Origin of the sequence: Verrucomicrobium spinosum DSM 4136 = JCM 18804 (assembly GCF_000172155.1) — a bacterium.
GTDB lineage: Bacteria > Verrucomicrobiota > Verrucomicrobiia > Verrucomicrobiales > Verrucomicrobiaceae > Verrucomicrobium > Verrucomicrobium spinosum.
On the sequence record NZ_ABIZ01000001.1, the window covers coordinates 6,623,368 to 6,681,038 of the forward strand.

Below are 57,671 nucleotides of genomic sequence, written 5' to 3' on the forward strand. Positions count from 1 at the left end.
GATCGGATAGACAGGCCTGGCCGGCAGTCCGGCAGTGTCCCGCTCGGTATAGACCGGGGCGTTCAGATCAGTGAACAAGGCCGGACGCGCATGCCAGTCCCCAGGCAGCTCCTTGCTAGGGTCCATCTCCGGCGAGATCCCGTTGCCGCCTGCCACGACCTCCATGGAGGCCGCACTGTAGAGCTTGAAAGCACGGTCCAGACGCGAGCGCTGGGTGCCCGCGTCAAGGTCCTGGCCAAAGCGGCGGATCATCCCTGGTTGTGAAGTCCAGGTGTACTGGGTGCCGTTATTCTCAGTACCCTTGCGCACCTGGGCGATGACCATGTTCAACGGCATCTGAGCCAGCAGCCGGGTCTCCTCCCCCTTTGCGTAGGCCCCACCAGCCCGCGTCTCTGTGCTCACCATCATCAGAAAGCCCGTCACCAGCAACACCAGCAAGGCTACCACGCTCAAAACCAGCACCAGCGCGATGCCGCGAGAGTTCCGTCTCCCCCGCCGCACCAAAATATTCATCGTCAAATGCGCCCCACTTTGAGATGGCAGGGCATTAACAGCAAAGACGCCCACCCGGGTGGCTGCCCCTTCGGGATTGGGTTGTTGCTCCATGCGCTTCGTCTTCATAGCTTCCTATGAGTGCTAAGATTTTGCCTCAGGTCCCGCACCTGTTGCGCCCTGCCCCCTTGACTCCTTGTCCCCACATTGAGCAAAACGTCTCTCCTGACCCAGTGCCAGGAATCGCACGCATTTCAGGGACATTCTTCACCTTGAAGGGTGGCACCAAGCCTGGCTGTATGCCTTATCCGTACCAAATGGCATAAGTCTTGATTCGCAATTCACGCAATGAAGTTCCTACAACGCGCAGAAGATTCGGCACATGTCGCAGGCACCCGACCGCGCGCGACAATGGCTCCCCTCCCCCGCGGTCGGACCCTCAAGCACAAGCCCGTGATTTTCATGGCGCTGAGCTTCTACGACGCCTCACTCCACGATGGCATTGCTCAGTGGGTTAGAGAAAATGACTGGGAACTGGATGTTTCAAACTTTCCGGTGCTGATGCGTCCTCCCACGGTGAAGTGCGATGGCATTTTGACCACCATTACCCGCCCCGAAACGCTGGAGTGGTTGAAGCCCTACGATTGTCCGATGGTACGAATGCTGATCGCCCCCACCCCAGAACTGGAGGAGGCGTCCGGACATATTCCCCTGGTCTCAGCCGACTACGAAAGCGCTGGTCGGCTGGGCGCGAAACATCTCCTGACACTGGGGCAGCCGCACTTTGCCTTCTATCAACGGGGGGTGGGTCCGGACGTGCTGGCCATTCGCGATGGTTTTGTCGAGACCCTGAAGGCGGCTGGCAAGCAGGTGACGGTGCTCAATTTCATGGGAGATCATCCCAATCTGGATCCCTTTACCCGCGTCCCCAGGGCGGATCGCAGAGAGTGGCTGGCCCGTCGCATTCGCGCCTTGCCCAAGCCCCTGGCCATCATGGCTGAGGACGATCGCTTTGCCATTGAGGTCATGCATGCCGTCCGCGCCATGGGGCTGCGCATCCCCACGGATGTGGCCATCCTGGGCTGTGATGACAACCGGCTGGCTCTGAGTGTGTCGCCGGTCTCCATGTCCTCGGTGGACACGAACCTCCGCGGGGTGGGCTACGCGGCAGCCAGCATCCTGGCCGGTCTGATCCAGGGCAAGGAGAAACCCTCCCGCCCCATTCGCATCCCCAGCCGACGGGTGCTGGCGCGGGAGTCCACCGCCACCTACGCGGGCTCCCACCAGGGAGTGAGCGAAGCCTTGCGTTTTGTCAGGCAACATTTCCGCGAACCCCTGCAGGCCTCCCGGGTGGCCAAGCACGCCCGCATGTCCCTGAGAGGCCTTCAGAGCGCCCTGCGCCAGGAGGCCCAGCTCACCCTCAATGACGAAATCGCCCGGCTGCGGGTCACGGCGGCGAGCGAGATGCTGGAAGAAACCGACCTCAAGCTCGACTCCATCGCGGCCGATGTGGGCCTGCGGGATGCCAAGAATCTCTGTCGCGTTTTCCGCCAGCGCTACGGCATGACGCCCCAGCAGTGGCGTGCGCGCAAACAGGACGAGCCCTGACGCTCCCCTCAAGCTGACTCACGTACTCTCGTGAGTCGAAGGAGACGCCGTGCCTCCGTATAGTCGGACATGCACTGCACCCGCTGGCGTTTTCTCCTGAGCACCGCCCTCCTCGTCTTGGTGGGCAACACCGCTGCGACAGCACTGTTTGCGGAAGCTCCTGTAGATTTTGCCACGCAAATCCAGCCCTTGCTCCAACAGCACTGCCTGGACTGCCATGGCCCGGAAAAACAGCGCGGAGGTCTGCGCCTGGACGGTCGGGACAAGGCCCTCCGGGGCGGGGACGAGCACGGTGCCGCCATCTTGCCAGGCAATGGCCAGGAAAGCCCCCTCTACCACCTGGCCAGTGGCAAGGATCCCGATCTGAAAATGCCTCCCAAAGGGCCTGCCCTGAGTGCGACCGAGTTGGCCTTGTTAAAGAGCTGGATTGATGCCGGTGCCCTGTGGCCTGCCGATGACAAGACGCCCGCTGACCCTGCGAAGACTCACTGGGCCTACCAGCCCCTTCCTCCTTCGGCAGCACCCTCGCCGAAGCAAGAATCGCCCACCATCCTCGATCAGTTCATCGCCACCCAGTTGGAGCAACATCAACTCCGACGCGCTCCTGAGGCAGACCGCCGCACGCTGATTCGAAGGCTGAGCTTCGATCTGGTGGGTCTGCCCCCCTCCCCGGAGGAGGTCGCCCAGTTTGTGGCCGATCCCGATCCTCTCGCCTACGACCGGCTGGTGGAGCGACTCCTCGCCTCCCCACGTTATGGAGAACGCTGGGCGCGCCACTGGCTGGACGTTGTGCGTTTTGCGGAAAGTGACGGATTCGAAAAGAATACTCCCCGCCCGGAAGCCTGGCCCTACCGGGACTACGTGATCAGGGCGTTCAACGCAGACCGACCCTACAACCAGTTCATCCGCGAGCAATTGGCGGGAGACGTGCTGGGCGCGGATGAGGCTACAGGATTTATTGTCGGAGGTCCCACGGACACCGTGCGCAGCCCGGATCCGGTGCTCACCGCGCAACAGCGGGCAGATGATCTCAATGACATGGTGGCCACGACCGGCAGCACCTTCCTGGGGCTCACCATCGGCTGTGCCCGGTGCCACAGCCATAAGTTCGATCCCGTCACCCACTCGGACTACCATGCCATGGCTGCGATGTTCGCGGGCGTGCGGCACGGCACGCGACCGGTAGCAGGGCCCGACCACGAAATGCGGCTGGCACGCGCGGCCAAGATTCGTGAGGAACTCGCCCCTGTTGTTTCCCAGCTCAACCACTTTGAACCCGTAGCCTTTGCCGGGCGCACGGTGGTGATCCCCCCGGACGACGCGACACGGGTGGTGAAGCTGAAGCCTTCCAATGCGCAACGCACCAAGTACGAGGCAGGACCTGGACGCGGAGAAAACGCCTATCCCGGGGACAACCAGAACCCACCCACACTGGCAGACGGCTATTGGGTCTGGCTGGGGGACAACGCGGCGGGCAAGGTGCTGGCGTGGCAGCCCCAGGTGCAGGGTCGATTTCGCATCTGGGTCTCCTGGGGGTCCGGCTATCGCAGCCATGACGAAGACGCGCGCTACCTTCTCGACCATGATGGCAGGCTGGACACGACGCACGATCAGAAGGAAATCGCCAGGGCTGACCACCGCAAATTTGCCGACGGCACCGGCACCATGCCCAACCGCAAGCTCTGGAGCGGGTTCAAGGACATTGGCGTCCACGACCTGGAGACCGCTTCCAAACTGGTCCTGAGCGTCGGCGGTGATTCAGGCTATCCCACGATGGACATGCTGGTGCTGCAGGAGGAGCCCTCGCCACAGGACCGGCCTGCCTTGAGGTTGCCCGTGAGCCGGAGGGCAAATGTGGAACGCTTTTCCGCGATCGAGGCCGGCTTCGTCCGATTCACGGTCGAGGAAACCACCCAACTGCAACCCTGCCTTGACGAGCTGGAAGTCTTCAGCGCCGGACCAGATTCCCGCAATGTGGCCCTGGCCTCTGCAGGAGCCACGGCCACCTCCTCCAGCACCCTTCCCGGCTATGCCATCCATCAGCTCAAACACGTGAACGATGGCCTGTACGGGAATGATCACAGCTGGATCTCCAATGAAAACGGCCGGGGCTGGGTGCAGCTGAAACTGGCGAAGCCCACCCGTATCGACCGGGTGGTGTGGAGCCGGGACCGCGAGAACGTCCCCCGCTACAATGACCGGCTGCCCACGAAGTACCGGGTGGAGGTCTCTCTGGACGGCACCGCCTGGACCCGTGTGGCCGGACACGAAGACCGCCTGCCGCAGACTTTAAAGCTGACGGCCGGCACCCTCGCCACCAGCACCGGACTCCCTGTGGCGGAAGCGGCCAGATTTCAGAAGCTTCAGGCTCAAAGGAAACAACTGGAGAAAGCCATCACCGAGGCAGAGACCGCTCCCGTGGTGTACGCCGGGATCTTCGGCAAACCGGGTGAAACCCGTCGCTTCCAGCGTGGCGACGTCACACAACCCCGTGAAGAAGTCGCGCCAGGCGTGGTCACCGCCCTTCACCCCATTGCCCCCCTGCCCATGGACGCCCCCGATCCTCAGCGTCGCCTCGCATTGGCAGACTGGATTGTGGATCGGCAGAACCCCCTCACCGCCCGCGTGATGGCCAACCGGATCTGGCACTACCACTTCGGCACCGGCCTGGTGGACACTCCCAGTGACTTCGGCGTCAATGGGAGCCGGCCCACCCATCCTGAGCTCCTGGACTGGCTGGCGCGGGAGTTTGTAAACAATGGCTGGAGTATAAAGCACCTCCACCGGATCATTGTGCTCAGCCAGACTTACCGGCAGAGTTCATCCCCACCAGACATGGCAGCGGGCATGGCACGCGATGCTCAAACCCGGCTGCTCTGGAGATTCCCACCCCGCCGGCTTGAGGCGGAAGTCTTGCGGGACACCATCCTCTCTGCCAGCAACAAGCTGAGCCTGCGCATGGGCGGGCCTGGTTTCGACCTCTTTGAGCCCAACACCAACTACGTGAAGGTGTACAACTCCAAATCAGAGTTCGGCCCCGACGACTTCCGCCGCATGATCTACCAGCACAAGCCCCGCGTGCAGTTGGACAATGTCTTCGGCGCCTTTGACTGCCCGGACGCAGGGCAGATCGCCCCCCGGCGCAATGTCTCCACCACGCCGCTTCAGGCCCTGAGCCTGCTCAACAGCACCTTCGCGCTGGAACAGGCGGGCTTCTTTGCCGCACGTGTGGTCTCGGATGCAGGAAACAATCCTTCCGCACAGGTGGACCGCGCTTTTCAAGTCGCCTTCAACCGGGGGCCTTCTGTCGAAGAAGCCGCCGCAGCCACGGAGCTGGTGAGTCAACACGGCCTTCCCTCTCTCTGCCGCGCACTCATCAACTCGAATGAGTTCATCCAAATCTTTTGATCCGGCCATGCACGCCACCACGCCATCTTCAAGCCACCTTCTCAACCGTCGTTCGTTCCTGGGCACCACGCTGCACGGACTGGGAGGCATGGCCCTGGCCCACCTCCTTGCCCGGGACGGCCTTCTGGGCGCACCTTCGCCAGTGCGCCCGTTGATTGATCCCTCGAACCCATACGCCGCAAGACAACCGCACTTTGAGCCACGGGCCAAACGCTGCCTGGTCATTTTCGTGTCTGGCGCGCTCAGCCATGTCGATACGTTCGACTACAAGCCAGAGCTGGTGAAGCGGCACGATACGCCCATGCCAGCCAGCGAGAAGCTCATCACCTTCCAAGGGGAGAATGGAAACCTGATCAAGCCTCTCTGGGACTTCAAGCCGCGCGGCAAGAGCGGCAAGATGATGAGCGATCTGCTGCCCAACATCGCCGAACATGCGGATGATCTGTGCTTCATCCACTCCATGACGGGCAAGAGCAACACCCATGGTCCGGCGGAGAACCAGATGAGCACCGGTTTCACGCTGGATGGTTTCCCCGGCATGGGCTCTTGGGCCACCTATGCTCTGGGATCGGAGAATCAGGATCTGCCAGCCTTCGTGGCCATTCCCGACCCAAGAGGAGTTCCCCAGATCGGCCCCCGTCACTGGGCGTCCGGCTTCCTGCCTGCCGCCTTTCAAGGGACCTCCTTTAACGCAGACCGTCCCATTCCCCATCTGGCCCGCCCCGCCAGCATCAGTCAGGGAGCCGAGACTTCCACGCGAGATTTCCTAAACCTCATCAACCAGCGTCATCTCGCCCAGCATGCCGGTGACTCGGAGCTGTCGGCGCGCATCGCCAGCTATGAACTCGCGGCCCGCATGCAGATCGCTGCATCTGAAGTGAGCGACTTCTCCAGTGAATCAGCCGCCACCCGCAAACTCTACGGCATGGACGACCCCAACACCTCGAAGGCCGGCTTTGCCAAAAACTGCGTGCTGGCCCGGCGTCTTCTGGAGCGCGGCGTGCGGTTTGTACAGTTGTTCAACGGCAGCTACGCCATGGGAGAAGGCGTGGGCAACTGGGACGGCCACAAAGCCATTGCCACCCAGTACCCAGCTCACGCCAACATTCTCGACCAGCCCTGTGCGGCCCTGCTCAAGGACCTCAAGGCCCGCGGACTGATGGACGACACCCTGGTCGCATTCGTCACTGAATTTGGCCGCATGCCCACGTTTCAGAAGAACGCCAACGGTCGTGACCACAATCCCAAGGGCTTCACCGTGTGGCTTACCGGGGCGGGCGTGAAGAAAGCGCACAGCCATGGGGCCACAGACGACTTTGGCCACCAGGCCGTTCAAGATGTCACCACCATCTATGATCTCCATGCCACCATGCTGCACATCCTGGGGCTGGATCACGAACGGCTCAGTTTCTATCACAACGGGATCGAACGCCGCCTGACCGACGTGCATGGACACGTCATCAAGCCTGTGCTCGCCTAGCGGAGCGGCAAGACCAAGATATCCCACTGGGTCCGTCCTGCGGTAATCGGCCGCACGCTGCTCAGTCTGCAGCCCGGGCTGAGTGCTGTGGATCGCGTCCCGCCTTAGACTCGTGCACGAGTTCACCATAGAAGCCACAACAGGCAAGCAGGGCAATGGGAACAGGAGCATCCGCAAATGCCCCCCTTGACCGAGAGAGTAAATTCTTTGCAACTCCTTGGAGTGGAAAAGTGTTTGCTCAGCCATGAGGTCGATTCTCACCGCCATACTGCTCGCCACCCTCTCGTCAACGTCCTTCCTGTCGGCCGCTTGGCAGTGGCAGGACGCCATCGTCCCCGATGTCGGATTTAATCTCGATCAGGCCCAGGTGGTGAGGGTCACCACCCTGGCGGATGACGGGCCAGGGAGCCTCCGTGAAGCCCTGCGGGCCAAGGGCCCCAGGATCATCGTGTTCGACGTGGCAGGGGTGATCGAACTGGATCAGAAATCGCTCAAGCTGGAGGAATCCCAAGTCGTGATCGCCGGCCAAACCGCACCGAGCCCGGGCATCACCATCATCAAAGGCGGACTGAACATCGAGGCCAGCCAGGTGCTGGTGCAGCACCTTCGCATTCGCCCTGGAGATGCTGGCATGGCTCGCAAAAGCGGGTGGGAGCCGGACGGCATTACCACGTATGGCAATGTCGCCCGGGTCTGGATCGATCACTGCTCAGCCACTTGGGGGCTGGATGAGCAAATCTCCGCCTCCTCATCCGCTCCCCTGGAGGAAGGCCAGGGACATCAGATCGTCATCCGCAACTGCATCATTGCCGAAGGGCTCGACAATTCCTCGCATAGCAAGGGCCCACACTCCAAGGGCACCCTCGTGATGGATGGGACCAAGGAAGTGGCGCTGGTGGGAAACCTCTATGCCAGCAATGTGGAGCGCAATCCCGTCTTCAAACTCAACACTTCCGGCGTGGTGGTGAACAACGTCATCGCCAATCCCGGACAGCGGGCCATTCACACCTCCGTGCCTGATGAAACAACCGGAGACCTCCCTAAAGCGAAGATCTCCGTGGTGGGAAACGTCGTGCTGCACGGGGACCGCAGCAAACCCACCTCTGCCATCTTCGAGGGCACTGCTGAGGGTTATTTCAAAGACAATGAAGGCTGGTTCTGGGATGGGAAACCCCTGCCCCTCCTGCGCAAGCCCTTCGACACTCTTCCAGAGCCTCCTGTCTGGCCCCAGGGGCTGCAGGCTCAAAGCCCCGCCTCCACCCTCTGGCACGTCACCCGCTTCGCCGGAGCCCGCCCTGCGGAGAGGGATGCCATTGACCAGCGCATCATCCGGGAAAGCCTGACCGGCGCCGGCCACATCATCGACAGTCAGGAGCAGGTCGGTGGCTATCCCCGCATCACCCCCGTGGCCAAAGCCATGGAGGTGCCGGCCACAGGACGCCGGGAGTGGCTGGAGAAGCTGGCCCGCGAACTGGAGCTGGCACCGCCACCTCCAGAAACGAAGTGAAAACTTCAAGATCAAAACATCAAATTCCAAAATCCAAACTTCAAGCTCCGGAACGGGAGCGCAGCCACAGATTCAGATTGAAGTTTGAAGTTTGAAGTTTGTTTTTTTGAAGTTTCCCTCCGTCCCCCGCGTTACACCACGCATGTCCGTCCGCCATCTCTCCCGATCCGCTTTTTGCGCCCTGGCCGCCCTTGCGCTTACCTCCCTTGCCTCTGGAGCCGAGCCGGCTGCGACACCCGCCAAAAAACGCGTCCTGCTGCTGGGTGACTCCATCTCCATTGGCTACACACCTTTTGTTCAGGAACTGCTGGCGGACAAAGCCGTGGTGCTGCGCCCCATGAAAAACGGCAAGGCTGAAAACTGCAGCAGCACCGCGGCGGGAGTGCAGCACATTGACCGCTGGCTTCAGATCGACGGCGGCAAATGGGATGTGATCCACTTCAACTGGGGGCTGCACGACCTCAAGCATATGCTGCGCGATGATCCCACCAAAACGTCCGACCAGGCCACTGACCCGCCCCTGGCCACGGTGGAGGTTTACGAAAAACAACTCCGCGAGATCGTGGGCAAACTCCAGGCCACCGGCGCGAAGCTCATCTTCGCCACCACCACCTACGTGCCCGAGGGTCCTCACAAGGTGTACCGGAGCAATGAAGACGTGGAGCGCTACAATGCCGCCGCCCTCAAGATCATGAAGGAGAAAAACATCGCCGTGGACGACCTCTATACGGCCACCAAAGAAAACTACAAAACCTGGCAGCTGCCCGTGAACGTGCACTTCAAGCCTGAAGGATCAAAGGCGCTCGCTGAGCTGGTGGTAAAGGCGGTGGAGAAATGAAAGTAAAGTTAGGAGTTAGATGTTAGACGTTATGGGTTGGATCAAGACTCTCATAACCCTTAAGACCACTCAGGAAACGGGCTTGAGGCTTCATGAAACAGGGCGAGCAACAGACCCTTTCAGGATGTCTCATCCACCGCCCCCTGTAAAGACCGTTCGATCGCCCGGCCATGCCCCGTGGCCTCCTTCAGCAGGATCTTCAAGGCGGCATCCGCTTGGGTGCGTCCAGCAAATCACGAAAAGCAAAAACCTCGCCAGGGGTGATGCCGGCGATTCCCATCGTTGTGCTGGAGAAGGTGGGTGTGCTCTTCAGCACCTCAAACGCTACCCGCGCCCTGGCACCCAGCGGGGGAGGATTCCGCCCCGGGAAGACTCGCCACCGAGGCAAACAGGGCCAAAATTCCCGACCTGAGCCACCGTCACGCAAACAGGGTTTCGAAGTGCCATTTCATAAAATCGGGGAGGTTTTTTCGGGCAGGACGTTCGAGACGGCACGTTCTTGAACATTTCCCCCGGCTTAAGAATTCTTCACCCTCCGATAACAATGGCGTTGCAGCGACGTTCCCATGCATTCCTCACCAGGATTTTGTCATCCATCATGAAACGAACGCTCCTCCTCCTTTGTGCGTCGCTCGCCGTCTCCACGGCAGGCTTCGCAGAACTCAAGCTGCCTGCCATCATTGGCAGCAACATGGTGCTTCAGCAGAAGCAATCTGACCCCATCTGGGGCTGGGACACACCGGGCACGAAGGTGACCGTGACCTTTGCCGGACAAACCAAGACCGCAGAGGCGGACAAGGACGGCAAGTGGCTCGTGAAGCTGGACCCCATGCCTGCGAATGCCACGCCACAGTCGATGACGATCAAGGGCTCCTCTGAAAAGGCTCTGAACAACATCCTCATCGGTGAAGTCTGGGTGTGCTCCGGCCAGTCCAACATGGGCTTCACCGTCGGAGGCTCCTGGGATGCGGACCTTGAGACTGCCACGGCCAAGTTCCCCAACATCCGCCTGATCTCCGTTCCTCAAGTCGGCACTCAGGAGATTCAGAAGGACTTCAACGGCCAGTGGGAACCCTGCTCGCCAACCAATGTGGGAGCCTTCACCGCCGTCGGCTTCTTCTTCGGCCGCACCCTCCATCAGATGCTGGACGTGCCCATCGGCCTCATCGACAACGCCTGGGGCGGCTCCGCTGCCGAGGCTTGGGTTCGCCGTGATGTCCTGGAAGGCGACATGCGCTTTGCGAGCTTGATGGAACGGTGGAAGCAGACCGAGGCCACCTATGACTTCGAGAAGGTCAAAGCTGACTTCGCCGCCGCGAAGGCCGCTTGGCCCGCCAAGGTGGAAGAAGCCAAGAAAGCCGGCAAACCCCTGCCGCCCGAACCCCGGGCTCCGCAGAATCAGCTCGCTGGCCAGCATCGCCCCGGCAACCTCTACGCTGGCGTGCTTGCTCCCACCATTGGCTACGGCATCAAAGGTGCCATCTGGTATCAGGGCGAAAGCAACGCCAGTCGCGCCTTTGAGTATCGCGATCTCTTCCCGCTCATGATTGAGCATTGGCGCAAAGAATGGAAGCAGGGCGACTTCCCCTTCTACTGGGTCCAACTCGCTGACTTCAAAGCGGAGCAACCCAACCCGGGCGACAGCGACTGGGCGGAACTTCGTGAAGCACAGACCCTCTCCCAAAAGCTGCCCAACACCGGGCAGGCCGTCATCACCGATCTCGGTGAGGCCAACGACATCCACCCGAAGAACAAGCGCGACGTGGCTGACCGCCTTGTCCGCCTGGCCCTCGCCAAGGACTACGGCGTCAAGATCCCCTACCGCAGCCCCGAGTTCATCAGCGCTGAGTTCAAGGAAAACAAAGCCATTGTCACCCTCAACTGCTACGGCAGCAGCCTGCGCACCGTGGACGTCAATGAGGTCAAGGGGTTCGCAGTCTGCGGCGAAGACAAGAAGTGGGCCTGGGCCCAGGGCAAGATCGTGGGCAAGGACAAGGTCGAAGTCTGGAGCGATCAGGTGGCCAAGCCCGTCGCCGTGCGCTTCGCCTGGTCGGACAATCCGATCTTCAACCTCTACAGTGTGGAAGGCCTGCCCGTCACGCCGTTCCGCTCCGACGACTTTGACATGATCACCAAGCCCAAGCCGCCTGTCGCAGCTCCGGCCAAACCCGCCGTAGAAGTGCGCAAGGCCGAGGTCACGACTCCTGCCGCCGCACCCGACAAGGACGGCTTCATCAGCCTGTTTGATGGCAAGACGCTCAAGGGCTGGCACGTGAGCGCCAAGTCCGGCCACAGCCGCACTTCCAAGAACGTGTCCGGCGGCAAGTGGGAAGTGGTGGACGGTGCCATCACCGGCAGCCAGGATGTCCCCGGCAACGGCGGTCTCATCCTGACCGACGAGAAGTACAGCCAGTTCGAGGTCATTCTGGAAATGAAGAACGACTTCGGTCCAGACAGCGGCCTCTTCCTGCGCAGCACGGAAGACGGCAAGTGCTACCAGGGTCTCATCGACTTCCACACCGGCGGCAGCCTCATGGGCATCTATGGCGAGGGCCTGGGCGGCAAGCCCCACGTGCGATTCTTCACCTTCGGCAAGACGGAGAGCGACATCGAACTCAATCCTGATCGCACGCCCCAGCCCGTGGCCATGACACCTGAGCAGTGGAAGACCTTCTGGAAGGCGGGCCAGTGGAACGAGTTCAAGATGCGCATCACCGGCGGTGACAAGCCCACCATCACCACCTGGATCAACGGCATGAAGATCATGGAGTGGACCGAGACCGAAGCCCGCCTGCCCGTGGCCGGCAACATCGGCCTCCAGGTGCACGGCGGCGGCGACTTCACGAAGCAGTTCGTGCGCTACCGCAACATCCGCGTGAAGCCGATCAAGTAAGAGATACACGATCCATCCCGACTCCCGGTGGAGGCCAAGAGCCTTCCCGGGAGTTTTTTTGTGTCATCAACCGAAGCAAAATGCAGGTTTAACCACAGAGACACAGAGAACACAGAGACTGATTTTTCAGACAGAATTAACGGAATTAACGGAATTGGGTTTTGAGCTTGAATCTTGATCTTTCCTTGAAGTTTGGTTTCTGACTTTTGAAGTTTTGTATTCCTCTGTGGTTAAACCTGCATACCCCTAAACTTTTGGCTCGAAACACTTGCTTCATTTGCCCGGATTTGCGTTGATCTCCGCATGTCCAATGACGCTCCCGAATCCATGCCTCACGGTCTCCGAAGTGAACTGTGGTTGAACAATCCGTCCAACCCTGGCATGACGGCGCTGTATGTGGAGCGGCTCGTGAACTACGGCCTGACGCGGAAAGAGCTCCAGAGCGGCCGCCCCATCATCGGCATCAGCCAGTCGGGCAGTGACATCTCCCCCTGCAACCGGGTGCACCTGGAGACCGTGGAGCGGGTGAAGGCCGGGGTGCGAGATTCCGGCGGGGTGCCCTTTGTCTTCCCCGTGCATCCCATCCAGGAGACCGTGCGTCGTCCCACCGCAGCCTTGGATCGCAACCTGGCCTACTTGGGCATGGTGGAAGTCATCCACGGCTATCCGTTCGATGGCGTGGTCTTCACCACCGGATGCGACAAGACCACGCCTGCTGCATTGATGGCCGCGGCGACAGTCGATCTCCCCAGCATCATGCTGAACTCTGGCCCGATGCTGGATGGTCACTACAAGGGCAGGCTGGCAGGCAGCGGCACCATTGTGTGGGAATCCCGCCAGCTCTATGCCGCAGGCAAGATCGACTACGAGGAGTTCATGGAGCGTTCTTGCGCCTCCGTGCCGAGCCTGGGTCACTGCAACACCATGGGCACCGCCCTTTCCATGAACAGCCTCGCCGAAGCGCTCGGCATGACGCTGCCGGGCAGCGCCGCCATCCCAGCCCCGTACCGCGAACGCGGACAGATGGCCTATGAGACAGGCCTCCGCATCGTGAACATGGTGCGTGAAGACCTGAAACCCTCTAAGGTCATGACCCGGCAGGCGTTCGAGAACGCCATCGTGGTCAACTCCGCCATCGGCGGCTCCACCAACTGCCCGCCCCACATCATCGCCATCGCCCGCCACATGGGGGTGGAACTCAATATTCAAGACTGGCAGACGCATGGCTATGATGTGCCGCTGCTGGTGAACCTCATGCCGGCAGGGAGCTATCTGGGCGAGGCCTTTCACCGCGCTGGCGGCGTGCCCGCGGTGATCGGAGAACTCCTGCGTGCGGGACGCATCCACGGTGAATCCCTGACGGTCAACGGCCGCACCATGCAGGACAACACCGCGGGAGTTCATGCATCGAACCAGGATGTCATCCATACCTACGAGGCCCCGCTCCGTCCCAATGCCGGATTCCTCGTGCTCACCGGCAACCTTTTTGACAGCGCGATCATCAAGACCAGTGTCATTGGCACCGGTTTCCGCGAACGTTATCTCTCGAACCCCGACAGCCCCAACCGCTTCGAAGGGCGGGCCGTCGTGTTCGAAGGCACGGAGGACTACCACGAGCGGATCAACGATCCCGCCCTGGAGCTCGATGAAAACAGCTTCCTGGTCATCCGCGGCAGCGGCAGCATCGGCTACCCGGGGGCACCGGAGGTGGTGAACATGACCCCTCCTGACTATTTGGTGCGTCGCGGGGTCACTGAGTTGCCCTGCATTGGTGACGGTCGGCAGAGCGGCACCAGCGCCAGCCCCAGCATCCTCAATGCCTCTCCCGAGTCAGCCGTGGGCGGCGGTCTCGCCCTCCTCCAGACGGGTGACAGGATCGTCATTGACCTCAATCAGTGCCGTTGCGACGTGCTGCTCTCAGACGAAGAACTGGAAAGCAGACGCGCAGCCTGGAAGCCACCCGTGCTGGAAAACCAGACACCCTGGCAGGAAATCCACCGCCGCTGCGCCGGCCAGCTCAGCACGGGGATGTGCCTGGACTTCGCCACCTGCTACCGCAATGTAGGAGCCGCCGTGCCACGCGACAATCATTAAGAAGTGCGTTGAATTGATGGAGGTGACCTGTCACAAAATGCACAGTATTGGCCCTCGCTCGCGGGAGCCACTGTGGGAAAATGGCACCTCCCTATGAATCAATACGACCTCCACGGCCAGACAGCCATCGTCACGGGCGGTGCCCGAGGCATCGGTTTTGCCATTGCCAAACGGCTCCTGAAAAGCGGTGCCAATGTCTGTCTATGGGACCTGGACCCCGCTGCTCTGGAGAGCGCAAAGGAGACTTTGAACCAACCAGATAAAGTTCACTCCACCGCGGTGAATGTGGCCTCTGAAACCTCCGTCGCTGCTGCCACCCAGGACACGTTGCAACGTTTCGGCACCATCTCCATCCTCGTCAACAACGCTGGCATCGCGGGCACGAACGCTCGCATGTGGGAGATGGATCCCGCCGACTGGCGGCGGGTGGTGGACATCGATCTCACTGGAGTTTTCCTGTGCTGCCGGGCCGTGGTGCCCCAGCTCCTTGCCAACGGCTATGGCCGGATCGTGAACATCGCCTCCGTGGCCGGCAAGGAGGGCAATCCCAATGCATCGCACTACAGCGCCGCCAAGGCGGGAGTCATCGCCCTGACCAAATCCCTGGGCAAAGAACTCGCCACGGAAAACATCTGCGTGAACTGCATCACCCCGGCAGTCATTGAGACGGACATCCTCAAGCAACTCACGCCTCAGCATGTGGACTACATGCGATCCAAGATTCCCATGAACCGCTTCGGAAAGGTGGAAGAGGCCGCCGCCATGGCCACTTGGTTGTGCTCCTCCGACTGCTCTTTCAGCACCGCGGCGACATTCGACCTCACGGGCGGCCGCGCCACCTATTAGGGCGTGTCCAAGTTTGAGCCCCCGCGTCCGTGGAAACTTGGTCACTTCGGGGAGAAGCCGGAGCTTGCAGACGCTTCAGTTAGTGCCTCCTCACGTGGACAACTACAGAGGCACTGGACAGTTGGCGATCAAACACCAGTGGGTTGGAGCAAATGCGTGAGCCGTCGAAGTGTGTGCGGGCACAGCAGCTGTTTGACGATCCCTTCTGCCGTGCGACAAGCATTACCGATTGCAGTTGGCGACGTGAGGAGAACAGACCAACTGACGCGCATTTGGGGTGGCCACCAAGGAACCAACTACTGCTCAGTTCGCAGCCGATCCCCGAAGGGGATTTCTAGCACAGCCCAGCGGTTGGACGAGCCTTAAGCGAGTCAACCCTGGGTGCCTCCGCGGAGGATGATCAGGTGGGAAGGCCGACAGCATCCCCTTCCTCCTCATCGCCATCAACACCTCCATGTCAGTCTCGCCGGTTCCTTGGCAGGCACTAACTTCTGCGTATGCCATGTCTATCCCGCGGGAAACGTTCGCATACCCAAAGGGTGCTCGGCCGCGGAGCTCGCAGGTAAAACACACCCCCGCACTCTCCCCCTACACCAGCAGCTCGGTCATCACATGCCCATGCACATCTGTCAGGCGGAAGTCCCGGCCTGCATGACGGAAGGTCAGACGTTCATGATCCATGCCGAGCTGGTGCAAGATGGTAGCATGCAGGTCATGCACCTCCACCGGCTTCTCGATTGGATACTTGCCGATGTCATCCGTAGCCCCGTGCACATGACCCGGCTTGAATCCGCCACCTGCCACCCAGACGCTGAAGCAGTCCCGGTGGTGCCCACGTCCGTTGGTCCCCTCGCGGCCTGGGGTGCGCCCAAACTCCGTGGCCCAGAGCACGATGGTGTCTTCCAGCATGCCCCGCTGCTTGAGATCGGTGATGAGCGCCGCCGTGGGTTGATCCACATTGGAGGCCAGCTCCGCATGGTCCTTCATCTCCCCGTGTGAATCCCAGTTCGGGCGGGAGCCGGTGTCAATGAGTTCAATGAAACGCACACCGCGCTCCGCCAGCCGGCGGGCCACCAGACATTGCCAGGCGAAATCCGCCCCTGGCCCCTTCACGTTGCGATCCAGGCCATACAGTGTCCGGATGTGCGCCGGCTCCTTGCTCAGGTCAAAGGCTTCCGGGGCCGCCTGCTGCATCTGAAACGCCGTCTCGAAAGACTTGATGCGCGCCGCCAGCGCGGTGTCATGCGCGCGGGTGGCGAAGTGCCGCTGGTTCAACCGGTCGGCCAGGCCCAGCTCCAAGTTCTGCAGGTCACGCCCCGATTCCGGTGAGCGCAGATTGGCGATGGGGTTGTTTCCAGGAATCACCCGGGTGCCCTGATGGCATGCGGGAAGAAAGTCACTGCCATAGACCTGCGTGCCTCCGTACGGCAGTTGCGGAGCGATGACGATGTAGCTGGGCAGGTTCTGGTTGAAGGTGCCCAGTCCATAGCTCACCCACGAGCCCATGCTGGGCCGGGCAAAGGTGGGCGACCCGGTGTGCATTCCCAACGTGGCCTCTGAGTGGTCAAAGTGGGAGGCCTTCATGGTCCGGATCAAACAGATCTCGTCCATCACATTGCGCACGTGCGGGAAGATGTCGCTTACCTCGGTGCCGCACTGCTGGTTGCGCCCCGAGCCGAAGATGTTGCCCATCAGATTGTCCGGCCCTGTACCGTCTCGTCCCTTTTTGATCGTTTTGGGGTCAAACGTATCAATGTGCGACACCCCCCCGGTGGCATAAATAAAGATGACGCGCTTGGCACGAGCGGAGGTATGGGAGCGATGAGCCGCCAGCGGATCCTGGCTGTCGTCAGCACCCAGCAGTTCAGACAACATGCCCGGCCCGAGCAGGGAACTGCAAAAAAGGGAGCGCAGAAAGGCGCGACGGGGTTGCTGGAAGGAGTTCATGGTCACCACCGGGGGGCTGTCAGTCGAGGTACAGGAATTCATTGAGCCGGAACAGGCTGCGAAGGAGGCTGGACCAGGCCATTGTTTCGGCCTGTTCACTGTCTCCCAGAGTCTGGCGGACCGATGCCAGATGCTCCCGAAGCATCTGGGTTTCGGCCTCGTCGGGTTCGCGGGCAAACAAGCTGGTGTAAAGCTGATGCAGACGGACCTCTTCCGACCCACCCTCCTCTTTCAGCAGGGCTTTGGCCAGCCGGTCAGCCTGCTCGTGAACAAACTTGTCATTCACAAAGAAGAGTGCCTGCAATGCTGTCACCGAGCTGTCGCGGGTGCTGGTGCAGACGTTCGGGTCGGCTCCGTCAAAGGTCTGCAGGTACGGCTTCGCAGTGAGCCGCCTGGTCATCTGGTACACGCTCCGTTTGCTGCTGGGGTAATCACTCTTGAACGGATGGTGCTGCGTGTAGTCCCACCTGGCTGTTGGCGGCATCGCGTAGGGTTGCGTCTGGGGGGCAAGGTCCAGACCACCACTGACAAACAAAAGCGTATCACGGAGCGATTCCGCATCCAGACGCTGCCGCCCGAACTTCCAGTACATGCGGTTGCCGGGATCACTGGCCACATTGTCCTCCGTGTCCTGGCTGGAGAGCTGGTACGCGCGCGAGGTCATGATGAGGCGGTGCAGTTGTTTCATGGACCACCCGCTGCGCATGAACTCCGCCGCCAGCCAGTCCAGCAACTCGCGATGGGTGGGGGCCTCCCCGCGCAGGCCAAAGTCACTGGTGCTGGGGACCAGCCCGGTGCCAAAATGCCGCTGCCAGATGCGATTCACGATGACCCGTGCCGTCAGCGGGTTCTGCTCATCTGCCACCCACTGGGCGAGTTGCAACCGTCCACTGCCCGCCTGCGTCTCCACCGGCAGGGCCGCGCCGCCCAGCACCTCCAGGAACTTCCTGGGCACTTCTGCGCCCAGACGGTCCGGCTCTCCTTTGATCTGGATCCGGGCGTTCTGGGGTTCCCCTTCCTGCACCGCATATGCGGCAGGCAGCACCGGAAGTTGTTTCAAATAATCCGCGAGAGCCTCCCCGGCCTTTCGCGCCTGGAACAGCAGCCCGTCCAGCTCCTCCTTCTTCCGTCGTTGTTCCTCCACAGTCCGGTCTTTTTCCAGGGCGGCATTCTCGATCTTCAGCTTTTCGCACCGGGCCAGCAGGGTCTCCAGTTCCACCGTCAGCCGGTCTTTCTCCGCCTGATAAGGGGCCATGGATTCCGCCGCCTCCAGCTCTGGAATCAGGGGCACAAAATCCCGCTGCGCTTTGAAGAGCTCAAGCCCAGGAAACGGGTATTGGGTGCTCGCGAAGATGCCGTACAGCCCATAGTAGTCCCGCGTGGAAACCGGATCAAACTTGTGATCATGGCAGCGGGCGCAGCTCAGGGTGAGCCCCAACATGGTGCGCCCCATGTTGTCGATGGTGTCCTCAATGGTAAGATGCCAGGGATAGCGCTCCACCAGGGAGCCAAAGCGCCGCGCCATCGCCAGGTATCCCGTGGCGATGTTCAAGCGGTTGCGTTCCTGCTGGCTCCCCGCCGGAAGCAGATCACCGGCGATCTGCTCGGTGATGAACCGGTTGTACGGCACGTCCGAGTTCAAGGAATCAATGATATACTGGCGGTACAGATAGGCCTGCGGGATCGGGTAGTCGGAGTTGTCCCCGGCCGTGTCTGCATAGCGCACCCAGTCCATCCAATGCCGCCCCCAGCGTTCTCCATAGCGGGGGCTTTCCAGCAGACGATCCACCAGGGCCACCATCGCAGCTTCGCGCGCTTCTGGTCGCGAGAAGGCCTGAACAAACTCCTCCACCTCTGACGTCGTAGGAGGAAGCCCGGTCAGATCATAGGTGGCGCGACGGATCAATGTCCGGGCATCCGCGTCGGGAGACGCTTCCAGACCTGCGGCCTCCCGTCGCGATTGCAGGAACCTGTCCACCGGCGTGCGCGACCAGTCCCTATCTCTTACCTCCGGTACCACGGGGTGGGACAAAGGCTGGAAAGACCAATGCCTGCTGGCGGCAACGTCGGCCCGCTCTGCGGCACCGGGGCTGTCTGGCCAGATTGCCCCGGCAGCGATCCAGGTACGGAGTACCGCGACCTCCTGGGGAGTCAATCGTCCCCCTTTCGGCGGCATCTGTTCATCTTTGTGTGATGATGACACCCGTTTGAGCAAGGCACTCTCCTCGACCTTGCCCGGCACAATGGCGTGGGCTCCGGAGTCAGCCTGGGCAAAAGCCCCCTGCTTGTGGTCATAGCGCAAGCCACCGTTGCTCTCCTCCGGCCCATGGCACTTCACACAGTGTCGCTGCAGGATGGGCTGCACATCCCGTGCAAAGTCCACCTCCGATGCCGCAAACGTCTGGCTCCGCCCTGTGAACAGGGCGACCGGTAGCAACACACAGAATTGCCACCAACCAGTCATCGCCGCGCAAAGCGTTCAGGGTTCAGGATGCGACGCTTGCCCGCCTCAAGGTGGGCCGTCATCAGGTCCGCGGCGAGCAGGCCGTTGCCAGCGCAAACGGCCTCCACTATGCCCACGTGCTCCTCCACGCTCTCCGCTGGCCGGGTGCGGTCCGTGTCCGTGACACGAAGGATCACCTGGTGAATTTTGTCGCGCAGCCGTTCCATGGTGGAGATGATCTCCCGGTTGTTGAGGAATGAGCATAACAGGTAGTGCATCTGCTCGTCGAGATGCATGAGCTTCACGAGATCATCAGCCTCCAGGGCGACCTTCTGCTGAGCGATGTTCTCCCGCAGCCTTGTCTCCTGCTCTGGCGAAACCCTGCCAGCCATCCGGCGCACCACCCAGGCCTCAATGGCCTCCCGCAGTTCATAATGATCGACAATGTCGTCCACACTCATACCCCGCACCACGATCCCCTGCTGTGCGGAGATGGTCACAAACCCCTCGGACTCCAGACGTTCCAACGCCACGTGGATGGGCGTCTTGCTCATGCCAAACTGAATCGCAAGCTGCCGTTCCGACATGAAGGTGCCGGGCGGGAACTCCCCCGACGCGATGAGTCGGCGAAGTTCGGCATAGGCCCGGGATTGGAGCCGGGAGGGCGGTGCGGAGTCAGGCATGGCGGGGTGGCTTGAGTTGGGGAAATCGCACTGGAATCCAACTGGTATGCCAGTTGATACGGATGTCGGTTCTCCTTCTTTCGTGTGCCCCAGCCAGATTCGAAATAATCAGGGCGTGAGTGACAAGTCTTCCCCACCCAGAGTCTCGGTCAGGATCCGGCGCAGTTGCGCCCGCTCCGTATTGGGCAGCCAGTCCGCCTCATCGGTCGGCTGGTCCTTCAGCCTCAGCGCCAGCCGTTGGAAGAGGACTTTTTTGAACTCGCCCGGCAGCGCCACAAAGCTGGGCGAGTAGATCATGTAGCTACAGCGGTACTTGAAAAGCCGGGTGTGCAGCTCGAAGTCGCGCAGGGAACTGCCGTCTGACGCGCTCCGCCGGGATCGGCGAAAGGCCTCCTGAAACGCGGCGCTCCCCTGCACCCCTCCTCCGATCAGTTCGTGCTCCTCGGTGAAGAGCAAACGGGCTACCAACCGGTCGGCATGCTTCTGAAGCAGGCGCTTCCCAGTGGCCACCGGCAGCGGCACTTCAGCCCCAGGTATCATGCGGGAAAGAAGACTCCGGGCCGCCCGCCCGGTTTCGGTGATCGCGTTCTGCATGCTGTACTGATGCTCCAGTACCATGAGGGAGACGATATCGCTCGTGTCAGTGGGATACACCGCCGCGGGAAGCAGATCGGCCAACGTCTCTGGAGCCGTCCCTATCCTCGATGGATGCTGACCTGCGACGAGGTTGCCCAGGTGAGCTTCCTTCCCCGAGTGGCCAGTAACGTACCACCCGCCCCATCGCTCACCCAGAGGGCTTTCCTCCGTGGTGGAAAAACTGACGCTGCCGGTCAGTGGCTGTCCCTCCCCATCCACCCGCACTGACTGCACCTGCAGGGCCGCTCCGCCATGGCAGCTGAAGCAATCCTTGCCCACCTGAAAGACGGGGCCTTTCTCCAGTCCGGCCACCGAACGCTGCAGCAGGTAATATTGGGGCCCTTCCACAGCATGCACACCAATGAGCTCGATCGCCCCTCCCTTCACCCAGCCCACATAGCACTCGTCATTGTAGTAGATCGCACGGGGCTGCTGCGGTGAGATGAGGTCCCTTTGCAGGCTGGTCTTGGAGAAAACCAATACCTGAGAAGCCACCGGCACCTTCAACTCCCGGAGCACGCTCTTCAGAAAGGCGGACTCCGAGCTGGCATCCAGCTGGACACGCCCATCCGCCACCCGCTTCCACAGGCGGCGGACCGGGTCACCTTGCTCTTTCCTAGAACTTTCCCCACCGTCAGCGACCTGGCTGATGAAGCCGATGGCGATGATGACCATCGCAAGCCAGCGGGCCCGGGAACCAGACCGCCGCTGAAGCAGATGGGCAGTTGAGGGGACGACGCTCATACCGGGCAGACCGCAGACTGAGCGCGTGGACGCTCCAGCTCCTGGCGGGGACCAAAGAACTCGAAGCGGGCCTGAGAGGCGGGAATACCCCAGGCAAGAAGCTGATGGTAGATATCGATCATGAAAGGTTTGGGCCCGCAGAAATAATAGTCTGCGTCCCGATCTGGCACCAGAGATTCAATGAGCGATGCGTCAATACGCCCCTCGCTCGCGTGGTCCCGGTGCATGCGCAGTCGGTCCATCTCAGTCGGATCGTCATAGCGATGATGTACGACCAGATTCGGGTGATCCTTGGCCAGCCCATTGAGTTTCTGACGGAACGCATGGTGGCGGCTGTTCAAGCAGCCGTGCAGGAAGAAGATCTCTCGTTCCGGCGTGGCCTCCAGCGCGCTGAGCAGCATGCACATAACCGGGGTGACACCCACCCCGGCAGAAAGCAGCACCAGCGGGCGGGCGTGCTTCTCCGTGACGTCCAGGAAAAACTCTCCGCAAGGCGGCCCGACCTCAATACGATCCCCCACCCGGACCTGGTCATGCAGGTAGGAGGAAACAAAACCGTCCGGAGTGCTCCCGGCGCGCGCCGCTTCACGCTTCACACTGATACGATACCACGACTGGCCCGGCTTGTCCGAGAGGCTGTAGTTCCTCATGGTGGTGTGCCCGCACAGGCTGGGCAGGCGCAGCGTGATGTACTGCCCTGGTTTGAAGTCCGGCACGTTGCTGCCATCCGCGGTCTCCAGATAGAAAGAGGTGATCTGCTCGCTCTCCTGCTCCTTGCGCGTGACGAAGAAGGATTTGAAGCCCTCCCAGCCATTTGGTGCCTCGCGATGTTCCCGGTAGATCTGGCTCTCCCGCCCAATCAAGATGTCCGCGAGGAACTGGTAAGCCTCCGCCCAGGCGTTCACAATGTCATCCGTGGCCGCACTGCCGAGAACCTCGCGAATCGACGCCAAAAGGTTCGTGCCAACAATCGGATAGTGCTCGGCCTTGATCTGCAGAGAGGCATGCTTCTGGGCGATCAGCTCCACGGCCCCACCCAGGACCTCAAGGTTGTCGATATTCGCAGCGTAGGCGCAGATGGCGGCGGCCAGCGCCTTTTGCTGGGACCCACTGGTCTGGTTCGCCCTATTGAAGAAGGGAGCGACCTCTGGATTGTGCCGGAACATCCGCTCGTAGAAGTGACGAGTCAGGAGTTCTCCATTCTGCTCCAGGACCGGAGCGGTGGCTTTGACGATGGCGATGGTTTGTGGGCTAAGCATGGTTGTCAATTCAGGTTGGCTTGAAATAGGTACATTAAATACCTATTTAAAAGGGCAAATGTTGCGCCTATTTTGCGGTCGTCGGCCCAATTAAAGCTCTCGTACGTGCAGCTCACCTACCACACGGACTACGCCCTGCGTCTCCTCATTTACCTCCTCTCCCATCCGGACAGGAACGTAAGCACCCGGGAGATGGCGGAGTTCTACGGCGTGTCCGTCAATCACCTTGTGAAGGTGGCCAAGTCCCTGACCCAGGGTGGCTGGCTGGTCTCCAGCCGCGGAATCGGTGGAGGAGTCATGCTGGCCAAGCATACCCCAGAGGCCAAGGTGGGCGACATCGTCCGCTATACGGAAAACACCGACATCGTGGAGTGCTTTCAGCCCAAGACGAACACCTGCCCCATCCACCGGAGTTGCGATTTGAAGCCGATCTTGTTTCAGGCCCGTCGGGCATTCTTCGATGTACTGGACTCCTTCACGGTGCGCGATTTGGCCCGCCACCCGAATGAGCTGCTGGCGCTCACCCGGTCGGCAAAACGCGGCAAATCCATGCCCGCCTGACCTTGATCAACGGAGATAGAGCGTGCCGCCATCCACAGGATAGGCCACGCCCGTGATGAAGCTGGCCTCATCACTACAGAGGAAGACCGCCGCCGCAGCCACCTCCTCGGGTGTGCCCATGCGCCCTACTGGTTGCGTCTTCGAGAGCTTTTCAAACATCTCTGCCTGTCGGTCGGGGTAGTTCTTGGCAATAAATCCATCTACGAAAGGCGTGTGAATCCGCCCTGGGCAGATGGCATTGCACCGGATGCCCTGTTTCAGGTAGTCTTGAGCCACCGAGTAGGTCATGGCGAGCACTGCCCCCTTGCTCATGCTGTAGGCAAACCGGTCGCCAATCCCCATCTGGCCCGCAATGGAAGCCATGTTCAGGATGACCCCGCCCCCCTGGCCGGCCATGATCTCCACCGCCGGTCGGAGACAGTTCGCCACCCCTTTCACATTGACCCGATAGATCCGGTCGAGGTCTGCCTCAGAAGTCGTCTGCACATTGCCGACATGAGCGATCCCCGCGTTATTGACGAGAATGTCCAACCTTCCGTACTTGGCGGCCACGTTGCGGATGGCGTTGGCTGCGGAGTCCGCGTCAGCAATATCACATGCAGCGGCCCCCGCCTCCCCTCCTTCCTCGATTACCGACTGCGCGACGCGGCCCGCAGCCGCTTCATCAAGATCGAGAATTTCCACCCTGGCCCCCTGACGCGCAAAAGCTCGCACCATCGCTTCGCCGATACCCGACCCACCACCGGTGATCACCGCGGTTTTTCCATGCAGGGAGAACATGCTCATGGACTCAGCCTAGCAATGGCCCCCAACTGCTCAACCACGGAATGGTGCGCTGACACAGAACCACTTCCATCGGTCACTTTTGTATCGCGCAGGGTGCGCCCTCCAACCGTCTTGTAAACCAAGACGCAGGCTAGGGTCAACCACTCCCCATGACTCCGAATGTTTCTTATCACCCATCCACCAAACAGCTCAGCCATGGCCAATTCGTCCCAATTCGTCCGGATTTCACCGACATTCACCCCCGCTATGCACCTCAAGTTGATTGGTTTCCGGCAGAAACTGCCTCTCCGTTAAGAATAGAACTTGCCCCATCTGCCATCTAGGGTGATGGATTGCCCGCACCAGAGTCCCCTTCGACCTTTGCCTTGAAACTTCATGGAGTTTGACTGGATAGACGTCCCTTTCGACCTGACCACGCTGCCTCCCAAGGATATCGAGGAGTCTTTCGAAGACCCTTTTGCCCTGAAACTTCTGCCCGATGGTGAGAGCGAAGATGTCCGCGCGGCGCGCTACTTTTCCCTCGGCAAGTCCCTCTCTGGGAGGGGGATTTTCAGCGTCTTCTGGACGGATGGCAAGCGCTACCGGGTGATCCTCTCCCGTCCGATGAGCCCCGAAGAAGAACACTTCTACGAGCGCAAGAAGTCTGAAGATCTCTAGCCCCTGTCCTCTCTCCCCATCTGGCCTCCCTGACCGCCCCCACATGAAATTGATCCGCACCTGGAGTGAAATGCCTCATTTTGAGAATGAGGAGGAGGAAGCCAAGTTCTGGATGGTGCACCAGCTGGATGCCCGGCTCATGCAGACCTCCATGCACCGCCCGGATGTGCGTGAGTCCACCACCATCACCCTGCGCTTTGATCCCCGCATGCTCTCCCGCATCAAGCGCATCGCGCGCCGACGGTACCTGAACTACCAGAGCATGATCAAGCAGTGGTTGAGCGAGCGCATGGAGCAGGAATTGAAGGATTAGGGGAACCGGACGCTCGCTTGCGTTTGAATCGTCAGTTTGGTTAAATCGGATGATTGGCCAATCTGAATCATGCCCTCTCCCGCATGCGACGTATTCACCTGTAGGCCCTGTCGAAAGCACTACTCCCAGGAGGAACTTGGCGGGAGACGCGCCTGTCCCAAGTGCCGTGGACCGCTCTTCAGCACGATCATCCGGACAGTCGGTGGCTGGCCATCTTTTTCATCGCATCTGCCGCAGTTGCCTTGGTGCTGGCCTCCCTCTGGTGGCAGTTTACCAGAAGGATATTCTTCGTGCTTGGCATCCTCGCATTTCAGATTCCCGCTCTTTTCTCAGCAGGGCTTTCATCTGAGACGCTTGGGCCCGTCTTGATGACTCACCATCTGGTCCCACTCTTGGGCGTTCTCAACCTGTGCATCATGGTCTATCTGATGGCTTCCTTTTATGCTTGGCATCAGTTCGCCAGTTACTGCAGGGTCGCCTCTCAGAAAGGCCTCTAAGCTCGGATGTTCGCGGTGTTTCCTGGTCTTGAGCCTCGCCCGGGTAAACCTGAGGTGACGCCCACCACCGCAGCCTCGCCTCCATAGACGCGAGCGCCCTGGACTCGCTTTTTGTCATGAGCGAGATTAAATGGATCGCCATGCTCACCCCTTGCCCAGATGCTGCCCTCCCCCGCGGGTTTCACACCACACGGTGGAGCGTCATCAGGCAGGCCATTGCCGACGATGACAAACAGTCGAGGGAGGCTTTGGAGCAGATCTGCCGGGCCTACTGGTACCCACTCTACGCTTTCGTAAGAAGATCCGGCCACAGCCGCGAAGATTCCCAGGATCTGGTGCAGGGTTTCTTCCTCAAACTGCTGAACAAACATCTCCTGGGAGTAGCAAATCCTGATAAGGGGAAACTGCGCACCTTTCTCCTCACCTGCCTGAGACGTTACCTTCTGGATGAGCGGGATCGAGCCATGGCCCAGAAGCGAGAAGGAAATCGGGGGGTGAGTTCGAGCCTGGCTCTGGATACAGACTGGGCTGAGCAACGCTACGCGGAGGAGCCTGTGGACCACCTCACCCCGGACCGGTTGTTTCAAAGGCGCTGGGCTCTCACCGTCCTGGAACTTACCCTGCAATTGCTGGGTGAGGAGTATGAGCGCCGGGACAAACGTCAGCTTTTTGTGACGTTACGGCCTTTCCTGGGCTTCAAGGCGGATCCCACTGCGCTGCCTTCTTGCGAAGCCGTGGCAAAACAGTTGGGGATGCCGGAGGCCACGGTGAGGAGCCACATCTTCCGCCTCCGGCAGCGCTGGAGCGAACTGATGTTTGAACAGGTCGCAGCAACCTTGGGAGAGGATTCTTCCCAAGCAGTCAAAGATGAACTGAAGGAGCTGTTGGAATGCGTTTGAAGCAGGGCTGCAGCTTCCCTCTGAATCCGACATTGCGAAATCCGCTTGCAACTTTGTCTGCACGATTCCGAATCTCCCTTCATGAGCGATTCGCATTCCCCACACCCTGGGCCAGGGGAAGCTGACGCGGCGTCCGTCCCGCTCCCACCTTCGCCGCCTAACGGGCAGGGACTTCCTGAGCTTCACGGATTGGACGCCAGAGAGCTGCTTCTGGGTTGCCTCCCAGGCACAGGCTACGGCCCGGCTCTATCCTGGAATCCACCCGATGTGAAGCATCTGGCAGAGTTGCTTCCTCAATACCGGATCGAGAAACTCATCGGCTTCGGCGGGATGGGCGCAGTGTATCAAGGCAGCCAGGCATCGCTGCAACGCAAGGTAGCGATCAAGCTCCTCCCTATGGAACTCTCCGTGGATGAGGTCTTCGTCGCCAGATTCCAGCGCGAGGCTCAAACGCTTGCCCACCTCCAGCATCCCGGCATCGTAGCCGTCTATGACTTCGGCCAGACCAAGGAAGGCCACCTCTATTTTGTGATGGAATTCGTCCTGGGCTGTGATCTGGGTCAGCTCCTCACCTCCCGCCCCATGAGCCCTACCCGCGTGCTGGAGACCATCATCCAGCTCTGTGATGCTCTCCATTATGCTCACAGCGAGGGCATCATCCATCGCGATATCAAGCCCTCCAACGTACTCGTCACCCCGGAAGGCAGGGTGAAGCTGACTGACTTTGGCCTGGCACGGCCGATGACTGAAGCGGAAGGAGGCCAGCTCACCACGCCCAGTCTGGTCATGGGCACCCCGGCCTACATGGCCCCCGAGCTGCGCCAGGGTCACTCCGACCACCGTGCAGACATCTTTGCCCTGGGCGTGATGCTCTACGAGATGCTGACTGGCTCTCCTCCACAGGGAGCCTTTCCTCCACCTTCGCAAAAGGCGCCCGTGGATGCACGACTTGATGACATCGTGGTCAAGGCCATGCGGCAGGAGCCTGCGCATCGCTACCAGGAGGTGCGGCAGATGCAGAAGGAGGTGGACCAAGTGCGTACCACCATCCAGCCGTCACCCACTGGAAAGCGAAATCGCATCCGCATCACATTGAGCATAAGCGCGATCTCGGTCGGGCTGGCACTCGCCGTCAGTGCCTTGGCATGGAAGCGGCCCCTCTGGGTCCTCGGTCGCAACGCGCCTTCGCCCGCCGTGGGAAATGACGTTACCAGCAACAGAAGCTCCCCTGCCACCATCAGGGAGACAATGCCGACCGTCAGGGCCATGGCGACATTCACAGCTGCCCAATACAGTGCCACCCAGCCCTTCTCAAACCATCTGGGTATGAAGTTTGTGCCTGTACCCGGCACGTCCGTGTTGATGTGCATTCATGAAACCCGGAAGGCTGATTATGCGGCATACACCCACGCCATGCCCGCGACGATGGACAGGAGCTGGGTCCGCCCCATAAGGGACGGTCTTGAGATATCTCCTGGTGCGGGTCACCCCGTCTCCATGGTGAGCTGGCAGGATGCCACCGCCTTTTGCATTTGGCTCAGCCAGATGGAGCATCTCCGCTATCGCCTCCCGACTGACCGGGAGTGGAGCATGGCGGTGGGCATCGGCGGGAGGGAGCCTTTGGATGCCACCCCCGAGAGCCTGAATGACGCCATCACCCGAGAGCATCCGTGGGGTCAGCAATGGCCACCCCCAAGCGGGGCTGGCAATCTTGCCGACCTCACCCTTGCCGAAACCTACCACTATCCTGCCGGGCGGTTTATCAAAGGATACCGCGATGGTTTTGCCAACACCGCACCGGTGATGAGCTTCCCTCCCAATGCCCTGGGTTTGTATGACCTGGGTGGCAATGTCTGGGAGTGGTGCCAGGACTGGTTCAATACATCACAACAACGCAAAGTGCTCCGCGGAGGTTGTTTCAATGACCAGGGCATGGAGTACCTGCACTCCTCCCACCGGGCGCAGAATGCGGTCGATCTGCGCCACATCGCTTATGGCTTCCGGTGTGTGCTGGAAGTCGCCCCTCCCGATCCAACAGCGGGATCGTAGTCAACGGCCTGTGACACTGCCTCGCTCCGCAGCAGGGAGATCGTGCCTTCATCACTTGAGGAGCTGGCCACCGCCTCTCTACAAAGATCTCTTGTGCAAAGAAAAGCCGTCCTGTTTTGCAACGCAGCGTTCCCAATCCCGAAAATCACCTATGACCCTACATCACTCTCATTTTCCTCGCGGTCGCCTGCGTCGCCCCCCTCAACCTCCCCGGTCGTTCATCCATGAAATCGCCCTTGATCATCCCATCGGTGCTCACCCTCGCGCTTCACCTCTCTCTGAGCCTGAGTGCCCAGGAAATGGAGATATTTAATGGGAAGGATCTCACTGGCTGGCGGGGACTGCCGGCCGTCTGGGCAGTCCAGGATGGCGCTATTACCGGAAGGGCCGCAGAAAACCGGGAGAACACCTTCCTCATCTGGGAGGGCGGCACCGTTAAGGACTTTGAGTTCTCATGTGAGTACAAACTGACCGCGAACAACCCCGAAAAAATCGCCAACACCGGCATTCAGTTTCGCGCCCACATCGTGGACAACGCAGGCTTGAAACTGACGGGCTACCAGGCCGAGATGGACAATGGAGCCCAGCGTCCCAAGCGATGGCCTGTCATGAAAAACACCAACGGCAGCGTCATTGAGGATGCACCGGGCAAACTGCTCGCCCCGGCGGGTCAGCGGACCGTCGCCCAGAATGGCAATGTTTCAGATAATCCGATGATGGGCATCTACACCACCACCGGCACCACCACCTCCCAGGAAGTGCTCGACCGGGTTTACCGGAAAGAAGGCTGGAATACGCTTCGCATCATCGCCCACGGCAATCGCATTCAGACCTTCATCAACGGACTTCCAGCGGCAGAATGCGTTGACTCCGCGTACCGCTACCAGTCCGGTCATCTGGGCTTGCAATATCACGGGAGGGGAGCCAAAACGGTACAGTTCAAGAACCTCAAGCTGACGCATCTGCGCGACGCGCCGCTGGTCGCGCAAACGCCCGACGTTTCGCCCGCCCCTTCCAGCGCCTCGCCGGCCCCCAACAGCGCCACCGACACCCTGCCGCCGCTAAAGGCCTGTCTTCTGGACTACATGTGGGAGTGGAACTCTCCTCTCGGCAAGACCCTGGCAGCCTTTCAGCCCGACGGCACCTTGATCTTAAAAGATAAACGTGCGCTAAAGTGGAGCATGACTGGATCACAAACCATCCAGGTTACAGGAGACTCCGGCAAGGCGGTGGAACTGGTCTTCGATACCACGTTCTCCACCTTCAAAATGTCTTCCGCCGCAGGGTCCAATGAATCCTCCCAAATATGGGGCACACGATCCACCACCCTGCCGCCCCGGCTGGAAAGCGTGATCACCACCCGGGCGTGGGCCTGGCGCCAGGTCTGGGCCCCGCCGTCGAAACGCTGGAGTGAAGTCCGCTTTGATCGAGATGGCACCTTCCGTGCCTTCCACGGCACCTCCCTGGCCTACACAGGCAAGTGGGAAGTGGCCGGGCCGGGCCGGATCAAGATCCCCAATAACAAAATCCCCTTCATTTCCACCTTTGGTTATTTCCTTCAATTTGACAACGAATTCACCCGGTTCGAAGCGACCGACCTGGGCAAGCGCAAGGTTCCCGGCGAGAACATCGGCCCCGCCAGTCAAGCACCTTTGCCCCTCCCTCCTCCGAAACCGGAGGATGAATTCAGGACGGCTTTTGCCATGGTCAGTGGGAGCTCCAACGGCGGCACCAACTCCGGCTTTGGCGACACCAAACGCACGCTGGATGTGTCCATCAACACCGCCAGCGACGACCACATTCACGTCACGGTCAAGGCCAGTTGGGTGGTGCTCACTCCTGGTCGACAACTGGTCCCAAGCCGTACGGAAACCCGAAAGTTCACCATTGGAGGGGACCACCCTTACTACGAGAAGTTTTCCATCACATCCGTCTGGCAACGCACCAACGGCATGACCGACGGCATCACAAATGAGGACGGCGTCCTGCGCGGCTGGGTGGTGCGGGCCTACGACGTAAACGGCAAGGAGATCTCCGCCGCGGCCAGCCAGCCCGCATATCTCGACATTGGCAAATGAGATGAAACGGGAGCACCGGCACCCCCTTGATCCAGCTTCTAATGTTGCCGTGTTGAATCACGACGGAATTCCGAGGATCACGCGTCAACCTTCAACGCGGGCAGCATCCGCCAGGGCCCACACTTTCAACTCCTCGAACCCAGCTCATACCGCCTTGCCTTCACTCGTGGAGAAGTCCACCTCCAGTCGCCATCCTTCATGAGCGCCCGGTGTTTCAATGACCCTCTCAGCACCTCCAGCACTCTTTGAGGTTCACAGCCGTAGAGCCCCGCGCCCCAGCATGGATTCGCCTCGACGACGGCCCAGCCCCGCTCCAGGGTGACACCGACATCCAGCACGAAGGCAGATGGAATCGAGACGTCAGTTGCCGTCAGCAGCGAATCCACAAAAGCCCTCGTTGCTTCTTCCTCTCCAGATTGACACCGAGTCAGGGGTGACCCGTGGTGCTAGCAAAACCAGGGGAGGATTGGATGGCTCGGGGAGGTTCATGAGAACTTCACCCACCCTGCACGCCCACGACGTCCACAGCAACACCCTTCCGCCCTCCCAACCCTCTTGCAGTCCGCCGCCACTTCACATAGCGTCGAAAACGAGTTCTCCAATGGCTCCCCCTTTGTCCTCCCTTCCCCTCCAACCTGGACAGCATCTCTGCCGCCCCTGCCGCAAAACCTACACCGCTACCGAAGTGCAGGGCCGCAAGTCGTGCCCCAAATGCAGGGGGCCGTTGGTCAGCAGTCAGCAGCTCGAAAGCTACCAGGCGGATACCCACACCAGCTTGAGCAGGTTGAAGCATCAGTCTTCTTCCACCCTGGCCGGCGGTGCGCTCCTCGCCATGGGCATCCAGACGGTCATCAACATCGTCATGCACGACCCTGACTTTCACGCGCTCACCTTCATGGTGTTTGCTGGAGGCCTCCTTAGCCTCATGACCACCGGCCTTTGGTGGCATACCTCCCGCCCTTCCTTGATGCTGGCAGCCTCCCTGGTGTTTCAAGCCACCGCATTCGTCTATTTCTTTTCCGTTTTTGCCGCTGCCGGCACCCTAAACATTCTAGAATCGAAGTGGGGCATGCGGATCACTTTTATCATGGCACTCGCCCCCTTTTGCATCGCCCTGCTCGCCTGGCATCAGTATCGAAGTTACTTGAGAGTGCTGAAGCCGAGGTGAACCGGAATTAAGCCCAAAAAACAAAAACGCCCCCCGTTTCCGGAGGGCGTTTAAGAATTCAATCTCCCGGCAGATCAGCGGGTTTAGGCCACCGCTTCGTCGCTCTCGGCGCCAAAGGTCGGCTTCACCGTCTCAACGACGTTGAAGTTGCGGTTGGTGCGGAAACCAGTGCCGGCAGGGATCAGGTGACCCATGATGACGTTTTCCTTGAAGCCGCGGAGCAGGTCGTTTTTCGCCAGGGTAGCCGCTTCGGTAAGCACACGGGTGGTGTCCTGGAAGCTGGCGGCACTGATGAAGCTGTCCGTCTCAAGGCTGGCCTTGGTGATGCCAAGGAGCACCGGCTCGGCCGTCGCAGGCTTGCCGCCCTCGTCGGACACACGCTGGTTTTCACGCTCGAATTCCAGACGGTCGATCTGGTCACCCCAAAGGAAGGCGGTGTCACCGGGTTCGGTGATCTTCACCTTGCGCAGCATCTGGCGGATGATGATCTCGACGTGCTTGTCGTTGATCTCCACGCCCTGCGCACGGTACACTTCCTGAACCTCATTGACGAGGTGTTCACGCAGGGCCTGAGGCCCGAGGATCTCCAGGATCTCATGCGGCACGACGGCCCCTTCCGTGAGCTGGTCGCCCTTGGTCACATGGTCGCCGTTCTGCACGAAGATGTGCTTGTTGCGAGGAATAAGGTGTTCCTCCTGCTGACCAGTCTTCGAGTCGGTGATGATCACACGACGCTTGCCACGCACCAGGCCGCCGATTTCAATGTTGCCATCGATCTTGGCGATTTCGCACGCATCCTTGGGCTTGCGAGCTTCGAAAAGCTCGGCCACACGGGGAAGACCCCCGGTAATGTCCTTGGTCTTGGCAGCCTTGCGCGGGGTCTTGGCGAGCACGGTACCGGCATCCACCTTCTCGTTGTTCTTCACGGAAAGGTGAGCACCAGCGGGAATGGTGTAGCTGGCCAGGATCTCCTTGGTCTTCGGATCCACAATGACGATCTGCGGGTGCAGGTCTTCCTTGTGCTCGATGACGACGGTTTCCTCGTTGCCGGTCGCTTGGTTGACCTCCTTGGTGATGGTCACGCCACCAAGCATGTCGCGGAATTCAATCTTGCCCTGCTTCTCGGTGATGATCGGCACGTTGTACGGATCCCAGGTGACAATCGTCTCGCCCTTCTTGACCTTGCCGCCGTCCTCTTTCGAGATGAGGGCACCGAGGACAATCTTGTGGGACTCGAGTTCGCGACCCGCATCATCGTGAATGCTGATGGTGCCGTTCTTGGTGAGCACCACGCTGCCTTCCGGCGTGTTGACGATACGAAGCTCATTGTACCGGATGGAACCCGCGTTCTTCGTGACGATGATGGGCTGCTTGAAGGCACCTGCGGCCACACCACCGACGTGGAAGGTACGCATGGTGAGCTGCGTTCCCGGTTCACCAATGGACTGGGCGGCCACAATGCCGACGGCTTCACCCACCTTGACCACACGGCCAGTGGCGAGGCTGAGGCCATAACATTTGGCACAGCAACCGCGCTTGCTTTCGCAAGTGAGCACGGAGCGGATCTTGAGCTTTTCAACACCGATCTTCACCAGGTGGTTGGCCACCTCTTCTGTGATCAGCTGGCCATATTCCACCAGGGTGGTCTTGTCCACCGGGTCATGGATGGTCTCGCAGGAGACACGGCCATAGATACGGGTCTTCAGGTCCACCACTTCGTCGTCACCCTGGTAGATGGAGGAGAGCGTGATGCCGTTGACGGTACCACAATCCTCCTCGGTCACGATGACGTCCTGAGCTACATCGACCAGCTTACGGGTCATGTAGCCGGAGTCAGCCGTCTTCAACGCGGTGTCGGAGAGACCCTTGCGGGCGCCGTGGGTGGAGATGAAGTACTCCAGCACAGTCAGACCTTCACGGAAGTTCGAGGTAATGGGCTGCTCGATAATCTCACCGCTCGGCTTGGCCATAAGACCGCGCATCCCGGCGAGCTGCTTGATCTGCGTCTGGTTGCCTCGGGCACCCGAGGTCACCATCACGTAGAGCGGGTTGTGGAGTTTCTTGCCGTCGTTGTACTCGAGCGTGCGGAACACTTCCTTGGTGACTTCTTCACCCACGCCGGTCCAGATGTCGATGACCTTCTGCTGGCGTTCACCGTTGGTGATGATGCCTCGCTTGTACTGCTTCGTCACCAGCTCCACATCAGCGCGAGCCTTGTCCAAGGCCTTGTACTTGGCTTCAGGAATCACCATGTCGGTGATGCCGATGGAGCAACCGGAGCGCATGGCTTCGCGGAAGCCGAGCTGCTTGAGCCGGTCCAGCGCTGCCACCGTTTCCTGGTGACCGGCCTTCTGGAAACAACGCCAGATGATGTCGGAGAGCTGCTTCTTGCCAACGGTATTGTTGTAGAAGCCAAGCTCTGCCGGCCAGATCTCGCTGAAGCGGATACGACCCGGGGTGGTCTCAACGACCGCCTTGGTCGGGTCGCCATAGGTGCGGCCCTTGGTGTTGTAGTCCGGATTGCGGTAAAGCACCTTCTGGTTCACTTCGACCGCGTTTTCGCTGAGGGCGAACTCGACTTCGGAGGGATCATTGAAGATGGAGAGGCGACGCTCGTCCTTGGGAGCTCCCGGGAGCTCACGCAGATACGTGAGGGCGAAGCAACCCAGAGGAATGTCCTGGGAAGGCGTCATCACCGGCTTGCCGCTCGCAGGGGAGAACAGGTTGTTCGGAGCGAGCATGAGGAGGCGGGCCTCCATCTGGGCTTCGATCGACAAAGGAACGTGCACCGCCATCTGGTCACCGTCGAAGTCAGCGTTGTAAGCCGTACAAACGAGGGGGTGTACGCGGATAGCTTCACCTTCGATGAGCTTGGGCTCGAACGCCTGGATGGAGAGACGGTGCAGGGTCGGCGCACGGTTCAGGAGAACCGGGTGGCCCTTGGTCACTTCATCAAGAATGTCCCACACTTCAGGGGTGCGGCGCTCAATCATCTTCTTGGCGCTGCGCACGGTGTGCACCAGGCCCAGCTCCTTGAGACGGCGGATGATGAAGGGCTCGAACAAGACGAGCGCCATCTTCTTGGGCAGACCGCACTGGTTGAGGGTGAGGTCCGGACCGATCACGATAACGGAACGGCCGGAGTAGTCCACACGCTTGCCCAGAAGGTTCTGGCGGAAGCGGCCGGACTTGCCCTTGAGCATGTCGGACATGGACTTGAGCGGACGGTTGCCCGCGCCGGTCACCGCACGGCCGTGGCGGCCGTTGTCGAAGAGGGCATCCACCGCCTCCTGCAACATGCGCTTTTCGTTACGGATGATGACATCCGGCGTCTTGAGCGCGAGCAGGTTCTTGAGACGGTTGTTGCGGTTGATGACACGACGATAGAGGTCGTTCAAGTCAGAGGTCGCAAAGCGGCCGCCTTCCAGAGGCACCAACGGACGAAGGTCCGGCGGAATCACCGGCAGCACTTCCATCACCATGTACTCAGGGCGGGAGTGAGAGGCTGCAAAGCCCTGGCAGAGCTTGAGGCGCTTGGCGATCTTCTTGCGAAGCTGCTTGGAGCGGGTCTTGGTCATGGACTGCTCGAGCTCCTTCACCATTTCGGCGAGGTTGGCTTGAGCGAGGATGTCACGGATGGCTTCTGCCCCCATTCCGACCTTGAAGCTGTCGGCACCATACTGGTCCTCAGCTTCGCGCAGTTCCATTTCCGTCAGCAACTGGCCGCGCTGAAGCGGCGTGCTCCCAGGGGAGACCACGATGTAATCTTCATAGTAGATCACGCGCTCCAGCGAACGGGCCGTCATGTCCAGCATGAGGCCGATGCGGGATGGCATGCACTTGTAGAACCAGATGTGGGTGACCGGCACCGCCAGCTCGATGTGGCCCATACGCTCGCGACGGACGCGGCTCAGGGTCACTTCCACACCGCAACGGTCGCAGATCACGCCTTTGTGCTTGATGCGCTTGTACTTGCCGCAGGCGCACTCCCAGTCACGCGTGGGTCCGAAAATACGCTCGCAGAAGAGTCCGCCTTTTTCGGGCTTGAACGTGCGGTAGTTGATGGTCTCAGGGTTCTTCACCTCACCATGGCTCCAGGACCGGATGCGGTCCGGGGAGGCCACGGAAATGGAGACCATGTCGAAGCCTCCGGTGCGATGCTGCTCCCCGAAGAGTTCCTTGAGATGGTTGTCGAAGCTCGAAGTTTCTTGCATGTTCGTGAGATTCAGGGGTTGCTTCTTACATTCCAACTGCCGTGGCGTAGCTTCCGCCGCCGCCCAGGATTTCTTCCTCTCCGGAGTTCCGGTTCACCACCTTGACGTCGAGGCCGAGGCTTTGCATTTCTTTGATAAGCACGTTGAACGATTCCGGCGTGCCTGCTTCGAGCGAGTTGTCGCCCTTGACGATGCTTTCGTAGATGCGGGTACGACCTTGAACGTCGTCTGACTTGACCGTGAGCAGTTCCTGCAGGGTGTAGGCGGCACCGTAGGCTTCGAGGGCCCACACCTCCATCTCCCCGAAGCGCTGACCACCGTACTGGGCCTTGCCGCCCAACGGCTGCTGGGTCACGAGCGAGTAAGGTCCGACCGCACGAGCGTGGATCTTGTCCGCCACAAGGTGGCCCAGTTTCAGCATGTAAATGTATCCCACCACGACTTCGAGAGCGAAGGGCTCGCCAGAGCGGCCGTCGATAAGCTTGCTCTTGCCGTTGAGGCCGATCCACTCAAAGCCAGGAGTGGCTTTGGCCTCTTTGAGATAGCCAAGGATCTTGTCTTCCTTGATACCGTCGAACACCGGGGTGGCCACCGTGAAGCCCAAGGCCTTGGCAGCAACGCCAAGGTGGGTCTCAAGCACCTGTCCCACGTTCATACGGGAAGGCACGCCCAGTGGGTTCAAGCAAATGTCCACCGGGGTACCATCTTCAAGGAACGGCATGTCTTCTTCAGGGACGATGGTGGCAACCACGCCCTTGTTTCCGTGACGACCGGCCATCTTGTCACCGACGCTCAGCTTACGCTTGCTGGCGATGAACACGCGGACCTGCTTGATCACGCCGCTCTCCATTTCCTCGCCCTGTTCAAGGCGGTCAAGACCACGCTCACGCTCGATATCCGCTTCGTCGAACTTCGCTTCGAAGGCCGCAACGATGTCCATGATCTTGTTGCGGATCGGGCTCTGGTCGATTTCCACCGTGCGGTAGTTTTCAGCCAGGGTGCGAAGAAGAGTCTTCGTGATCTTCTTGTTGGCACCGATGATGACTTCGCCAGTCTCACCGTTCACCACGTCGAGCGGGATCTTCTCATTGAGAAGGATCTCGGAGAGCTTCTCGGTCAGCTGCTCCGTGAGCTGCTCCACCTTGTTTTTGTGCTCTTCCGTGACCTGCTTGATCTGCTTCTTCTGCTCGCTCGGGGAGAGGCGCTCTTTGTCAGCTCCATTGCGGGAGGAGACACGCACATCCATGACAATCCCGGTGCAGCCGGAGGGCACGCGCAGGGAGGTGTCTTTCACGTCAGCGGCCTTTTCACCAAAGATGGCGCGCAGGAGGCGTTCTTCAGGAGCCAGCTCGGTTTCGCTCTTCGGAGTGATCTTGCCGACGAGAATGTCACCAGGTTTCACTTCAGCACCGATCCGGACCACGCCGTCAGCACCGAGGTTACGCAGCGCTTCGTCACCCACGTTCGGGATGTCTCGGGTGATTTCTTCCGGACCCAGCTTCGTGTCACGGGCACCCACTTCGAAGTCCTCGATGTGGATGGAGGTGTAAATGTCCTCCTTCACCACGCGACGGGAGATCACGATGGCATCTTCGAAGTTGTAGCCGTTCCAAGGCATGAACGCGACGAGCATGTTGCGGCCCAGCGCCAGTTCACCATGATCGGTACAAGGACCATCCGCGAGAACATCGCCCTTCTTCACTTTCTGCCCGCGCTCCACCAGCGGACGCTGGTTGATGCACGTGCCGGCGTTAGAGCGCATGAACTTGCGCAGCGGGTAGAAGTAAATGCCACGCTCAGGATCCGTCGTGATCTTAGTCGGCTCGGCCGCGAAGGCCTTCTCGCTGATCGGCAACTGTCCGTCTTTGGTGACAATGATGTAGTCAGCCGTGGCTGCGGCGACAATGCCACCGGAGTCGGAGACAATCACTGCCTGGGAGTCCCGGGCAGCCTTGGATTCCATGCCAGTGCCCACCAAGGGAGCCTCAGCCTCAAGAAGCGGCACGCCCTGGCGCTGCATGTTCGAGCCCATCAACGCGCGGTTGGCGTCATCGTGCTCAAGGAACGGGATCAGAGACGCGGCAACGGACACCATCTGCTTGGGTGACACGTCCATCAACGTGGCCTGCTCTGGGGCCACTTCAAGGAAGTCCCCACGATAGCGGACCGAAACCTTGTCCGACTTAAACTTGCCGTTCTCGTCGATGATGTTGTTGGCCTGAGCCACATTGTGGTTCTCTTCCTGGTCAGCCGTAAGATACTCGATCTTGTCGGTCACCACCCCGCTCTCCACCTTGCGGAAGGGCGTTTCGATGAAGCCGAACTCGTTGATGCGAGCATAGCTGCACAGGGAGTTGATCAGACCGATGTTCGGACCTTCCGGGGTCTCAATCGGGCAGATACGGCCGTAGTGCGAAGGATGCACGTCGCGCACTTCGAAGCCTGCACGGTCACGGTTCAGACCACCAGGCCCGAGGGCGGAGAGACGACGCTTGTGGGTCAGCTCGGCCAGAGGGTTGATCTGGTCCATGAACTGGCTCAGCTGAGACCGGGCGAAGAAGTCGCGAACCACGGCGCTGAGAGCCTTGGGATTGATGAGCTTCTGAGGCGTCATCACGTCCATGTTCACATCAAACAGGGTCATGCGCTCCTTCACCAGACGCTCCGTACGGGCAAGACCCACGCGGCACTGGTTGGCAAGCAGTTCACCCACGGCACGCACACGGCGACTGCCCAAGTGGTCAATGTCATCCAGCACACCTTCACCAGCACGCAGTTTGAAAAGATAGCGGAGGGAGGACACCACATCCATGGCGGTGAGGATGCGCTCCTCGCTGTCCACCTTGATGCCAAGCTTCTGGTTGATCTTGTAGCGGCCAACGCGGGTCAGGTCATAACGCTTGGGATCAAAGAAGAGACGCTTCACGAGCGCGCGTGCGTTCGGGATGGTCGGCGGGTCTCCAGGGCGAAGACGGCGGTAGATTTCCTTGAGAGCCTCGTCCTCGTCGTGAGCGGGGTCCTTGCGCAGGGAGGCGATGATCAGGTCATCCTGCGTGGCGGTGACGCAGCGGATGCTCTTGTGACCCAGCTGGATGAGCTGGCGCACAATGCCGAGGGTGAGCGGCTCATAGGCACGGGCCACGATGAGTTCACCATCCAGGATGTCGCGGAAGATCACCTTCTGAGCGAGGTCTTCCTCGTTCATGGTTTCCTTCAGCTTGAGGTCCTCAATCGGGTAGAAAAGTTTGAGGATGTCCTCGTCACCTGGATAACCGATCACACGCAGAAGCGTGGTGGCAAGGAACTTACGACGACGACGACGACGGTCGAGATAAACGTAGAGGAGGTCGTTCGTGTCGAACTGCACCTCCAGCCAGGTGCCACGGTCAGGGATGATGCGGAAGCCATACAACCAGCGCCCGTTAAGATGCTGCTGGGTTTCAAAGCAGATGCCCGGGGAACGGTGCAGCTGGCTCACTACCACTCGCTCAGCACCGTTAATGACGAATGTGCCGCGGGTCGTCATCATGGGCAGTTCGCCCATGTAAACGCGCTCCTGTTTGGCACCCGCTTCGTCACGCAGTTCATAGGTGACGTACAGCGGGGCGCTAAAGGTCTCCGCCTCGCGGATGGCCTGTAGTGGATTCAATTTGGGCTCGCCGATTTCATACTGCGTGAAATCGAGGGTCATCTTCTCGTCGTAGCTCGAGATCGGGAAGACTTCGCGGAACACCGCCTGTAACCCCAGGTCCTTGCGCTTGCTCGGCGCGATGTCTTTTTGCAGGAATTCCTCGTAAGACTTCAGCTGAATCTCAATGAGATTCGGCGGTTCAACGGGTTCCTTGAGTTTGCCAAAGTTAATGCGCTGGGACATACGGCGGGGTGGCTGGGTGTTGGCAATGAGTTGCGGGCAAACCGGCCTGTTAAGCCGGGGAAAAAAGAGTCAGGGCGGCGGACAAAAACGGCTGTTTTTGCGGCCTATGTCGGAGGACAAAAAAACCCCCGGGCGCGCAAGCGCCCGTGGCGAAAAACAGTCTCATCACGCTCGGGCTCGTTCCCCAACTCACATCCGGCGACCTTGCGGGCGGATTGGAAGTTGTTGTACGGGAAGAGAACGGGCATTGAGGAAACGCTGGTTTTTTGAAAAAGTTCCGCCGCCCCCACTGGAGCGGCGAAACCTGCAAAAGAAACAAACTTACTTGATCTCGACCTTGGCACCGGCGGCCTCGATCTTCTTCTTGATCTCTTCGGCTTCTTCCTTGCTGACACCCTGCTTGAGAGGCTGGGGAGCCTTTTCCACAAGGGCTTTCGCTTCGGCGAGGCCAAGGCCGGCCACAACGGCACGGACTTCTTTGATGACGCCGATCTTGTTCGTGCCACCTTCGGTAAGGATGACGTCGAACTCGGTCTTCTCAACTGCGGCTGCGGCTGCAGGAGCAGCACCGCCAGCGGCGGCCACGGCGACAGGAGCGGCGGCGCTCACGCCCCACTTGTCCTCAAGGGTTTTCACAAGTTCAGCAACTTCCAGGACGGTAAGGCCGCTGAGTTCGTCAACGATTTTATTCAGGTCTGCCATAGTAGTATTTCGGTATCGCCGTCCTCTGAAGCTTCAGAGGTTTTGAGCCTGACAGCCGCCAGACCGGCAAGGAACCATTGGATTTTAGGTATTCAGGTGGAGTCGCCTCCACCATCGAGTCAAATTGTAAAAAGGGTTGCCGGGGCAACCCACGGAAAATTAAGCGGCTTGTTCTTGTTCGCCCTTGGCCTTGAGCACGCGAGCCAGGGAGGCGGCGGGCTCGTTGAGCAGGCGGACCAGCTTGGAAGCCGGGGCTTGCAGAACGCCAAGCAAGGTTGCAAGAAGCACTTCGCGGGAAGGAAGGTCCGCCAGGACCTGGATGCCGGAAGCATCAAGGTACTTGCCGTCCAAAACGCCGGCTTTCACCTGGGGCTTCTGGAACTCGGTCGCGAAGGTCTTCATGACCTTGGCGGCAGCGCACACGTCTTTCTCACCGGTGACCACAGCGGACTGGCCCGTCAGGACATCACCGATTTCCACGGGATACCCAGCGCGTTCAGCGGCCTTCTTCACCAGCGTGTTCTTATACACGTGCATCTCAGCGCCTGCAGCGCGGAGGCGCTTGCGAAGCTCTTCGAACTTGTCCACTTTCAGCCCGGTGTAGTCCACCACGAACATGAACGGGGAGGCGTTGACCTTTTCCAGAAGGTGCTCAATGAGGATCGTCTTTTCAGCTTTCATCGTCGTTGTTCTCCTTCAGATTTAGGCGGCAGATTTCACGTACTTGCCCAGATCAAGCTTGAGCGCAGGAGACATGGTCGCGCTGAAGGTGATGCTCTGGATGAACTTGCCCTTGGCAGAGGCGGGACGGGCACGAACCACGGCGTCAATCAGAGCCTGGGCGTTTTCCACGATGGCTTTGGGCTCGAAGCTGACTTTACCCACGCCAGCGGAGATGTTGCCATTCTTGTCGAGCTTGAAGTCAGCACGACCAGCCTTGACGGCCTTCACCGCACCGGCGGTGTCATCGGTCACGGTGCCCGTCTTGGGGTTGGGCATCAAACCACGAGGACCAAGTTGTTTACCAAGCTTGCGGACTTCGGTCATGGCGGCGGGAGTAGCGATGGCCACATCGAAACCCGTAAAACCAGCCTTGACCTGGGCGATGAGATCCTCAAAGCCGACAAATTCTGCACCGGCGGCCTTGGCGGCGTCAGCGGAGTCGCCCACGGCGAACACTGCGACTTTCACGCTCTTGCCAGAACCGTTCGGAAGGGGGCAGGTACCACGGACCATCTGATCGCTCTTGCGAGGATCCACACCCAGACGGAAGGAAAGGGAAACCGTCTCGGAGAATTTGGTGGAGGGGAGCTTTTTCACGAGCTCTGCCGCTTCTTCCAGTGAGAAGAATTTGTTAGCCGGAACGAGTTCCGCCGCTTTTTTGTAACGCTTGCTTCTTTGTTTCATGGTCTTGTGCAGTCCGAGCGAGCCTGAGTCTTAAGCAGGCTCTCCTGCCATGGTTTGAGTTTTGGAGATTTAACCGACAACTTCGATCCCCATCTGACGGGCGGTACCAGCCATGATGCGGGCAGCGGCGTCGAGGTCCTGGGTGTTGAGGTCAGCCAGCTTCAGCTTGGCAACTTCTTTGAGTTGAGCCTGGGTGAGCTTGGCAACCTTCTTTTTGTTGGGCTCACTGGAACCAGAAGCCAGATTGGCAGCCTTCTTGAGAAGGATGGATGCCGGGGGCTGCTTGGTGATGAAGGTGAAGCTCTTGTCCTTGTAAACGGAAATGACGGTCGGCAGGATGTCGCCAGCCATCTTCTGGGTGGCGGCGTTGAACTCCTTGCAGAACGCCATGATGTTCACACCGGCTTGACCCAGGGCAGGACCGATGGGCGGCGCGGGGTTGGCAGCTCCAGCTTTAATCTGGAGCTTGATCATTTTAACGACTTCTTTGGCCATCGCTTGTTCTTGTTACTACGGTTTGAGTTGAAAGGGGGGGGAGGAGCTTGCCTGAATCAGAAAAATCAGGCCTTCTCAACCTGCCAGTATTCCAGATCCACCGGAGTGGAGCGGCCGAAGATGTTCACGGAGACGCGCAGCAGGCCCTTCTCCGGATCGATTTCTTCGATGATGCCAGTCTGGCTCTCGAAGGGACCGTCCGCCACGCGGACCGTGTCTCCCACGGAGAACATAAACTTCGGCTTCACGCCTTCCTCACGCTCACGCACCTGGGCGAGCAGGACTTCGACCTCTTTCGGACGAAGGGGAATCGGGTGATCCTTGGTGCCGGCAAAGTTCAAGAAACCGTCGGTTTCTTTGACGAAGTGCCAGGTCTGCACCACGGGCTTGTTGTTCTCATCCAGCAGCCACATATTGGCGAGGATGTAGCCCGGGAATACCTTGCGGGTGGATTCGCTGCGCTTGCCTTTTTTGACTTCAGAGACGCGCTCAGTGGGAACCACCACTTCGAAGACGAATTCCCCCATCTCCTCAGACTGGATGCGGCGCTCCATATTTTCACGCACGCGCTGCTCGAGCCCGGCGCGGACGTGAAGGACATACCACTGGTCGTGAGGTGCGGGGATCGCTGGCATGATGGAAAAGTAAAAGGGAAGCCGGACGAGACTAAACGGACAGGACTGGCAGATCAGAGGATCGTCGCCGCCTTGAAGAACATGCGCATCACGAAGTCAAAAGCGCCCGTGAAGCCAGCAAAGATCAACATGGCAACAAAGACCACCGTCGTGGCATCGGTCAGCTCCTTGTAACGGGCGAAGCCCTTTTCCTTGGGGTCCCATGGCCATGTGGCCTTTTTCATTTCGCCCCAGACTTCGGAAAGATAGCGTGACACTCGGCTCATGTTGTTCGTCAGGCAAAAAAGACTGTCAGGTAAGATGGCACGCCAGGTAGGACTTGAACCCACAACCAATGGTTTTGGAGACCACTACTCTACCAATTGAGCTACTGGCGTGTTTATCTTGACGAACAGTCTTTGTATTACAGCACAATTTTGAAACTGCAAGTGTTGTGATGCCTTTTGGCGACAATGCCGCCGTGAGACTTTTGCAAGCCTCGCGGCGGCTGCCACCCAAACGGCAATCAACAAAATCAGTCGAGAATGTCAGCCACACGACCGGCACCCACGGTACGACCACCTTCGCGGATAGCGAAGCGCATCGTCTTTTCCATGGCGATCGGGGTGATCAGCTCGATTTCGACGGACACGTTGTCACCAGGCATCACCATCTCTACGCCATCGGGGAGTTTGACCATGCCGGTCACATCGGTCGTACGGAAGTAGAACTGAGGACGGTAGTTGGTGAAGAAGGGCGTGTGACGGCCACCTTCGTCCTTGGAAAGCACGTAAACTTCAGCCTTGAACTTGCGGTGGGGCTTCACGGAGCCGGGCTTCGCGATCACCTGGCCGCGCTCGACATCCGTTTTCTTCACACCGCGAAGAAGGAGACCGACGTTGTCACCGGCGCGACCTTCGTCGAGCAGCTTGCGGAACATTTCAATGTCCGTGACAGTGGTCTTGACGGTGTCCTTGATGCCGACGATTTCGACTTCACTCATCTTCTTGATGATGCCACGCTCAACACGGCCGGTCACCACGGTTCCACGACCTTCGATCGCGAACACGTCTTCCACAGGCATGAGGAAGTCCTGGTCGATCGGGCGCTCGGGAAGCGGGATGTAGCTATCCACAGCGTCCATGAGCTTGTAGATGTTGGCCTTCTGCTCGGCGTCACCTTCAAGAGCCTTGAGGGCGGAACCCTTGACGATCGGAATGTCGTCGCCGGGGAAGTTGTACTTGCTGAGGAGGTCGCGAACTTCCATCTCGACGAGGTCAAGGAGTTCTGCGTCGTCCACCATGTCCACTTTGTTCATGAACACGACAACAGCGGGAACACCCACCTGACGGGCGAGAAGGATGTGCTCACGGGTCTGAGGCATCGGGCCGTCAGCGGAGGAAACCACGAGGATGGCGCCGTCCATCTGAGCAGCACCAGTGATCATGTTCTTCACATAGTCAGCGTGCCCAGGGCAGTCCACGTGGGCATAGTGACGCTTGTCGGTTTCGTATTCGACGTGAGCGGTGTTGATCGTGATGCCGCGCTCTTTCTCTTCAGGAGCCGCGTCAATTTCATCATACTTCTTCGCCTGCGCATACCCCTTCTCCGACAGCGTGGTCGTGATCGCAGCGGTCAGCGTCGTTTTGCCATGGTCAACGTGGCCGATGGTGCCAATGTTGACGTGGGGCTTGTTCCTCTGGAATGCTTCTTTAGCCATGGGTTTGGGTGTTGTAGTATGCGCGTTTGGTTTGGGGAACTGAAAGTCAAATCCGAGGGTCGATGGAGCTCGTGGCGGGGATTGAACCCGCGACCTCGTCCTTACCAAGGACGTGCTCTACCACTGAGCTACACGAGCGCACCATTAACCGGGGATGTGCCACTTTTGAGGGAGACCAGGATGCCTGCCTTGCGTCTTCACGCAGAGGAATTCATCACTCGCCGACCCGAAAAAAGTGGATCGCAAGTTAGTTGATCGAGCCGCTCTGTCAAAAAAATTTGGAATTATTTTTGCCGATTTTGCGCTTTTCTGGTGTTTGCGGCGTCACGTGCCCTCAATTCGTTCAAGTTGAGGGTGTTGGGCGACCATTCTACAAGAATGGTCGCCAGCACTTAGATGGTCTCTCGATCAAACGGAGGTCACTTCGAAGCCTTTGCGGTAGGTTTTGCTCAACAAGGCCTCGGCAGCCGGTTTTCCGGCGATCTTCATTGTCGCAGTGTCCCAATCCAGGGTCTCACCCGGGAAACGGGCCGCCACGTTGCCAAGCTGCACCGCTTCGGCGAGTGGGCCAGCGTAGTGGAACCCTCCGTCGGTTTTGGTGCCTTCAAAAATGTGATTGATCCAGACATGCCAGTGTGGCGTGCCCGTGACGTCCCTGGGATACGCGAAGCCTTGAAACTTTTCGAGGGGATACAGCCGGGGGCCCGCCACATGCGGGATGATCGCATTCCCCTGTTCTCCGATCACCAGGGAGCCCGCCTTGGGCAGATTGAATGTCTCCGGCATCTGGGCGAGTTCCTTGGGCGGCTGCAGCTTGCCATCGTACCAGATGATCTCGACGGTGTTCCCCGCCGTGAACTGGGTGCCAGGGAACACGTAGTGCACCCGCTCCGGCCCAGGCCAGATCTCACCATTGATGCCCTCGTGCTCCGCGCGGACAGACACCGGAGCCGTGAGCTCCAGGGCGGTGAACAGCGGATCGAAGATGTGGCAGCCAAAGTCCCCCAGCGCCCCGGAACCAAATGCCTGCCAGTCGCGCCACACAAACGGGTGGTAGGCATCCGCCACATACGGACGCTCGGGAGCGGCCCCCAACCAGAGGTTCCAATCCACATTGGGCGGAGGGGCAGTTTCCTTTTCCTTCGCGGGGCGATCAAGGTAGTCAGTGCGCTCGCGGCCGTCCACCCCTACCCAGCTGTGAATCTCCTTCACCTTGCCGATCGCCCCTTCGCGCAGCAGGCGTACAGCCAGCCGATACTCCAGGTTGGAGTGAATCTGGTTTCCCATCTGGGTCACCACCCCGGTCTTCTCCGCCCAGAGGCGCATCTGGCGGCACTCCCACACCGTGTGCGCGAGCGGTTTCTGGCAGTACACATGTTTCCCACGCTTCATCGCCTCGATTGAAGCCCGTGCGTGCGCATGATCCGGCGTGGAGACGGAGACGGCATCCACCTTGTCCCCCAGCTGCTCCAGCATCTGCATGTAGTCCACGTAGTGAGGCACGCCGGGGTACTCCTTGTCCGCCTTTTCAAAACGGTTGCTATCAATGTCGCAGAAGGCCACCAGCTTGGCCTTGGGATGGTTGCCGATGTTCTTGAGATCGGCGAAGCCCATGCCATCCACACCGATGTTGGCCACCTGCAACATGGAGTTGAGCGGCTTGGAATAGGATCCGCTAGGGAGGATGAAGGGGGCCGCGACGGCGCTCGCAGCAGTTTGCAAGAAGCGGCGGCGGGAGTTGAGCGATTTCGGCCGGGAAGAGCTGGGAAGATCAATTGCCATGCCGCGACTACACGCGGAACAGCCAGGGTGTTTCAGCGCGGGGCCAAGACTATCACATTCGGTGACTTCCTGCATAGGCAGAGGCAGATCCCGCGCCTCTGGCCGCCTCAAGCTAGTCCTGCACTCGAAGGGATCCTCCAATCATCTTGAAAAGAGCCTGGTGCTTCCTGATCCGATCTTCCCCCACCGTTCCCTCCTCCGGCCCAAAAGTGTTGATCTGAAAGTTGATCATGTACCTGCCCCGGAACACGCGGATGACTTGCGCCGCACGCAAAGCTCTCTCACCCAGTTGCTCATAAGGCTGCCTGCGCGTGAACAGGAAAGCAGGCATGCCATTCACCCGGGTTTTGAGAAAGGAAGTGAGCTCGATCCCAAGGACTTCATAGCTCTGCCGCAGCATGTCCTCTGTGTATCTGGCATACAGTTCATCCGCTCTCACCGGCATCCCATTCTCATCCACCGTGGGATTGACCAGCACCGTCATCCAGACGTTCCCATGTCCGTAGCAGTTGCGGAAGCCAACGAGCTCCTTCTTCGGCGACACTTCCGCCTTCCAGCTCATCGGCACTTCAAAAGTCACTTCCATCCCACTGTTGGCAGTATGCTGAATCCGGCGACTGAAGCCGTCAGAGAACTCCTTCTCAGGCGACTTTGAATAGACCGGGTGGTTCCAGAGGAGATTCCCGCGAACCAGGTCAACTTCAATCGCCCCCTTGGCCCGGCTGTCCACCAGCTTCAGGAATTCCCGGGCCATTTTGACTGTTGCAACATCATCATATTTGGCCAGCTCCTTCCAGCTCGCTGCGTCCATCTGGGCTAGCATGGCTCTCCCTTCCTCGGGGGCTTTTTTAATGATGTCGGCCTCGATCGCGTCGCATCCACTGGCGAAGGGTGAAGAAAGCCATGAAGCTCGTGCGGCATACACCTCTACCGCCAGACTTGGAAATGCCTTCTCCAGCTTGTTGAGCTTCCACTCAATGCCCCTGGCATACATCCTGGACTGGAGCAACTCGGTGGGGAGATCTCCCTTGGGCGTGCCAGGGATCGCCACATAGGGCTCGGCTGGCAAAACCACGGAGGACAACATCTGAAAGAACAGCAAGGTCAGGCAGAGAGCGCTTCTGATCATACAATCCTTTAGGTCAAAAAAACCGGCCTGTCCAGCAATCCTGCTCCATCCGGCCATGGGCTCCCTGCCTCCTCACGCGGAACAGGCCTCATTGCCGCCGACGCGCACCCATCATCTCCTTTTGCCATGCAAGGAGTGCCGTCTTAAGCCGTTGCACCACCTCCGGTTTGCGCTCTGCGAGATTTTCCGTCTCTCCAAAGTCTGTGCTGAGATCGTACAACTGCACCGCGGATCCATCATAGTCACAAAGCAGTTTCCATGAACCTTCCCTCATGGCGAGGTCCGGGAGAGGCTCTTTGTTTTTTGGCCCCATGGTTTTACGATCAGGCGGACGGGACCAGAAAAGAGGAGCCGTGCGCGAGGCCTCGCTCTTCCCCAGCAACACGGGAGCCAGATTTTCACCATCGAATCGCTCCGGACCGGCATTGGCACCGGCCAGCGCCAGCAATGACGGCGCAATGTCGATGGCGGCAAAGACAGATCGCTCATTGTGGCTCGCCGCCTTCCCCGCCTCCATGATCCCGGGTGCCCAGGCAATAAGGGGCGATCGCACGCCGCCTTCATACAGCGTGGCCTTGGTGCCGCGGAACAACCCCGCCGAACCCGCTCCGGGCTCGGGGCCGTTGTCCGAACACACCAGCACGAGGGTGTTATTTCGCAAAGCTGGCGTGTCCCGCAGATGGTCAAACAGGCGCCCCAGCTGGCGATCCATTTCTTCCAGCACCGCCAGATACAGGCCCCGCTTTCCCTCCCGCCACTTTTCAACCGGCGGCCAGAAGGGGCTGTGCACATCATCCGGCCACAGGTTGACGTAGAACGGCTTCCCTTCCTGGGCTGACTTGTCCATGAAATGGATCGCAGCCTCCACAAACCCGCCGGTGATCTTTGATCGTTGCATCCAAGTCACGGGTCCCCCGAGCCGCTCGGCATTGACCCAGATCTTCCCTGGTGCAGCGTCTCCAGGCTTGAGTGTCAGCGGCAAAAGCTTGGGCCCCATGCCTTCGAAATTCGTAAGCGACTCATCGAACCCGTACGCCGTGATGGGCGGAGCATCATCCACATCCCGTTGACCACCCAGATGCCATTTGCCGAAGTGGCCCGTAGCATATCCCCTGGCCTTCAAGGCCTTCGCCAAAGTCGGGGCCTGGGGGGCCAACCAGTTCACCATGCCCCTCTGGAGATTGGCCGCACGGGCCTCCAGAAATGAGGTGATTCCCCAGCGCTGAGGATACTGCCCCGTGGTGAGAGCGCAGCGCGAAGGGGAGCAGATGGGGGAGTTCACATAGAACTGGGCAAATCGGATCCCCTCCACGGCCAACCGGTCAAGGTGAGGGGTCTGAGCCTCCTTGTTGCCGTAGCAGGAAAAGTCCCCCCACCCCATGTCGTCAATGAGCACCATGACGATGTTTGGAAGCCCGGGAGCGACGGTGGCTCCGGGGGCAACGCCTCCCGTCGCCAACCAGAGGAGGATCAGGGCGAGGGGTGAGAATGACATTCGTGAGGGCATCCCTCTGCAACGTCTCCTTGCAGGGGGAAATTCATGTGATTCGGGCAATTCCTCTTCCTTCCGGGCGATTCGCATCTCGCTGCCGGTCGTGTGCGGTCACACCAGCTCGCCAAACCGCTCAGGGCATCGCGAGTTGAACCCCTCAATCTCCACAGAACCCGATCCTCCCTTGAGCAAATGATACTCCTCCGCAAAAAGATTGAAACTGCAGAGATCAATCGGCGTCACTTCGGAAGCGTTGATCTTGCCAATCACTCCGCCCGCTTCGAGAGCGGCTGCGGCAAGCTCTGAGCAAAAGAATCGGGTAAAATCCTCCTCATTCCGGGTCGCAGCCCCCAACACCGGCGAGCCATCAAGAGCATCCAACGCGGAGCACACCGCCTGAGCGACGTCGTACCCTCTGCCCTGATGAGCCATCAGGAACCGGGTCAGTTGCTCAAGATCCAGCTTTTCACGAGCACTGGCACTTAGAGGGAGCCACCAGATGTGCCCCTCATAGCTCTCGATATGGTGACAGAGCCGGTTCCGCAAAACGCCACCAGAGCTTTTCCCGGTGATGTGGTCGCGGTGTAGAAACGTGGACTCCATGATATGCACCGCCAGACTGCCTGTTGTCAGGTCTGCCTCAGTTTCGACGCTGCACACGATGCCGACATGAGACACCGTCGCCCCAGTCGCCCATTTGATCACATCTGAAAAATTGTTCTTGCCCGAAAAGGCAACCACATCCCCAGGCAACATTCTGGCCCGGATCTCATGATAGGAGCTGGTGATGACAGGCATGGCGCGAGACAATTCACGGTCGGACGAGCATGCCTACACTATCGTCAGCCCGGTGGGTTGCAACTCCCTCGCGCCGTCAGCCGGATGGAAAAAGTCGCGGACCTGGAGCCCCATCACTGCCCGCGCCCCCTCCCTGACCGTGGAGGCAGCTCAGGCTCGTCGCCGACGCATGAGCAACAGCAGCAGGGCCGCGATGCAGATCACGATCTCAAACAAGAACGTCCAGTGAACCACAAAGCTCCACACCCACCAGCTGCGAGTGGCGGGCACGGTGACAAGGAAGAACGACTGGTCTGACAGGGGGTAAAGCCAGCGAATCCCCGCAAAGGGCGTATCGAGCAGCAAATGAAGGAAGACGCCACCGACGAACGATGTGGCAGCCAAAGCCAGGGCCCGGCTGCGCAAGATCAACGCCAAAATCAATGAAACGCCCCATGCCGCCAGCCAAAAGACAGGCAGATGCGTCCAGTAGTCATGGTGAAGATGCCGCCCCTGGTCGATGAGGTAGAAGTACAGCATGTCGGCATCCGGAAAAATGCTGCCGACAACGAAAGGAACGAACAACAGGTGGCGGCGCTCTGCCGCCGCCCTCCGGGTTAACAGGCATGCGCCGAGATAACCCGCGGGAAGGTGGGCAATGAACATAGGGGGATTTTTTTTTGGGGGGGGATCGCACCCTAAAGGATTGCTCCAAGGAGGTCCACAACGAAATCCGCCCCATGCCCGCAGACTTCAACTGATAAGCAGCAGCCGTGCTGGCTGCCCGCGCTCAATCACCGGTGCACGATGGATGCAAGGCGGCACGAGGCTTTCAGGATGGGCAATGGCGATACGCCACAGGTTGCCAATGCCGAAAAAGTAGGGCCGGGCCTCTGGCAAGGGCGCGTAGTGCAGGTTGAAACAGTTATCGCTGAGGAACTCCTCAAATTCCTCGTCATCCTCGCCCCCATACAGTTCCAGCAACTCCGCGCGGATCTCCGGCACGTCCACCTTGCGCACCGCCTCTTCATTGAGCAGGCCTTCCGAGGCGGTGTGGTTGTAACTGCAAAGGTAGGTATCCGCCTCCACTGGTGCGCTATCGACGTGGAAGGAGTACACATCTGTGATCACCGGGCCGCCCTCCTCATCTCTTGGATAGCCGTGAATGCAATCCAGCACGGGCGAGAGACCATGATCCGCCAGGGCCTTGCGATCAGCGATCAGGACGTCCCTGGCAACCTGACCAGCTGGACTCAGCACGAGGCCATTGAGGGTCGCTTCATCCAGCGCCAGACGACCTTCCTTCACATCGAACTGGTCCACGACCTCGTCAAAATCACCCGGCAGGGTTCTCGCCCAGCAAAGCGCGTTGATGCCGTCCGCGAACTTGGTCGAAACGAGCTCCTCAAAGCTGTGTACGTACTTGATGCGGGGACAGTCTGGATGGGGAGGGCTTGAGGACATGTGAAGGAGGCGGGGGCCAGAATAGGACCACACCCCGCAACGACGTCAAGCCAGCGCCCCGGTCGCATAGTTCCACTCAGCGGGAAGCGGCTCCAGGCATGACGGGCATTCATAGACCTCGTCCTTGATGACGCAGGTCTGGAGACATCGTTGGCAGTAGCGGAATTCGAACGCGGTAGTGAATCCCTGAACACCCGGGAAACCTGCTGCTTTCAGGGCGAGATCGAGAGCAACCCATGCGCTTGATTCAGGACAGTATCCGGTTGAGAGATTGGATGCCTCTTCAATCACCAGTCCCGTCTTGGACCTGCGAAAGGCAATTTCACCCGCACATTCCACGGGTGCCCCTCTTGCACAGGCGATGTGTTCAGAATGCCGGTCCGCGATGAACAAGTGATGCCCAGACAACACTGTGTAGGTAAAGACCTCTGAAGGGGTGCCCGGAGAAAAGTATCCCGCATCAAGCGCCCACTTCATCAAACCATCCGCCGTGGTCACTTCATGCCTGGGAGCGGCCATGTTGACCTTCTCCTTGATGGCAGCAGGACCCACGTAAGGATAAATTCGCATGCAGGGAGCAGGTCTTCATGAAGCAGGCACTTCACCGGCAGACTGCGATTTCAAGCGCTTCCTCTCCACCAGACCACCGATCAGTCCCGACAAAAACAACGCAACACCAAAGAACCCAAACACCATCCCCACTGCGGTTGAGACCATGCTTTTGGCGATAGCTGCACTCAACTGCTCGGGATCGCCGACCCCATTGCCCCCCAAGACCTCGAAACTTTGGGTGATTCCCATCACCGATCCCAGCATCCCGAGCAAAGGTCCAGCCAATATGAGCAAACCGCCAATGGTCATCATCCGTGTGAATGCGGGTTTCATCAGGGAACCAACATGCGCAAGGCAGCGCCCCCTGTCAATGCCAGCCCCAGCACTGGAGATTACCAGGGAGGCGAGCAAGCCATTCCGAAAACGCTCACCCACACACCCTTTGAATGACCTGCTCAATCTGATTAAACTCCATCTTTCCGCAAACGGCGGATGCGCCTGCTCTGACCAAAGCAGCATTGCCCTCGTCATGGGAGGAGACTGCCACGATGCTGATGCGGTCGCCCGACGCCCGGACTTTGCTGACGAGCGCATCGCCTTTTCCGTCATCGAGATCAAAATCTACCAGCATCAAATCAAACGTCTCTACAGCTCGCACTTCCAGCGCTCTGGCTATGCTCGGCACGACGATGACATCATGCCGCGCAAGGAATAGACGAATGACATTCGCCGCAAATACATCGTGGTTTTCGACATAGAGAATCTTCATCAGCTCTTGCCGGATTCAGAGGCAGAATCACCGGCTGAACTGCGATAGACGCGGAGCAATTCGGTGACGAGAACCCCGTCAATCAGCATCCCCTCATAACAGGCGTCTTCGATCGACAGATGGGAACAGTTGGCGTTGCGGATGACGACGTGAGTCAATGCCACATCCTCGAACCTCGCCTCTGAGAGGTTGACGTCGGCAAACTGGGCCCCGGCAAGGCGCACATCGCGAAACTGCGCCCCGCCAAGATCGGTGTTGAGGAACTCCGCACCGGAAAGGTCCGCATTTTCAATCTTGGATTTCATAGCATGCACGGGGTGCTGAATACTCAGGCTCAACTCCGAGCTTCAGTCGGGAGTGATGAGCCGTTTCCACGAAGGTCTTTTGAGAAGTACAACTTGGCATGACCGCGCGAATCCCAGTCCGGGATCTGGCCGACGATGCTGAAGCGGTGCGCAAGATAGAAGCGGGGCTCCTGGTATTCCATCGTATCCACATATGCATGTCTGCAACCGCATCCGACGGCCAGCCTCTCCGCCTCAGCAAGAAGTGCCGCTCCAATGCCCTGCGAGCGGCACTCAGGGCTGACCGCCATGATGGAAATGCGCAGCCAGGCCATCTGGGTCTCGGCAATCAACCCACCAACCACGCGGGCATCTCTACGGGCGAGAAGCACCAAGGCCCGAGCTTGATGCTCCGGCTGCTGAAGCTGCTCCATGAAGTCCTGATTGGCCGTCCAGTTGTGTTCCCGGAGCCACTGACGAACAAGATCACAGCCTGTCGCCGACACATCGGCCACGGCTGCGATATCCAGATGGTCAGATGCCAACTCCATTCCTCAAACCCGGCTCACCCCGCGTTTTTGCTGTCCCGCTTGGCCTGCTGGCGTTTGGTGGTCGATTTGAGGTGCGCTTTGACGCGGGTGTCACTTCCCGCCAGCGCCACTTTGGTCTTCTTGATGCGTGCCTTGGTCGCCGTGGCTTTGGCTTTTGCCGTCGTACCTTTTTGGGCTTTTTTGGTTGCCATAGGATCAACAGGTTGAGATTCACTTTCCCGCCTCCGGCACTTCAGTGATCCGATCACCGGGGCTTTTCTCTTGCTTCCTAATTCACCTGACAGTGCGATGGTCTGAGATTTTCTCCGTGCCGTCAACGTCTTTGTCGCATCTATCGTGTGCGGTTCACTTGATGCTCAATGAATCGCTGCGCCTGATCCTGCTCAGTTTGTGACACTTCAGGGTGCTCGATCACCAGCCGTAGCAGCTCCAGATAGAACTCCCTCTGACGGGGCTTGCTGGTCACATTCAGGATCCGGTTGACCATCCAGACGGAGAGAGTGGTCGGCTTGCGCCGGATGGACTCCACCAGCTCTGCCTCATAACGCCCCGCCATTTTTTCCAGGGCGTGAACCAGAGGGCCCGGAGACCCGAGATCTGACGCCGGCAAGCGCTCCATGAGGTCGAACATGGGGCGAATCGCCCGCTCGGGTTGAGGCAGCGCCATGAGCTCCTCCGTCAACTCATACAGCGTCCCGATACCATTCGAATTCCGGGGGATGCAATCAAAGTCCTCATAGGTCAGTGCATCAAACGCCTCGAGAATCTGTTCGTACGTGCGTGCCATGATCTTGGAACGGTGAGGAGAACCCCGGGAGTTTTTTAGGATCCTACGCAAACCTGAGGAGGCAGGTCAAGACGGCTTCAATGGCTGGGTCGCCATATAGGCTGCCAAGGCCCTTAACCGCTTCTGCGTTTCGAGTCGCAGCGCGGCCAGCATGACCGGCTCAAGAACCCAGCGCAGCCATCCCGGCTTGGCGGTGAAGCGGAACTTGTAGGTGAGCAGGGATCCTTCCGGTGTGTCCACATGGCGGATGCCGGCAGCAAAGCTCTCGAAAAACTCCGGACGGTTGATCATCTCCACCGCCGCAAGCGAGCCGGGAGCAAAAGAAACATAGCGGGTCTCGATGCCAATCCCTCCCAATCGCCGTTTGCCGACGCACAGTGAGGAGGCCCCCTTTCCTGCCACCGTGTGCCCGCACGTCAAAGCAGCACTGGAAAGGAGCGTGTCCCACTCCAGCCTCCGGGAATAGTCATGAAGCACGTTGAACACTTCCAGTGACGGGCGGCACATCGTGCAGGAGACGGATCCGGTGGGCATGGCGGAGTGGTTCAGAGAGCAAAGCCAGGTTGCCCGTCACTCAAGATAGACCTTAGGGAGACTGCATTTGCATTCCAGCGTGCGACACACTCTAGGCCTGTCGCAGTTGCAGCGGGGAGTCGCACACACATGCGTCTTCTGGCAGGCGCATTCTGGTTTAAGACAGACCTTTTCAAGAGCACAATTGCAATTTGAAAGGAGGCCGCAGTAGCTCCAGGCTTTGCCATGTGCCGCTGGCCATCTGTGTTGAACGAGGGCATAGCCGAGACAGGCCGCCCACACCGCCATGGCGATAACGGTAGCAGCTGTCGCCCGGTAAACGAAGTCGGGAATATTACCTGCATCCATTCCCGTTGAATCCAACAACGTGAGCACGCTGGCGATAATACCCAACCATATGGCCGCGAAAAGAATGGCTGCACTGATTGATGCGAAGAATCTCATTGAATGACTCGATCGTAGCCGGACATCAACGCCCCACCCCAACAGCCTGTCAACACAACTTGTGCCGCCCGCCCCCCTGCCTGAGTCATACGCAGGCAAATCCGGTTTGAGCCGATGCATGAAACCAAAACGGGCAGACGACCGAAGCCATCTGCCCGCAAGCACCACGAAACCCGTTTGAAGTTTCGAGTTTGAATTTTGGAGTTTACTTCTTCTTCGCAGCCTTCTTGGCCTTGGGTGCCTTCGTTGCCGTCGCCGCCTTCTTCGGAGCCTGCGCATTCACCTCGGCCTCCACCGTGGCCCCCACCTTGAGGCGCAGGCCGTTCAGGCGGATGAAGCCAGTGGCATCGTCCTGGTTGTAGGCCTTGGTCGGGTCCGCTTCCATCGTGGCGATGTGCGGGTTGTACAGGCTGTAGGCGGACTTGCGGCCGGCAGCGTAGATGCCGCCCTTGTAGAGCTTCACGCGCACCGTGCCGGACACGTTCTTCTGGCTCTCTGTCACCAGGGCCTGGAGGGCGAGGCGCTCCGGAGCGTACCAGAAGCCGTTGTACACCAGGGTGGCGTACTTCGGAATCAGGCTGTCACGCAGGTGCATGACTTCGCGGTCCATGGTGAGGCTTTCGATCTGACGGTGGGCGAAGTGCAGGATGGCACCGCCGGGGGTTTCATACACACCGCGGCTCTTCATCCCGACAAAGCGGTTCTCCACCATGTCCACACGACCCACGCCGTGCTTGCCACCCAGCTTGTTGAGTGTCTTCATCACCTGAAGGGGGCTCAGTTCCTTGCCGTTCACGGCCACGCAGTCACCCTTCATGAACTCCAGCGTCACGTACTCCGCCTTGTCGGGAGCGTCTTCCGGAGCAACGGAGAGGGTGAACATGTCCTTGTTGGACGGGGCGAAGGCGTCGAACCAGGGATCTTCCAAGATGCCAGCCTCAAAGCTGATGTGCAGCAGGTTGCGGTCGCTGGAGTAGGGCTTCTTGGCGCTGGCCTGCACCGGGATGTTCTTGTCTGCGCAGTAGGCGATCATCTCGGCGCGGCCGGGGAAGGCGGTGCGGAAACGCTCGTCCCGCCAGGGGGCGATGATTTCGATCTCGGGGGCCAGAGCGGCAGCGGTCAACTCGAAACGGACTTGGTCGTTCCCCTTGCCGGTCGCGCCGTGGGCGATCGCGGTCGCGCCTTCGGCCTGGGCGATCTCCACCATGCGCTTGGCGATGAGAGGGCGGGCAATGCTGGTGCCCAGGAAGTACTGGCCCTCATAAATGGCTCCGGCCTGCATCATCGGGTAGATGAAATCACGGGCAAACTCCTCCTGGAGGTCGTCGATGTAGATCTTGGAGGCGCCGGTCTTCTTGGCCTTCGCGTTCAGCCCCTTCAGCTCGTCGTCCTGGCCGATGTTCGCGCAGAACGCGATGACTTCTGCGTCATAGGTGTCTTTGATCCAGGAGAGCAGGACGGAGGTGTCGAGACCGCCGGAGTAGGCCAGAACGATTTTCTTTTTCATGCTGAAGGGTTGGAGTGGAGCTGTCGGGGGAGTCGGTTTGAAATGAACCGCCAAACAAACACCGATTTGCCCCGCCATCAAGGGCGGACGCGGAGTCTGGCCAAAATGTCAACTGGCATGCCGTGCTCAGTCCCGCAGCGAACGCCAGGCCAGCCAGCGGTAGAGCGAGGGCTGGGCAAGCAGACTCTGGCAAATCTTTTGCTTTTTATCGACAGGGCGACACGGCGCGTCATGGTCGTGCGATTGCTGCTTGGCATTTCCCATTTCCAGTCCATCGCTCAGTCCCGCCTCCATGCCCGACCTCCTCAGCCACACGCTTTTCGCCAATCACCCTGAAGTGCTCTGGCTGGCCGTCATTGGAGCGCTCTGCATCGGCATGGCCAAGGCGGGATTGGCAGGCACAGGGCTGGTGAGCGTGCTGCTTTTCGCCCAGGCGTTCGGGGCCAAGGCCTCCACCGGAGTGGTGCTGCCCATGCTCATCGCTGCGGATCTCATGGGCTACTACCTGCTGCGGGGCAGCGGAAAGTGGCGGCAGATCATCCCGCTGGTCCCTCCCGCCATCGTTGGGGTGGTCATCGGCTGGTGGCTCCTGGACCTGCTGGACAACGCCACCGCCCGCCTGGCCATCGGCTGGCTCATCATTGCGCTGCTGGCAGTGAAACTGGTGCTGGACTGGAAGCGAGATCA

Annotated in this window: 48 protein-coding genes and 2 tRNA genes (2 of these 50 only partly in view); 16 read left to right on the forward strand and 34 right to left on the reverse strand. The window is 59.7% G+C overall.

Translation table 11 applies throughout. From position 1 onward, the window contains the following. A protein-coding gene (gene vccA, locus VSP_RS26935) for a Verru_Chthon cassette protein A (protein WP_009964652.1) crosses the window boundary here: on the reverse strand, nucleotides 1-621 show its 5' end (the start). 3,774 nt of this gene lie to the left of the window's left edge; only the first 621 of its 4,395 coding nucleotides appear in the window; it begins with the start codon at nucleotides 619-621; the stop codon falls past the left edge of the window. Nucleotides 622-903: 282 nt separating this feature from the next. Between vccA and VSP_RS26940 the strand changes: the two genes are divergently transcribed. The 8 genes from VSP_RS26940 to VSP_RS26980 all read left to right on the forward strand — a co-directional run bounded on the left by VSP_RS26940 (nucleotide 904) and on the right by VSP_RS26980 (nucleotide 15,166). Continuing rightward, a complete protein-coding gene (locus VSP_RS26940; RefSeq protein ID WP_029190795.1) occupies nucleotides 904-2,100 on the forward strand; it encodes a substrate-binding domain-containing protein in 1,197 nt (398 codons plus the stop codon). Nucleotides 2,101-2,169: 69 nt separating this feature from the next. Beyond that, nucleotides 2,170-5,508, forward strand: coding sequence for a DUF1553 domain-containing protein (locus VSP_RS43215; protein WP_009964655.1), 3,339 nt, complete (start codon nucleotides 2,170-2,172; stop codon nucleotides 5,506-5,508). Nucleotides 5,509-5,515: 7 nt separating this feature from the next. Next, nucleotides 5,516-6,988, forward strand: coding sequence for a DUF1501 domain-containing protein (locus VSP_RS26950; RefSeq protein ID WP_009964656.1), 1,473 nt, complete (start codon nucleotides 5,516-5,518; stop codon nucleotides 6,986-6,988). Between the two features lie 244 nt (nucleotides 6,989-7,232). Beyond that, a complete protein-coding gene (locus VSP_RS26955; protein WP_009964658.1) occupies nucleotides 7,233-8,495 on the forward strand; it encodes a pectate lyase family protein in 1,263 nt (420 codons plus the stop codon). Nucleotides 8,496-8,637: 142 nt separating this feature from the next. Continuing rightward, nucleotides 8,638-9,333: an SGNH/GDSL hydrolase family protein gene (locus tag VSP_RS37625; RefSeq protein ID WP_009964659.1), complete on the forward strand. Its 696-nt coding sequence runs from the start codon at nucleotides 8,638-8,640 to the stop codon at nucleotides 9,331-9,333. 598 nt (nucleotides 9,334-9,931) lie between these two features. Continuing rightward, the gene (locus VSP_RS37630; RefSeq protein ID WP_198141239.1) at nucleotides 9,932-12,226 is read left to right on the forward strand and encodes a 3-keto-alpha-glucoside-1,2-lyase-like domain-containing protein; all 2,295 of its coding nucleotides are present in this window, start codon (nucleotides 9,932-9,934) and stop codon (nucleotides 12,224-12,226) included. A gap of 303 nt (nucleotides 12,227-12,529) precedes the next feature. Next, nucleotides 12,530-14,320: an IlvD/Edd family dehydratase gene (locus VSP_RS26975; RefSeq protein ID WP_009964662.1), complete on the forward strand. Its 1,791-nt coding sequence runs from the start codon at nucleotides 12,530-12,532 to the stop codon at nucleotides 14,318-14,320. Between the two features lie 93 nt (nucleotides 14,321-14,413). Next, complete coding sequence (locus tag VSP_RS26980) at nucleotides 14,414-15,166, forward strand: SDR family NAD(P)-dependent oxidoreductase (RefSeq protein WP_009964664.1); 753 nt, start codon at nucleotides 14,414-14,416, stop codon at nucleotides 15,164-15,166. A gap of 588 nt (nucleotides 15,167-15,754) precedes the next feature. Here VSP_RS26980 and VSP_RS26985 read toward each other — a convergent pair. The 5 genes from VSP_RS26985 to hmpA form a co-directional block, all read right to left on the reverse strand. Then, a complete protein-coding gene (locus VSP_RS26985) occupies nucleotides 15,755-17,155 on the reverse strand; it encodes a DUF1501 domain-containing protein (protein WP_009964665.1) in 1,401 nt (466 codons plus the stop codon). After that, nucleotides 17,133-19,577 carry a PSD1 and planctomycete cytochrome C domain-containing protein gene (locus VSP_RS37635; protein WP_009964666.1) on the reverse strand — a complete coding sequence of 815 codons (2,445 nt, stop codon included), beginning with the start codon at nucleotides 19,575-19,577 and terminating at the stop codon, nucleotides 17,133-17,135. The genes VSP_RS26985 and VSP_RS37635 overlap by 23 nt, the downstream gene beginning before the upstream one ends. Beyond that, nucleotides 19,574-20,239 carry a GntR family transcriptional regulator gene (locus tag VSP_RS26995; RefSeq protein WP_009964667.1) on the reverse strand — a complete coding sequence of 222 codons (666 nt, stop codon included), beginning with the start codon at nucleotides 20,237-20,239 and terminating at the stop codon, nucleotides 19,574-19,576. The genes VSP_RS37635 and VSP_RS26995 overlap by 4 nt, the downstream gene beginning before the upstream one ends. A gap of 108 nt (nucleotides 20,240-20,347) precedes the next feature. Then, complete coding sequence (locus tag VSP_RS27000; protein ID WP_156344985.1) at nucleotides 20,348-21,619, reverse strand: hypothetical protein; 1,272 nt, start codon at nucleotides 21,617-21,619, stop codon at nucleotides 20,348-20,350. Beyond that, a complete protein-coding gene (gene hmpA, locus VSP_RS27005) occupies nucleotides 21,616-22,878 on the reverse strand; it encodes an NO-inducible flavohemoprotein (protein WP_009964669.1) in 1,263 nt (420 codons plus the stop codon). Before hmpA ends, VSP_RS27000 begins: the two co-directional genes overlap by 4 nt. A gap of 105 nt (nucleotides 22,879-22,983) precedes the next feature. Between hmpA and VSP_RS27010 the strand changes: the two genes are divergently transcribed. Further along, a complete protein-coding gene (locus VSP_RS27010; protein ID WP_009964671.1) occupies nucleotides 22,984-23,439 on the forward strand; it encodes an RrF2 family transcriptional regulator in 456 nt (151 codons plus the stop codon). A 6-nt stretch (nucleotides 23,440-23,445) separates the two neighbouring features. On the opposite strand, the gene VSP_RS27015 is transcribed toward VSP_RS27010, so the two are convergent. After that, the gene (locus tag VSP_RS27015; RefSeq protein WP_029190798.1) at nucleotides 23,446-24,219 is read right to left on the reverse strand and encodes an SDR family NAD(P)-dependent oxidoreductase; all 774 of its coding nucleotides are present in this window, start codon (nucleotides 24,217-24,219) and stop codon (nucleotides 23,446-23,448) included. A 381-nt stretch (nucleotides 24,220-24,600) separates the two neighbouring features. Here VSP_RS27015 and VSP_RS27020 point away from each other — a divergent pair, with 381 nt between their 5' ends. The 5 genes from VSP_RS27020 (at nucleotide 24,601) to VSP_RS27045 (ending at nucleotide 30,718) form a co-directional block, all read left to right on the forward strand. Next, on the forward strand, nucleotides 24,601-24,882 hold the full coding sequence (locus VSP_RS27020) for a BrnT family toxin (RefSeq protein ID WP_009964673.1): 282 nt from the start codon (nucleotides 24,601-24,603) through the stop codon (nucleotides 24,880-24,882). A gap of 43 nt (nucleotides 24,883-24,925) precedes the next feature. Further along, nucleotides 24,926-25,195: a CopG family antitoxin gene (locus VSP_RS27025; RefSeq protein WP_009964674.1), complete on the forward strand. Its 270-nt coding sequence runs from the start codon at nucleotides 24,926-24,928 to the stop codon at nucleotides 25,193-25,195. Between the two features lie 613 nt (nucleotides 25,196-25,808). Next, nucleotides 25,809-26,591, forward strand: a complete 783-nt coding sequence (locus VSP_RS27035; RefSeq protein WP_009964676.1) for an RNA polymerase sigma factor — start codon at nucleotides 25,809-25,811, stop codon at nucleotides 26,589-26,591. Between the two features lie 189 nt (nucleotides 26,592-26,780). Then, nucleotides 26,781-28,640: a bifunctional serine/threonine-protein kinase/formylglycine-generating enzyme family protein gene (locus VSP_RS40115; RefSeq protein WP_009964677.1), complete on the forward strand. Its 1,860-nt coding sequence runs from the start codon at nucleotides 26,781-26,783 to the stop codon at nucleotides 28,638-28,640. 224 nt (nucleotides 28,641-28,864) lie between these two features. Beyond that, a complete protein-coding gene (locus tag VSP_RS27045; protein ID WP_009964678.1) occupies nucleotides 28,865-30,718 on the forward strand; it encodes a 3-keto-disaccharide hydrolase in 1,854 nt (617 codons plus the stop codon). A gap of 125 nt (nucleotides 30,719-30,843) precedes the next feature. On the opposite strand, the gene VSP_RS41445 is transcribed toward VSP_RS27045, so the two are convergent. Beyond that, entirely contained in the window at nucleotides 30,844-31,149 is a 306-nt protein-coding gene (locus VSP_RS41445) for an ATP-grasp domain-containing protein (RefSeq protein WP_081452750.1), read from the reverse strand. A 182-nt stretch (nucleotides 31,150-31,331) separates the two neighbouring features. Between VSP_RS41445 and VSP_RS27050 the strand changes: the two genes are divergently transcribed. Further along, the gene (locus VSP_RS27050; RefSeq protein WP_157211081.1) at nucleotides 31,332-31,886 is read left to right on the forward strand and encodes a hypothetical protein; all 555 of its coding nucleotides are present in this window, start codon (nucleotides 31,332-31,334) and stop codon (nucleotides 31,884-31,886) included. 83 nt (nucleotides 31,887-31,969) lie between these two features. Here VSP_RS27050 and rpoC read toward each other — a convergent pair whose 3' ends face one another. The 26 genes from rpoC to VSP_RS27180 all read right to left on the reverse strand — a co-directional run bounded on the left by rpoC (nucleotide 31,970) and on the right by VSP_RS27180 (nucleotide 56,984). After that, on the reverse strand, nucleotides 31,970-36,100 hold the full coding sequence (rpoC, locus tag VSP_RS27055) for a DNA-directed RNA polymerase subunit beta' (protein WP_009964681.1): 4,131 nt from the start codon (nucleotides 36,098-36,100) through the stop codon (nucleotides 31,970-31,972). Between the two features lie 25 nt (nucleotides 36,101-36,125). Beyond that, entirely contained in the window at nucleotides 36,126-39,974 is a 3,849-nt protein-coding gene (gene rpoB / locus VSP_RS27060; RefSeq protein ID WP_009964682.1) for a DNA-directed RNA polymerase subunit beta, read from the reverse strand. Nucleotides 39,975-40,295: 321 nt separating this feature from the next. Continuing rightward, a complete protein-coding gene (gene rplL, locus VSP_RS27065; RefSeq protein WP_009964683.1) occupies nucleotides 40,296-40,676 on the reverse strand; it encodes a 50S ribosomal protein L7/L12 in 381 nt (126 codons plus the stop codon). Between the two features lie 159 nt (nucleotides 40,677-40,835). Continuing rightward, nucleotides 40,836-41,357: a 50S ribosomal protein L10 gene (gene rplJ / locus VSP_RS27070; RefSeq protein ID WP_009964684.1), complete on the reverse strand. Its 522-nt coding sequence runs from the start codon at nucleotides 41,355-41,357 to the stop codon at nucleotides 40,836-40,838. A 21-nt stretch (nucleotides 41,358-41,378) separates the two neighbouring features. Then, nucleotides 41,379-42,083 (reverse strand): 50S ribosomal protein L1, encoded by a 705-nt coding sequence (gene rplA, locus VSP_RS27075; protein ID WP_009964685.1) that lies wholly within the window; start codon nucleotides 42,081-42,083, stop codon nucleotides 41,379-41,381. A 69-nt stretch (nucleotides 42,084-42,152) separates the two neighbouring features. Further along, a complete protein-coding gene (gene rplK / locus VSP_RS27080; protein WP_009964686.1) occupies nucleotides 42,153-42,578 on the reverse strand; it encodes a 50S ribosomal protein L11 in 426 nt (141 codons plus the stop codon). A 65-nt stretch (nucleotides 42,579-42,643) separates the two neighbouring features. Beyond that, nucleotides 42,644-43,213, reverse strand: a complete 570-nt coding sequence (gene nusG, locus VSP_RS27085; RefSeq protein WP_009964687.1) for a transcription termination/antitermination protein NusG — start codon at nucleotides 43,211-43,213, stop codon at nucleotides 42,644-42,646. Nucleotides 43,214-43,266: 53 nt separating this feature from the next. Beyond that, nucleotides 43,267-43,479 (reverse strand): preprotein translocase subunit SecE, encoded by a 213-nt coding sequence (locus VSP_RS40585; protein WP_038172755.1) that lies wholly within the window; start codon nucleotides 43,477-43,479, stop codon nucleotides 43,267-43,269. A gap of 35 nt (nucleotides 43,480-43,514) precedes the next feature. Continuing rightward, nucleotides 43,515-43,590 (reverse strand) — tRNA-Trp (locus VSP_RS27095). Between the two features lie 137 nt (nucleotides 43,591-43,727). Further along, nucleotides 43,728-44,912, reverse strand: coding sequence for an elongation factor Tu (tuf, locus tag VSP_RS27100; protein ID WP_009964691.1), 1,185 nt, complete (start codon nucleotides 44,910-44,912; stop codon nucleotides 43,728-43,730). Nucleotides 44,913-44,975: 63 nt separating this feature from the next. Then, nucleotides 44,976-45,050, reverse strand: a tRNA-Thr gene (locus tag VSP_RS27105). Between the two features lie 270 nt (nucleotides 45,051-45,320). Further along, nucleotides 45,321-46,694: a Gfo/Idh/MocA family protein gene (locus VSP_RS27110; protein ID WP_009964693.1), complete on the reverse strand. Its 1,374-nt coding sequence runs from the start codon at nucleotides 46,692-46,694 to the stop codon at nucleotides 45,321-45,323. A gap of 112 nt (nucleotides 46,695-46,806) precedes the next feature. Next, nucleotides 46,807-47,823: a hypothetical protein gene (locus VSP_RS27115; RefSeq protein ID WP_009964694.1), complete on the reverse strand. Its 1,017-nt coding sequence runs from the start codon at nucleotides 47,821-47,823 to the stop codon at nucleotides 46,807-46,809. A gap of 88 nt (nucleotides 47,824-47,911) precedes the next feature. After that, nucleotides 47,912-49,318 carry a sulfatase family protein gene (locus VSP_RS27120; protein ID WP_009964695.1) on the reverse strand — a complete coding sequence of 469 codons (1,407 nt, stop codon included), beginning with the start codon at nucleotides 49,316-49,318 and terminating at the stop codon, nucleotides 47,912-47,914. Nucleotides 49,319-49,426: 108 nt separating this feature from the next. Further along, nucleotides 49,427-50,113 carry a hypothetical protein gene (locus VSP_RS27125; RefSeq protein ID WP_009964696.1) on the reverse strand — a complete coding sequence of 229 codons (687 nt, stop codon included), beginning with the start codon at nucleotides 50,111-50,113 and terminating at the stop codon, nucleotides 49,427-49,429. A gap of 150 nt (nucleotides 50,114-50,263) precedes the next feature. After that, nucleotides 50,264-50,758: a metal-dependent hydrolase gene (locus VSP_RS27130; protein WP_009964697.1), complete on the reverse strand. Its 495-nt coding sequence runs from the start codon at nucleotides 50,756-50,758 to the stop codon at nucleotides 50,264-50,266. Nucleotides 50,759-50,845: 87 nt separating this feature from the next. Next, nucleotides 50,846-51,556 (reverse strand): hypothetical protein, encoded by a 711-nt coding sequence (locus VSP_RS27135; protein ID WP_009964698.1) that lies wholly within the window; start codon nucleotides 51,554-51,556, stop codon nucleotides 50,846-50,848. A 45-nt stretch (nucleotides 51,557-51,601) separates the two neighbouring features. Next, a complete protein-coding gene (locus VSP_RS37650) occupies nucleotides 51,602-52,126 on the reverse strand; it encodes a hypothetical protein (RefSeq protein ID WP_009964699.1) in 525 nt (174 codons plus the stop codon). 15 nt (nucleotides 52,127-52,141) lie between these two features. Beyond that, on the reverse strand, nucleotides 52,142-52,441 hold the full coding sequence (locus VSP_RS42635) for a MotA/TolQ/ExbB proton channel family protein (protein ID WP_157211083.1): 300 nt from the start codon (nucleotides 52,439-52,441) through the stop codon (nucleotides 52,142-52,144). A 94-nt stretch (nucleotides 52,442-52,535) separates the two neighbouring features. Next, nucleotides 52,536-52,877, reverse strand: coding sequence for a response regulator (locus VSP_RS27150; RefSeq protein ID WP_009964703.1), 342 nt, complete (start codon nucleotides 52,875-52,877; stop codon nucleotides 52,536-52,538). After that, the gene (locus tag VSP_RS37655) at nucleotides 52,877-53,182 is read right to left on the reverse strand and encodes a pentapeptide repeat-containing protein (RefSeq protein WP_009964704.1); all 306 of its coding nucleotides are present in this window, start codon (nucleotides 53,180-53,182) and stop codon (nucleotides 52,877-52,879) included. The genes VSP_RS27150 and VSP_RS37655 overlap by 1 nt, the downstream gene beginning before the upstream one ends. A 29-nt stretch (nucleotides 53,183-53,211) precedes the next feature. Next, nucleotides 53,212-53,712 carry a GNAT family N-acetyltransferase gene (locus VSP_RS37660; protein ID WP_009964705.1) on the reverse strand — a complete coding sequence of 167 codons (501 nt, stop codon included), beginning with the start codon at nucleotides 53,710-53,712 and terminating at the stop codon, nucleotides 53,212-53,214. Between the two features lie 14 nt (nucleotides 53,713-53,726). Then, complete coding sequence (locus tag VSP_RS42640; RefSeq protein WP_009964707.1) at nucleotides 53,727-53,903, reverse strand: hypothetical protein; 177 nt, start codon at nucleotides 53,901-53,903, stop codon at nucleotides 53,727-53,729. A gap of 140 nt (nucleotides 53,904-54,043) precedes the next feature. Then, nucleotides 54,044-54,499 (reverse strand): hypothetical protein, encoded by a 456-nt coding sequence (locus VSP_RS37665; RefSeq protein WP_009964708.1) that lies wholly within the window; start codon nucleotides 54,497-54,499, stop codon nucleotides 54,044-54,046. 66 nt (nucleotides 54,500-54,565) lie between these two features. Continuing rightward, nucleotides 54,566-55,033, reverse strand: coding sequence for an SRPBCC family protein (locus VSP_RS27175; protein WP_009964709.1), 468 nt, complete (start codon nucleotides 55,031-55,033; stop codon nucleotides 54,566-54,568). A gap of 649 nt (nucleotides 55,034-55,682) precedes the next feature. After that, nucleotides 55,683-56,984 (reverse strand): argininosuccinate synthase, encoded by a 1,302-nt coding sequence (locus tag VSP_RS27180; RefSeq protein ID WP_009964711.1) that lies wholly within the window; start codon nucleotides 56,982-56,984, stop codon nucleotides 55,683-55,685. Between the two features lie 292 nt (nucleotides 56,985-57,276). Between VSP_RS27180 and VSP_RS27190 the strand changes: the two genes are divergently transcribed. After that, on the forward strand, nucleotides 57,277-57,671 hold the 5' portion of the coding sequence (locus VSP_RS27190) for a sulfite exporter TauE/SafE family protein (protein WP_009964713.1). The gene runs 373 nt beyond the window's last position; 395 of the gene's 768 nt are visible here — the first part of the coding sequence; the start codon lies at nucleotides 57,277-57,279; the stop codon falls past the right edge of the window.

Coding starts and splice junctions, on each gene's coding strand:
- VSP_RS26940 (WP_029190795.1), top strand. CDS start 904: ATGGCTCCCCTCCCCCGCGGTCGGACCCTCAAGCACAAGCCCGTGATT.
- VSP_RS43215 (WP_009964655.1), top strand. CDS start 2,170: ATGCACTGCACCCGCTGGCGTTTTCTCCTGAGCACCGCCCTCCTCGTC.
- VSP_RS26950 (WP_009964656.1), top strand. CDS start 5,516: ATGCACGCCACCACGCCATCTTCAAGCCACCTTCTCAACCGTCGTTCG.
- VSP_RS26955 (WP_009964658.1), top strand. CDS start 7,233: ATGAGGTCGATTCTCACCGCCATACTGCTCGCCACCCTCTCGTCAACG.
- VSP_RS37625 (WP_009964659.1), top strand. CDS start 8,638: ATGTCCGTCCGCCATCTCTCCCGATCCGCTTTTTGCGCCCTGGCCGCC.
- VSP_RS37630 (WP_198141239.1), top strand. CDS start 9,932: ATGAAACGAACGCTCCTCCTCCTTTGTGCGTCGCTCGCCGTCTCCACG.
- VSP_RS26975 (WP_009964662.1), top strand. CDS start 12,530: ATGTCCAATGACGCTCCCGAATCCATGCCTCACGGTCTCCGAAGTGAA.
- VSP_RS26980 (WP_009964664.1), top strand. CDS start 14,414: ATGAATCAATACGACCTCCACGGCCAGACAGCCATCGTCACGGGCGGT.
- VSP_RS26985 (WP_009964665.1), bottom strand. CDS start 17,155: ATGAATTCCTGTACCTCGACTGACAGCCCCCCGGTGGTGACCATGAAC.
- VSP_RS37635 (WP_009964666.1), bottom strand. CDS start 19,577: ATGACTGGTTGGTGGCAATTCTGTGTGTTGCTACCGGTCGCCCTGTTC.
- VSP_RS26995 (WP_009964667.1), bottom strand. CDS start 20,239: ATGCCTGACTCCGCACCGCCCTCCCGGCTCCAATCCCGGGCCTATGCC.
- VSP_RS27000 (WP_156344985.1), bottom strand. CDS start 21,619: ATGAGCGTCGTCCCCTCAACTGCCCATCTGCTTCAGCGGCGGTCTGGT.
- hmpA (WP_009964669.1), bottom strand. CDS start 22,878: ATGCTTAGCCCACAAACCATCGCCATCGTCAAAGCCACCGCTCCGGTC.
- VSP_RS27015 (WP_029190798.1), bottom strand. CDS start 24,219: ATGTTCTCCCTGCATGGAAAAACCGCGGTGATCACCGGTGGTGGGTCG.
- VSP_RS27020 (WP_009964673.1), top strand. CDS start 24,601: ATGGAGTTTGACTGGATAGACGTCCCTTTCGACCTGACCACGCTGCCT.
- VSP_RS27025 (WP_009964674.1), top strand. CDS start 24,926: ATGAAATTGATCCGCACCTGGAGTGAAATGCCTCATTTTGAGAATGAG.
- VSP_RS27035 (WP_009964676.1), top strand. CDS start 25,809: ATGAGCGAGATTAAATGGATCGCCATGCTCACCCCTTGCCCAGATGCT.
- VSP_RS27045 (WP_009964678.1), top strand. CDS start 28,865: ATGAAATCGCCCTTGATCATCCCATCGGTGCTCACCCTCGCGCTTCAC.
- rpoC (WP_009964681.1), bottom strand. CDS start 36,100: ATGCAAGAAACTTCGAGCTTCGACAACCATCTCAAGGAACTCTTCGGG.
- rpoB (WP_009964682.1), bottom strand. CDS start 39,974: ATGTCCCAGCGCATTAACTTTGGCAAACTCAAGGAACCCGTTGAACCG.
- rplL (WP_009964683.1), bottom strand. CDS start 40,676: ATGGCAGACCTGAATAAAATCGTTGACGAACTCAGCGGCCTTACCGTC.
- rplJ (WP_009964684.1), bottom strand. CDS start 41,357: ATGAAAGCTGAAAAGACGATCCTCATTGAGCACCTTCTGGAAAAGGTC.
- rplA (WP_009964685.1), bottom strand. CDS start 42,083: ATGAAACAAAGAAGCAAGCGTTACAAAAAAGCGGCGGAACTCGTTCCG.
- rplK (WP_009964686.1), bottom strand. CDS start 42,578: ATGGCCAAAGAAGTCGTTAAAATGATCAAGCTCCAGATTAAAGCTGGA.
- nusG (WP_009964687.1), bottom strand. CDS start 43,213: ATGCCAGCGATCCCCGCACCTCACGACCAGTGGTATGTCCTTCACGTC.
- VSP_RS40585 (WP_038172755.1), bottom strand. CDS start 43,479: ATGAGCCGAGTGTCACGCTATCTTTCCGAAGTCTGGGGCGAAATGAAA.
- tuf (WP_009964691.1), bottom strand. CDS start 44,912: ATGGCTAAAGAAGCATTCCAGAGGAACAAGCCCCACGTCAACATTGGC.
- VSP_RS27110 (WP_009964693.1), bottom strand. CDS start 46,694: ATGGCAATTGATCTTCCCAGCTCTTCCCGGCCGAAATCGCTCAACTCC.
- VSP_RS27115 (WP_009964694.1), bottom strand. CDS start 47,823: ATGATCAGAAGCGCTCTCTGCCTGACCTTGCTGTTCTTTCAGATGTTG.
- VSP_RS27120 (WP_009964695.1), bottom strand. CDS start 49,318: ATGTCATTCTCACCCCTCGCCCTGATCCTCCTCTGGTTGGCGACGGGA.
- VSP_RS27125 (WP_009964696.1), bottom strand. CDS start 50,113: ATGCCTGTCATCACCAGCTCCTATCATGAGATCCGGGCCAGAATGTTG.
- VSP_RS27130 (WP_009964697.1), bottom strand. CDS start 50,758: ATGTTCATTGCCCACCTTCCCGCGGGTTATCTCGGCGCATGCCTGTTA.
- VSP_RS27135 (WP_009964698.1), bottom strand. CDS start 51,556: ATGTCCTCAAGCCCTCCCCATCCAGACTGTCCCCGCATCAAGTACGTA.
- VSP_RS37650 (WP_009964699.1), bottom strand. CDS start 52,126: ATGCGAATTTATCCTTACGTGGGTCCTGCTGCCATCAAGGAGAAGGTC.
- VSP_RS42635 (WP_157211083.1), bottom strand. CDS start 52,441: ATGAAACCCGCATTCACACGGATGATGACCATTGGCGGTTTGCTCATA.
- VSP_RS27150 (WP_009964703.1), bottom strand. CDS start 52,877: ATGAAGATTCTCTATGTCGAAAACCACGATGTATTTGCGGCGAATGTC.
- VSP_RS37655 (WP_009964704.1), bottom strand. CDS start 53,182: ATGAAATCCAAGATTGAAAATGCGGACCTTTCCGGTGCGGAGTTCCTC.
- VSP_RS37660 (WP_009964705.1), bottom strand. CDS start 53,712: ATGGAGTTGGCATCTGACCATCTGGATATCGCAGCCGTGGCCGATGTG.
- VSP_RS42640 (WP_009964707.1), bottom strand. CDS start 53,903: ATGGCAACCAAAAAAGCCCAAAAAGGTACGACGGCAAAAGCCAAAGCC.
- VSP_RS37665 (WP_009964708.1), bottom strand. CDS start 54,499: ATGGCACGCACGTACGAACAGATTCTCGAGGCGTTTGATGCACTGACC.
- VSP_RS27175 (WP_009964709.1), bottom strand. CDS start 55,033: ATGCCCACCGGATCCGTCTCCTGCACGATGTGCCGCCCGTCACTGGAA.
- VSP_RS27180 (WP_009964711.1), bottom strand. CDS start 56,984: ATGAAAAAGAAAATCGTTCTGGCCTACTCCGGCGGTCTCGACACCTCC.